The following is a 55,276-nucleotide window of genomic DNA, read 5'->3' as shown; positions in this document are numbered from 1 at the left end:
CCGATCGCCGAGATCGTCGCGTCGATAAGCGCCTTGCGGCGCAGCGGTTCCATTCCGATTTTCGGCATCTTGCAATGATCCCTTTCGAGTAGGATTATTTTTTATTGACGGGTCAATCAACAAAAAAATCAGCACTGGCGTCGCCTGTACCAAGCGATTGTCTGCTCCCAGCCCTTCACGAGGCGAGCAGGATTGTTTATATTTGAACAATAGAGGCGAAATGCGCCGTGGCCCACATGCTAGGCTGGCGCCAAGGATGGAGACCGCCATGACCGCATGCATCGTTGGCTGGGCGCATTCGCGCTTCGGCAAGCTCGAGGGCGAAACGCTCGAGAACCTCATCGTCAAGGTCGCTACGGACGCGCTCGACCATGCCGGCATCGGTCCCGACGAGGTCGACGAGATCGTGCTCGGCCACTTCAATGCCGGCTTTTCGGCACAGGATTTTACCGCCAGCCTGGTGCTGCAGGCCGACGACCGGCTGCGCTTCAAGCCGGCGACGCGCGTCGAGAACGCTTGCGCCACCGGATCGGCGGCGGTCCGCCAGGGCATCCGTGCCATCGACGCGAATGCCGCTCGCATCGTGCTGGTGGTCGGCGCGGAGCAGATGACGACAACGCCGGGGCCGGAGATCGGCAAAAACCTGCTCAAGGCGTCCTATCTGCCCGAGGACGGCGAGACACCGGCGGGTTTCGCTGGCGTCTTCGGCAAGATCGCGCAGGCCTATTTTCAGCGCTACGGCGACCAGTCGGATGCGCTGGCCATGATTGCCGCCAAGAACCACAAGAACGGCGTCGATAATCCCTATGCGCAGATGCGCAAGGATTTCGGCTATGAGTTCTGCCGCCAGGAGAGCGAGAAGAACCCGTTCGTTGCCGGCCCGCTGAAGCGCACCGATTGCTCGCTGGTCTCCGATGGCGCTGCCGCCCTTATCCTCGCCGACACCGCGACGGCACTGAAGATGCGCCGTGCCGTTGCCTTCCGCGCCAACGAGCATGTGCAGGATTTCCTGCCGATGTCGAAGCGCGACATCCTGACCTTCGAAGGCTGCGAACAGGCCTGGACCCGGGCGCTCAAGAACGCCGGCGTGACGCTCGACGATCTCTCCTTCGTCGAAACGCATGACTGCTTCACCATTGCCGAACTGATTGAATATGAGGCGATGGGCCTTGCCAAGCCGGGAGAGGGGGCCAAGCTGGCGCTGGACGGCACAACGGCTAGGGATGGTCGCCTGCCGGTCAATCCATCCGGCGGGCTGAAGGCCAAGGGCCATCCGATCGGCGCCACGGGCGTGTCCATGCATGTCTTGACCGCCATGCAGCTTGTCGGCGAGGCCGGCGGCATCCAGGTGCCGGGCGCAAAACTTGGCGGCATCTTCAACATGGGCGGTGCGGCGGTGGCCAACTACGTTTCCATTCTCGACCGGATCAGATAAACCGCCCGCATTTACGGGAGGGTTCATGACAAATCCGGTTCTGATCGAAGTGTTGCGCGGCGCGGTCGTCGAGAGCGCGCATCGCGGCTCAGTCGCGGTCTTCGATGGCGACGGCAAGCCTGTCTGGGAGATCGGCGACACGGCCAAGCCGGTGTTTCCGCGCTCGGCGGTCAAGGCGATCCAGGCATTGCCGCTGGTCGAAAGCGGGGCGGCCGATGCCTATGGTTTCGGCAACCGCGAACTGGCGCTTGCCTGTGCGTCCCATTCGGGCGAGCCGGCCCATGTCGAACTGGCGCGATCCATGCTGGCCAAGGCCGGGCTGGACGGTTCGGCTCTCGAATGCGGCACGCATTGGCCGTCCAATCATGATGCTGAGATTGCACTCGCCCGCGGCGGCGGCTCGCCGAACGCATTGCACAACAATTGTTCCGGCAAGCATTCCGGCTTCCTCTGCACCTGCGTCCACGCCGGCATTGCACATCGCGGCTATGTCAAGCCGGGACACGGCCTGCAGGAGATGGTGCGCGATGCCATGCAGTCGGTCACGGGCGCTGTCCATGGTGAGGACCAGCGAGCCATCGATGGCTGTTCGATCCCAACCTATGCGGTGCCGCTCAGGAGCTTCGCGCTCGGCTTTGCCCGCATGGCCACGACATCAGGTTTTGGCCCAGAGCGAGCCAAGGCTGCAAAGCGGCTGCTTTCCGCCTGCATGGCCGAGCCCTTCTTGGTTGCCGGCAGCGGCCGCGAAGACGTCGCGCTGATGCAGGCCGCACCAGGGCGGATTTTCACCAAAGGCGGCGCCGAGGGCGTCCATTGTGCCGCAATTCCGGAGCTCGGTCTCGGCATCGCGCTCAAATGCGACGATGGCGCCGGCCGCGCCGGTGAAGCCATGGCTGCCGCCGTCCTTGCCAAACTGTTGCGCGCCGACGAGGCCTTGGCGTTCAAGCTGAGCGAATTGGCAAACACGCCCATCGAAAACCGCAACGGTGCCAAGGTCGGGGCGCTGAGGCCGACAGCAGCCCTCAACTGACGTGATTGCGCTCGACGGTCAGATGCGCATAGCCGGTATTGTCCGATGACGTGAGATCGCCAGTCGCCGGTTCGGCCCAGCGCTGGCCGACAATGGCGCCGTTCAGCGCACCGTCGATGACATTGTCTGAAATGATGGCCGTACCGGCGCCCTCGACCACGGATACGACGATCCCGGTTCCGGCCTTGCGAATGATGTTGCCGGTGGCGACGACATTGCGCAGGTACGGGCCCCAGCCGATCTGCATGCCATAGAGCGGCGTGTTCTCGATGACGTTGTTGGAAACGGTTGTGTCGGCTTCGACGCCGATGCCAACGCCAAACCCTGGCGAGTCGGCGGGGTAGGGGCCGCTGGTCGACAGATTGCGCACAATGTTGCCCGAGCAGACGCCCATGCGGCCGCCTTCGTTGAAATTGACGATCGAGATGCCGTTGGCGGCACCGTCGACGATGTTGTTGCTGATGATGGCGCCTTCGAACGAGAATTCGGAATAGACCGCCGTTTCGCCCGAGCGCGAGCAGGTGTTGCCCGATATCTGCAGGTTGCTGGCGCTGTTGGCCCGGATCGCCGAGAAGGCGCAGTCCGAGACGATGTTGCCCGAGATTACGACATTGCCGGCGCGAAAGGCATTGATGCCGTTGCCGTTCTGCCCGGTTCCGCCGCCGCGTGCCTGGATCCGTTGGACGCGGTTGCCGGTGACCATGGTGCCGTCTTCCGCCGCCTGCCAGCGGTGCACGAGGATGCCGCCATTGGCGCAATCGGAGACGGTGTTGCCCGTGATAGACAGCCCGCCAGCCTCGACCGAGTAAATGCCGGCATCGGCGGCACCCGATATCTCGCTGCGCTCGACCCCGCCCGCCGCATGTTCCAGCGCCAGTCCGTTCTTGCCGCTGCCGGTGATCTGGCAATTGTCGATGGCGAGGTGCGCGATACGGCGCAGATCGAGCAGCCCTTGCGTGTAATCGCCCATCGTGCGGTTCGAACCATCGAAGACCAGACCGCTAAGTTCGATATGGTCGGCCTGTTCGGCCATGAACAGGTGGCCGTCACCGCCGTAAACGATGCGCGTCGCGCCCGGCACGCCGGAAAGACGCACGCGGCCGGGCAGCGAAAGATTGGAGACGACATAGGTGCCGGGCGGCAGGAATATCGGCATGTCGCGGCTGTTTGCGTCACGCAGGAGTTTGGCGAAGGCCTTGCTCTGATCGTCTGATGTGCCGGGCTGCACGCCGAGGTCGGTGGCATTGATCGAGCCGCGGATCGAGGCTTTCTCGATGCCAGTCAGGTTTGCGGCCACCGCCTTGCCAAGCGCAAGCCCCATGACGGCAAAGCCGGCGGTCCCGGTCAGCAGCGTTCGTCTGTTCAACATCGGCACAGAATCCCAGCGTTCAAGCCTGCTTATCGCAGGAATCGTGCCAGCCGTTCTGTCTCTCCTGCCGAGCGCGCGACAATGGCTTGTCGAGCAGCCTCTGCGGGCCTAAGTTCAGGAAATGAGCAGAGCTTTCACCCGCGAGGAAGACAGCGAAAATGCCATTGCCGGTGTAGGTGAACGGCCAGTCAGCCACCATCGCAATCTGGTGACGGAACGCGGCCTGGCGATGATCGACGAGAATCTTGCCGATCTGCGCGACATACTGGCGAAGGCCGAGCGCAAAGCCGACCGCGAGCGCATCGCGGTCGTGTCGCGCGACCTGCGCTATTGGACCGCCCGGCGTGAAAGCGCCGAACTCTCCGCACCGGAGCCGGGCAGCGACGTGGTGCGCTTCGGCATGGGCGTCACGATCGAAGGCGACGACGGCAGGAAGGTGCACTGGAAAATTGTCGGCGAGGACGAAGCCGATCCGGCCAAGGGTAGCATTTCGCATGTTTCGCCGATGGCCATGGCCCTGTTCGGCAAGAAGGTCGGCGACTTGGCCAGCGTCAACGGCAAGGAATGGGAAATCGTCAAGCTGTCCGAGAGCTAATCCTCGAGCTTGACGACATGGTCGCGGAAGAAAGCCGCGGCTCCAGTTTCATCGATCTCGCCAGCAGCGACCATCAAGACCAGTTGAATGACGTCCTGCTGGTCGGCCTCGACGCTCAATCCGTTGAAATAAAGAAACAGATCGGCCGCTGCAAAGGCAGTACGTTTGTTGCCGTCAACGAACGGATGATTTTTGGCGATGCCGAACAGGTATGCCGCCGCCAGTTCGCAAAGATCCGGATCGCCATAAATCTCTCGCTGCTGTGGACGGGAGAGCGCCGACTCCAGCATGCCTTCATCACGTATGCCTGCCGCCCCGCCGTGCAGGCGCAACTGCTCAGCGTGAAGCGACTCCACGAACTCCCTCAAATGATGCTCGGTCATTTCGCGAGCGCACGGTAGGCAACCTCGTACTTTTTCATCCGCTCGCGTGCGATCTTCATCTTACGCTCGAATTCCTCGGCGCTGTCTTCGGTGCGACGCAAACGAAGCTCTTCACCTTCCTGAACGATGACGATGCTGTCGCCTGCCTTCATGTTCAGACGATCGAGCAACTCCTTGGGCAGGATCACACCCTCGGAATTGCCGATCTTGCGAATGGTCGTGTTCATGACAGATATCCTGTTGCAACGCAGATTATAACTCGACCGGCGAGAAGTTGCAACAGATATTATAACAAGTCTAGGCCAGCAGCCGGTCCAACAAACGATCCGCTGCTTCCGGTATGACCGTGCCCGGCGGGAAGATCTCGGCAGCTCCCGCCTGCCGCACCGCGTCATAGTCTTGCGGCGGGATGACGCCGCCGGCGACGATCAGCATGTCGCCGCGGCCGAGCTTTTTCAGCGCGTCACGTAGTTCGGGGATCAGCGTCAGATGTCCCGCCGCCAGCGACGAGGCGCCGACGATGTGGACGTCCTGTGCGACCGCCAGCCTGGCGATCTCATCCGGTGTCTGGAACATCGCGCCGACGGTGACGTCGAAGCCGAGATCGGCGAAGGCCGTGGCGATGACCTTCTGGCCACGGTCGTGGCCGTCCTGACCCATCTTGGCGACCAGGATGCGCGGCTTGCCGCCGGTCTTCTTCTCGAAGGCGTCAAGCTTGTCCTGCAGACCCTCGACCACGGGATGATCGCCAAGCGCCTTGCGATAGACCCCGGAAATGGTCTGCACCGTGGCGACGTGGCGCCCAAACGCCCTTTCCAACGCGAATGAAATCTCGCCGACCGTGGCATTGGCGCGCGCGGCTCGGATGGCGAATTCCAGCAGGTTTTCATTGCCTTGCGCGGCACGGGTCAGCGCATCGAGCGCGCTTTCGACGGCGGCGACGTCGCGCGTGCCCTTCAGCCGTTGCAGCTTCGACAATTGCCGCGCCCTGACTTCGGCATTGTCGATCTTCAGCACGTCGACCTCGATGTCGGACTCGGGCCGATGGGCATTGACGCCGACCAGCATCTGCTCACCGGAATCGATGCGCGCCTGCGTGCGTGCGGCGGCTTCCTCGATGCGCAGCTTGGGTATGCCCTGTTCGGTCGCAGCGGCCATGCCGCCGAGCGCCTCGACCTCCTCGATATGGGCAAGGGCGCGCGCCGCCAGATCATGCGTCAGCCGTTCGAGATAGGCCGAACCGCCCCACGGGTCGATGATGCGCGTGGTGCCGGATTCCTTTTGCAGGATGAGCTGCGTGTTGCGGGCGATCCGCGCCGAATGGTCGGTCGGCAGCGCCATCGCCTCGTCGAAGGAATTGGTGTGCAGCGACTGGGTATGGCCCTGCGTTGCAGCCATCGCCTCGATCATGGTGCGGATGATGTTGTTGTAGGGATCCTGCGCCGTCAGCGACCAGCCAGAAGTCTGGCAATGGGTGCGCAGCGACAGCGAGCGCTCGTCCTTGGGCGAAAAATTCTTCTGCATCAGGGTCGCCCACAACAGGCGCGCAGCCCGCAGCTTGGCGACTTCCATGAAGAAATTCATGCCGATGGCCCAGAAGAAGGACAGGCGAGGCGCAAAGCGGTCGATGTCGAGGCCCGCCGCGACGCCGGCGCGGGCATACTCGATGCCATCGGCGATCGTGTAGGCGAGCTCAAGGTCGGCCGTCGCGCCGGCCTCCTGCATGTGATAGCCGGAGATCGATATCGAATTGAACTTCGGCATGTTCTTCGATGTGTATGAGAAGATGTCCGACACGATCCGCATCGAAGGTTTCGGCGGATAGATGTAGGTGTTGCGGACCATGAATTCCTTCAAAATGTCGTTCTGAATGGTCCCGGCGAGATCCTTCTGCGCAACGCCTTGTTCTTCCGCAGCGACGATGTAAAGCGCCATGATCGGCAGCACCGCGCCGTTCATCGTCATCGATACCGTCATCTCGTCGAGCGGAATGCCGTCGAAGAGCTGCCGCATGTCGAGGATGGAATCGATGGCGACGCCCGCCATGCCGACATCGCCGGCAACGCGCGGATGATCGCTGTCATAGCCGCGATGCGTGGCGAGATCGAAGGCGACCGACAACCCTTTCTGGCCGGCGGCAAGGTTGCGTCGGTAAAAAGCGTTGGAATCTTCGGCCGTCGAGAAACCGGCATATTGCCGGATCGTCCAGGGCTGCTGGACATACATGGTCGGGTAGGGGCCGCGCACGAAGGGCGGCAGGCCGGGATAGGTGTCGAGATGCGGCAGCCCCTTGAGATCGCTTTGATTGTACAGATGCTTGGCAATGAGCCCTTCCGGCGTGGTCCGCTGGCCTTTGACCTCGACAGGCGTGCGGCGTGGCGGGATCCAGCCGATCTGGCCGAAGTCCGGGATCAAGAGCCGGCTCCGATCGATTGGTCGATGCGGACTGGAAACAGCGGCTCGCAGACGGCAACGCCTTCGGTGAAGGCCGGTCGCCGTTCCGCCGCCAGCGTCTCGACCGGGCGTTCGTCTTTTGATGGATAGAGCGTGGTGCCGATGATGGCCCGTTCACCTGTGCGGTAGGCTGCATTGCGCTGCTCCGCCGCTGCGTGGACGCGCTTCTGGATGTGTCCGTCCTGAAGGCTGGACAGGACACCGCCCTCGGCTTCGATCGTCTGCAATTCCGCCCAGGCCAGCTCGCACAATTCCATGGTCAGCGCCTCGACAGCGCCGGAACCATAGGCGGGATCGGCGACATGATCGATATGGCTTTCATTGGCCATGATCAGCTGCGTGTTGCGGGCAACACGACGTGCAAAACCCGCCGGCAGACCATGCGCGATCGTGTGCGGCAGGATGGAGATCGAATCGGCGCCGCCGCACGCCGCAGCAAAGCATGCAATGGTGGTGCGCAGGATGTTGGTCTCCGGGTCCATCGCCGTCATCATGCGAAACGACGTCTCGGCATGGATACTGGCCGTGGATGTCGGGATCGAACAAGCCTCCTGCACCCGCGCCCAGAGCCTGCGCAGCGCCCGCATCTTGGCTATCGACAGCAACTGGTCCTGGTCGACGCTGAGTGCAAAACCGATATGAGGCGCAGCATAGACAAGCGGCTGCCGCGCCGTCTCGAACATTCTGAGATAGGAGACAGCCGAAGCCAGCATGATGCCAAGTTCCTGCGCTTCCGTGGCGCCGGCATTGTGGAACACGCGCCCGTCAGCTTCCAGCAGCACGCCCGGAACGCCCATCGCGAAGAAATGCGCCAGCGACTGCGGCATGGAGGCCTGCAGCGCCTCGATAGACATGCGCAGCCGACCGGTTCCCGCGAAGATCGCCGCTGGATCGATGCCGAAGGAGAGGTTGAGTTTTGCCGGGTCCGACCGCCGCTTGCTCAGGAAAGCGACCAGCCAGTCGGCCACGGCGCGGCTCCAGGGATGGGCGTCGATGCGAACCTGGATGCGGTTGAGCGGTATGCCGTCCAGCACCGCCTCCAACGCCTCCGCCGTTCTCGGCAAGCCGTATCCGAACGCGTTCGGCGCCCCTTCGAAGACCAGCGACAATCCCGTGGCACCTTGTGCAACATCCTCCAGCGCTTGGCTTCTGGCGCGGTTGATGTCGGGATCGTCGACTCGCTGGCTGACGATCCATGGCGATTTCGGGTTTGCGCGCACGATCGGTTCCGCCGCGGTGCTGCGGTCGTAGAGCGGTTCGATACGGATGTTGTCGTCGCTGTGCGAGACCAGCCTTTCCTCGAAGGAAGCGCCTGCCAATGCCTTTTCCGCCAAGGCGAGCCATCGCTGGCGCTCGGCGTTCTCGGGTTCCACGTCCTGGATCAAGGCTCCGGCGCCCATCCGTCCTCCTCGTTTCATGCGGCCGCACCAGCCGGGAGTGGTTCAGTCTACGGTCCCCGGTCCGATATCGCAATGCAATGCGCTTCCAGAGACCGGATTCGATCCATCAGATATAGGTCAGTCCGCGTGGACGACGATTGCCAAACAGCGGCAAAATCCGCAAGCTCCAAAAACCCGATTTGAACGAATGGCCCGGATTTGGACGAATGGCCCCGATTTGGACGAATGGCATTGTCGCTGTGCAATGGCCTCACTATACCTGCGGCAAGGCCACTGGCTTTAGACATCAGTTTGCGGAGACCGTGCATATGGCTGACAACACCAGTATTTTCATCGGCGCCAGCCGCAAGCCCGACGACAGCTATCAGCGTGCCGAGCAGCTGTTGCTGCAATATGGGAATCGTCATGGCCTGGTGACGGGCGCCACCGGTACCGGCAAGACAGTCACCTTGCAGATCCTGGCCGAAGGATTTTCCAACGCCGGCGTGCCGGTGTTCTGCGCTGACATCAAGGGGGACCTGTCGGGCATCGCGATGATGGGCACGGCACAGGATTTCCTCGTCAAGCGGGCCGAACAGGTCAAGCTCGATCCTTATGACTTCCAGGAATTCCCCGTTATCTTCTGGGACTTGTTCGGCGAGCAGGGTCATCCGATCCGCGCCACGGTTTCGGAGATGGGGCCGTTGTTGCTGTCGCGTCTGATGAACCTGACCGAGGCGCAGGAAGGCATCATGAACATCGCCTTCCGCCTGGCTGACGAGGAAGGTCTGCTGCTGCTCGACATGAAGGACCTGCAGGCGCTCTTGGCCAACATCGCCGAGCGTGCCGACGAGATCGGCTCACGCTACGGCAACGTGACGAAGCCATCGGTCGGGGCGATCCAGCGCACGCTGCTGGTCCTGGAGCAGCAGGGGGCCGCAAATTTCTTCGGCGAACCGGCACTGCGTATCGCCGATATCATGCGCACCACCCGTGACGGACGCGGCGCCATCAGCGTGCTTGCCGCCGACAAGCTGATGATGAATCCGCGGCTCTACGCGACCTTCCTGCTATGGCTGATGTCGGAACTGTTCGAGGTGCTGCCGGAAGTCGGCGACCCCGACAAGCCGAAGCTGGTGTTCTTTTTCGACGAGGCGCATCTTCTGTTCGACGAAGCACCCAAGGTGCTGATCGATCGCGTCGAACAAGTGGTCCGACTGATCCGCTCGAAAGGCGTCGGCGTCTATTTCGTCACGCAGAACCCTTTGGATATCCCTGAAAAGGTTCTGGCCCAGCTCGGCAATCGCGTCCAGCACGCGCTGCGCGCCTATACGCCGCGTGAGCAGCAGGCAGTCCGGACGGCAGCCGAGACGTTCCGGCCAAATCCCGATTTTGACTGCATGACCGCCATTACTCAGCTTGCCACAGGCGAAGCGCTGGTCTCGACGCTTGAGGCCAAGGGTGTTCCGTCCATGGTGCAGCGGACGCTTATCCGCCCGCCATCCTCGCGGCTTGGACCCATAACTGCCGCTGAGCGGCAAAAGCTGATCCAGGAAAGCCCGGTCGCCGGCCAGTACGATCAGGCCGTTGATCGCGAGTCGGCTTTCGAAATGCTGCAAAAAAAGGCCAAGGACGCGCAGGATGCCGAAGAGCAGGCCCAGCAGGCCGGCAGCGGCGGCTCGCGCTGGACCATTCCGGGCTTCGGCAATGACGATCCCGCGCCGCGATCCGGTGGCAGGCGCACATCTGCACCGCGCCCGTCCAGCCGCCAGACCGTGGCCGAGGCGGCGATCAAGTCCGTGGTGCGCTCCGTCGGCTCGTCGGTCGGCCGGGCAATCGTGCGCGGGATATTGGGCAGTCTTTCCAGAGGGCGGTGAGCTTCGGATCTGAGGCAGGGGCATCCGCTTTGGCGAAATGCCCGTGGCTTGGAGCCGCATCGGATAGGCGGCATTGGGACAGCCGGTTTTGGCGGAAAGACGTTGGCCGGTTCGAGGAGGGCCCGAACCGACCTTTTCTGCGTCAGGTCGCTTCGAGCACCATGTTGAGTGGGGTCTGGGCAGCCCGCCGGACACGAGAGAACCCACCTGACCGGATCACGTCCGTCAGCCGGTTCTCTCCTGCTTGAGCTCCGAGCGCGAGGCCCGTCTCCTGTGCCAGTGATGTGGGAACGCAGATCATCGTCGAGGCCGAGTAGTACAGCCGTCCGACCGGATTGATATTTTCCTCCAGAGTATCTCCCGCCATGGGTTCGACGATCATCCAGGTGCCGCCCTCTTTTAGCGATTTGCGAATATGCACCGCCGCGGCCTTTGGGTCGCCCATATCGTGCAGGCAGTCGAAGCAGGTGATCAGATCGAAGTCGCGCCCGCCAAAATCCTGGGCCCGGCCGACCTCGAAATTCAGGTTCGTCAGTCCATACGACCGGGCATGCGCGGTCGCGGCGGCAATCGAGGCCGGATGGAAGTCGTAACCTATGAAGCGGGAGGCGGGGAACGCCTGCGCCATCAGGATCGTCGACAGACCGTGCCCACATCCAACGTCGGCCACCGATGCCCCTGCCTTCAACGTGGCGACGACTCCGTCAAGCGCCGGTAGCCAGTCCTTCACCAGGGCATTGACATAACCCGGCCGAAACAGACGTGACACGGCGCAGAACAGACACCCTGCCTGATCGCCCCAGGCAACGCCTCGCCCGGTCTTGAAAGCCGATTCCACTTTTGGCTGGTTCTCGACCATAGCAGCCGCGGTATCGAACCCGCCAATCAGATGGACCGGGCTGTCGGGTTCGGCAAATACGAATGACTGCTCGGGCGTCAACGAAAACCGTCCATGTTCATAGTGCACGTAGCCGGACGCCGCCTGCGCCGACAGCCATTCGCGAACGTAGCGACGCGCGCATCCTGCAGCATCGGCAAGTTCGTCGGCCTTCGCAGGGCCGATTTCCTTGAGCGTTTTGTAAAGACCCAGCGCATCTCCGATCCGAACCAACGGCACGCTGACCGCACCACCAAGGTCGCCCAAAACGCGGCCTACCAATTCATTGAGCCTGGTTTCATTGAGTTGCGTCATGTCGGGTTCCTCCTGATCTTCGGACGACGGCTTGTCGCTCCGCCGATTCCGAGGATGAGACCCCCTCTGATGATGGGCATGATGCAGCAGTCCCGTGGGGGAAGTGAAAGCGAATGCAAATAGGGACAGAAGTCCCTTATTTGTGGTCTGCGAGGAACTCAATCGGGCTGGGGCGCTCGCTCTCTGTCGGACAGCGTCATCACGATTGCCTGCGATCGGCTGTGGACGCCGAGCTTGCTGAAAATCATCAACAGTTGATTGCGCACGGTCTTCACGCTCTTGCTCAAGCGCTGCGCGATCGCGCGGTTGTCCAGCCCCTGTTTGACCAGATCCAGAAGCGCCGCCTCGGCAGGTGTCAGGCCGGCCTCTCGGATTGCGCGCGGCTGCCTGGGCCGCTCATGTCCGAGGAAGGCATCGAGTTCATCCTGGAACACCTTCCAGGCTGGCTCGGTCGGCAGGAGAACATGATTCTTGCTTTCAAGCGGCAGGAAGCGCGCTCCAGGGATCGCTGCGGCAAGCTTGCAGCCTTCATCGAACGGCACGCGCATGTCCCCGCGGCTGTGCGCGATCAACGTCGGGACGCGGAGTTTCACCGCGAGGTCGAGGACGTCGATCCCCTGCATCTGCCAGAGCAGGCGGGCGGCTACGTCGGCGCTTGCCGTCACGCGCTCAAGATCGCCCCACCAGCGGTGCTGTTCTTGTGTCCCGTTGGGAATGAAAAGGTTGGTGAAGAACTGGCAGAACGCAGGATTTTCGCGTCCCCAGCCAATGCGCACGAAATTGACGAGTGTTTCGGCTTCCAACCGCTCGGCCTCGGTCTGCGCTCGAACTCTCGCACCCTGGCCGTAGGCATTCAGCAGCACCAGATGCGACACCCGCTCAGGATGCCGCAGCGCATAGGCGATGCTGAGAGCGCCGCCTTGCGAAAGACCGAGCAGAACGAAACTTGGCTGCTCGATGGTCGCCGTCACGGCGTCCAGGTCTGCGTGCCACGCTTCGATCGAGAGGTCGGCGACATGGCGATCCGACAGACCGCAACCGCGTGGATCGTAGCGCACAAACTGGTTGTGGGCCGAAAGGGCCTGGAGCCATGGCCGCCAAACCGGGCTTTCGAGATCATAATCGACATGGCTCAGCCAGTGCGCCGCCCGAACGATCACCTTGCCTTCCCCGCATGATGCGACAGCGATGCGGGTACCGTCCTCGGACGTGCAGAACCGTATGCTCTGGCTGAGTTTCATCACCACAGAATATCGCAGTGGGCCGCCACGCGACAGACCGGTCTCCGCCGATGCAGAATCGGTTCCGTTTCAGAGAGACAATCCGGTGAAGGAGCGTCGTAACCGCCGCCCCTTCGCCTGCTCAGAAGATCGAATTGGTAATCGCCTTGACCGGTCCAAGTAGCACCGAACCGTCCGGCACGCCGGCGTCGATCGGGATCGCCTGTCGGTTGGCCGTCGCCACCATGGGTTGGCTGGCGTCGCTGGTCACGACGACCGGCGTCTTCGAGGGCACGCGATCATAGAGGTCGATAATGTCCTGGTTCATCAGACGCACGCAGCCTGACGATACCGACTTGCCGATCGACCGCCATTCAGGCGAGCCGTGCAGACGATAGAGCGTGTCGACATTGCCCTGGAACAGATAGAGCGCGCGTGCGCCGAGCGGGTTCTTGAGGCCGCCGGGCATGCCGCCATTGTCGGCGCTGTAGGGCTTCAATTCCGGCTGGCGGGCTATCATTTCGTCCGGCGGCGTCCACTTTGGCCATTTCTGCTTCCACTGAACGACGGCGTCGCCGGACCATTCGAAGCCGGCGCGGCCAAGGCCGACGCCGTAGCGTATCGCCTGACCGCCTGGACGAACCAGATAAAGGAAGTGGCCGGTGGTATCGACGACTATTGTTCCCGGCTTCTGTCCCGTCGGGTCGGGAACGATCTGACGCAGGAACTGCGGATCGATCTTGTCGATGGGGATGGCCGGCAAATCGAAGCCGCCGTCGCTGACTGCCGCGTACATCGTCACATAATCGGTCAGGGTCGGTTCGACATAGGCTGGCGGCGGCGGCTCGACCGGGCCCGGCCCGGTAGTGGCGCATGCGGAAACCGCGATCGAAGCGGCGCCCAGGGCTGCGGCGTTGAGAAAGCCGCGACGGCTCAGGCGAAAAGATTCGATTTCGGTTATGGACATGGTTGCCTTCTTTAAGTCTCAAATCGCAACAAAGCGTGAATTCGCCGACAGTTCCGCAGGGTGCCTGACAACACCTGGGGCGATAGGCGGTTCCGATTCTGGCCCGAACGTGGGCAAACAAAGGCGAAGCTGTGACCGAGCCGCTACTGTGGCGCCAGAGACACAGGTCTCCTAGCTGCCGGGCACAAGGGCTTCGAGCGACGGCAGTATAAGGGCCGGTGGGAAATCCTGGTATTCTTCGGGCTGGTTGGAACGGTTGATCCACACCGTGCGAAAGCCGAATTTGGTGGCGCCTGCAATGTCCCAGCGGTTGGAGGACTGGAAGGAAACCGCGCCGGGGTAGAGGCGCCAGCCGGTGGCGACCATATCGTAGACAGCCGGATCGGTCTTGAAGCGCCGCACCCTGTCGACGGAATAGATGTCATCCAGAACCTGGTCGAGCGCGGCGGATTTGACCGCTGCCTGCAGCATTTCGGGCGAACCGTTTGACAGAATCGCCAGCCTCGCTCCCGAAGCCTTGAGCGCCTTGAGCACGGCCGGCACTTCCGGATAGCAATCCAGCCGCCAGTAGGCATCCAGCAATATCGCCTTGAGACCGGGGTCGGCCGAGGGAACCTTGCGCAAGGCGAAATCGAGCGCCTGTTCGGTCAGTTGCCAGAAATCGGCATAGGCGCCCATCAGCGTGCGCACCCAGGAATATTCGAGCTGCTTGGCGCGCCAGATCTCGGACAACAATTGGCCGTCCGGCCCGATCCGGTCTGCATGACGGCGCACGGCGGCATGCACGTCGAACAGCGTGCCATAGGCGTCGAAGACATAGGCGGCGTATTGCATGACAACAGTTTTGAGGGCAGGTGCGACAAGGTGCAAGCTTTGATTGCATTGCGCCCCGGCACTGGCCTCAACAAAACTCCATGATGCCGGTTGACGGCGCCCGCCAAAGCATCTTCCAATGGCCGTCACACGAGACCGATTGAGGCGGGACGACACGATGACACTGGCGGCTGCGGCGCAATCCGCGACATGGACTTTCGTCGATGGTGATTGGCACGAGGGCAACGTCGCCATTCTGGGGCCGCGCAGCCACGCCATGTGGCTCGGCACTAGCGTGTTCGACGGTGGCCGCTGGTTCGAAGGCGTGGCGCCGGATCTCGACCTCCATGCCGCCAGGGTGAATTCCTCGGCGATCGCGCTCGGCCTGAAGCCGAACATGAGCGCCGACAAGATCGTCGGGCTGACATGGGATGGGTTGAAGAAGTTCGACGGCAAGACGGCGGTCTATATCAGGCCGATGTACTGGGCCGAGCATGGCGGCTATATGGGCGTGCCGGCCGATCCCGCCTCGACCCGCTTCTGCCTTTGCCTCTATGAATCACCGATGATTCCGGCGACTGGCTTTTCGGTGACCGTGTCGCCGTTCCGGCGTCCGACCATCGAAACCATGCCGACCAACGCCAAGGCCGGCTGCCTTTACCCCAACAACGGTCGGGCCATTCTCGAAGCCAAGATGCGCGGCTTCGACAACGCAATGGTGCTCGACATGCTGGGCAACGTCGCCGAGACCGGAACCTCGAACATCTTCCTGGTCAAGGACGGTCACGTCTTTACGCCTGCGCCGAACGGCACCTTCCTGTCCGGCATCACCCGCTCGCGCACGATAACGCTGCTCGGCGAATATGGCTTCAGGACCACGGAAAAGACGCTGTCGGTGCGAGATTTCCTCGAAGCGGACGAAATTTTTTCGACCGGGAACCATTCCAAGGTGGTGCCGGTCACGCGTATCGAGGATCGCAATCTGCAACCCGGGCCGGTGGCCAAAAAGGCGCGCGAACTCTATTGGACTTGGGCGCATTCGACTTCCCCTGCTTGAGCGGATAAAAAGGCGACCGACGCTTCATCCGGAGTTGTCCCAATCCATTCCAGACCTATCTTACTCCGGTATCGACACCGGATTTTTCCACGAGGGAGTACTATCCATGGCCTTTGAATTGCCCGCTCTGCCTTACGACTATGAGGCCTTGCAGCCTTACATGTCGAAAGAGACGCTGGAATATCACCACGACAAGCACCACAAGGCGTATGTCGATAACGGAAACAAGCTCGCCGCCGAGGCCGGCTTGGGTGATCTGTCGGTCGAAGAGGTGGTCAAGCAGTCGTTCGGCAAGAATGCCGGCCTCTTCAACAATGCTGCCCAGCACTACAACCATATCCATTTCTGGAAGTGGATGAAGAAAGGCGGCGGCGGCAACAAGCTGCCGGGCGCCTTGCAGAAGGCAGTCGATAGCGATCTTGGTGGCTATGACAAGTTCAAGGCCGACTTCATTGCCGCCGGCACGACTCAGTTCGGTTCCGGCTGGGCCTGGGTCTCGGTCAAGGATGGCAAGCTGGCGATCTCGAAGACGCCGAACGGCGAGAACCCGCTCGTTCATGGCGCGTCGCCGATCCTTGGCGTCGATGTCTGGGAGCACTCCTATTACATCGACTATCGCAACGCCCGGCCGAAATATCTCGAGGCGTTCGTCGATAGCCTGATCAACTGGGACCATGTCCTCGAATTGTACGAAAAGGCCTGATGCATGTTGCCCAAAAGTGCGCAGCGGTTTTGGGATAACGACATGCACGAAAACAAAGACTCAAACCGCGTCGTTCGAGTCCGCTTGAACACAGCGCGTTTGATGTCCTGATCGATCGTAGAGAAGCCCCGCGCGATGAACTGCTCCCCCGAAGGTTGATGCCCAACTTTCGGGGGGCAGTTCATCGAGCGGGGCTTTTCTTTTTCTGCGTCGAGATTCCCGTAACAACAAAGGTCTGGCAAAAATCATCAGGGGGAAGGGAATTTTCCCCCTGATGCATCCGTTAACGTCCTGTCCCGAAATGCCTTCATCATGGAGCCAATTGAATGAGAAAGCTTGTTATCGCCATCTCTATGCTCGCACTCGCGGCCTCGGCGGCTTTTGCCGACCCGATCCTCGATCGGCAGGCACTGATGAAGGAACGCGGAAAGATCGTCGGCGGCCTGTCGAAAGTGGTCAAGGGCGAGGAACCCTTTGATGCGGCGGCTGTGTTGACGCAACTTCAGGCGCTGCAGGCGAATGCCGACAAATTCGATGCCGATGCGCTGTTCCCGGCCGGCAACGACACCGGCGACACCACGGCCTCGCCGAAGATCTGGGAAGACATGGCTGGCTTCAAGGCAGCGGAGGACAAATATCTCGCCGACGTCAAGGCTGCGGTCGCTGCGGCTCCCGCCGATGCCGACGCGCTGAAGGCGCAAGTCGGCGCTATCGGCTCCGATTGCGGCACCTGCCATCAAGGCTACAGAATCAAGAAGGGCTGATCACCAGCCATGGCGTGGCTGAAAAAACTTGTCGGCGCCGTCGTCATTCTGGGCGGCGTCGGCGCGGTTGCCGGGTGGGTCCTGTCGGCGCCGGTGAGGCTCGACAGGGAAACTCTGGCCAAGCTCGGTCCTGGCGACGCTGCCAAGGGCAAGCGCATCTTTTATGCCGGCGGTTGCACATCCTGCCATGCAAAGCCGGGCTCACAGGGCGACACGCGGCTTCAGCTCGTTGGGGGCCTCGAACTCAAGACGCCCTTCGGAACCTTCGTGCCGCCCAACATTTCGCAAGATCCCAAGGACGGTATCGGCGCATGGTCTGTCGAGGACCTCGCCAATGCCATGCTGAAGGGCGTGTCGCCTTCTGGTGAGCATTTTTATCCGGCGTTTCCCTATGCATCCTACGCGCGCATGAATCCGGCCGACATTGGCGATCTCTATGCCTTCTTGAAGACGTTGCCGGCCGTCGCCGGCAAGGCGCCGGGCAATTCGCTCGATTTCCCCTTCGATATCCGCCGCGGCATCGGCCTGTGGAAATTGCTCTACCTCAGCGACCAGCCGGTTGTTGCCTTCCCCGAAGGCACGCCTGATCCGGTGATATCAGGCCGCTACCTGGTCGAAGGGCCAGGCCATTGCGGCGAATGCCACACGCCGCGCGATCTTGCGGGCGGCACGAAGAAGAACGAATGGCTGGCGGGCGCCGTGGCCGCGGAAGGCAGTGGCGTCGTGCCGAACATCACATCAGGCGAGGGCGGTCTCGCCGAATGGTCGGAGGCAGATATCGCCAACTATCTCGAAACCGGCTTCACGCCCGATTTCGATTCGGTCGGCGGCGCCATGGTCGACGTCCAGCGGAACATGGCCGAACTGACGCCGCAGGACCGTGCGGCCATCGCCGCCTATCTGAAGGCGATCCCGGCGCATCCAAACGGCTATCCGGCCCGCAAGAAGACGGCGAACTAGACCGGGTCTGCGGATAACAGGTGGCGGTCGCCGAGAAAATCGAAGCCCGTTTCGAAGAAATGGTTGTAGTTGCAGGTCAGCTCTTCGCCAGGCGCGATGTCGCGCAGCGCAAAGCTCTCCTCGGGTGAGGAGACGTCGCAGTTCGGCTCGTCGGCATGGTTCATATAGCGCGCGTCGTCGGCTTCGAAGACGATGTAGTTCGGATCGCGGCGGTCGGGATAGGAGTAGCGATCGAGATAGCTCTTCACCGGGCCGGCCACGCGCTCATAAGTCTCGACCTCGATGAGCCGATCGAACCTTGGGTCCAGCTTCCAGATCAGAGTGCCGCGAGGAATGTGGTTCTTGGCAAAGACGCCGATTCCCTGGATAGGCGATTTGTCGAGATAGACGTCGACGAGCAGCATAATGGACCTTTACGCGATTGGAGGCTGTCAGGCCGGGAAAAGCCGCGCACTGGGTAGCGCGCGGTCACCGCAATTGCGAGTGAAAATGAGCAACGGGAACTTCAAAAAGTCCTGATCAACCAGCCCTCCGGAAAGGGCGCGTCGATCATCGTCTGGAGTCAGCGTTGCTGCAGCGCCAGACGGACGCCCAAAGCGCAGTAGATGCCGCCGACAACTTTGCCCTGCCATCGTAACACTGACGGATTTCGGCGCAGGAGCGTGCCGAGCCGGCCAGCGCTCACGGCAAAGACGACCGTGCTGAAAAGGCCCAGTACGACGAAGATGACCCCCAACGCGGCCATCTGAAGCATCACCGTTCCGTTTTCAGGCCGCACGAACTGAGGCAGGAAGGCGAGGAAGAACAGAGCGGTTTTGGGGTTGAGCACTTCGGTCAGGACAGCCTGTCGAAACGCCTTGCCGGCAGAGATCGCAAGCGCGCCGGCAGCCGGATTGGCCGGTGTTTTCTCCATGATCGCGCGAATGCCGAGATAGATCAGGTAGGCCGCGCCGATGTACTTTATGACGATGAACAGCGTCGCCGACGCGGCGATGACCGCCGATATGCCGATCATCGCCATGACGGTGTGAAAGACATCGCCGGCAGCGATCCCGGCGCCCGTCGCGATGCCGACCTTGGTTCCGGAACTCGTTGCCCGGGCGATCGTCAGCAGGGTGGCGGGGCCTGGAATGAAGACGAAGCCGAAAACGACCGCGATGTAAGCGATCAGAGTGGTGAGGTCGATCATTTGTTGGTTGCTCCCGTAGGCTGCGCCTTGCCCATCACTTTCAGCGCGAAGGAATAGGTGTAGGCGATCTCTTCCAGCCGCGAAAACCGGCCGGAAGCGCCGGCATGGCCCGAATCCATGTTGATCTTGAACAGAACCGGATTGTCCCCGCTCTTGCGATCACGCAGGCGGGCCACCCATTTGGCCGGTTCCCAGTAGGTGACGCGCGGATCGGTGAGACCGGCCAGCGCCAGGATCGGCGGATAGTCGTGATCAGCGACATTGTCATAGGGCGAGTAGGCGGCAATGGTCCGGTAGTCGTCGGCGGACGCGATCGGATTGCCCCATTCGGGCCATTCCGGCGGCGTCAGCGGCAGGGTCGCATCGAGCATGGTGGTGAGCACATCGACGAAGGGAACCTCGGCGACAATGCCGCCAAAACAATCCGGCGCCATGTTGGCGACGGCACCCATCAGCATGCCGCCGGCCGAACCGCCCTGCGCGACGATACGGTCATGCGCCGTGTAACGCTCCGTGACCAGATGGCGCGCGACGGCGATGAAATCGGTGAACGTGTTCATCTTGTTCTCCCGCTTGCCCTCATCGTACCAGCCATAGCCCTTGTCCTTGCCGCCGCGAACGTGAGCGATGGCGAAGACGAAGCCACGGTCGACCAGCGAGAACCAGTTGGTGTTGAAGGCGGCCGGCACGGTGATGCCATAGGAGCCGTAGCCATAAAGCAGGCAAGGTGCGGATCCATCCAGCGGCGTGTCGCGATGATGCAAAAGCGAGATCGGCACCAGTTCGCCGTCGCTGGCCGGCGCCATCAGGCGCCGCGTGACATAGTGGTCCGCATCATGGCCGGACGGCACTTCCTGGGTCTTCAGCAGCACCCGCTCGCGGGTGCGCATATTGTAGTCGAACACCTGCGCCGGCGTCGTCATCGACGAGTAGGAAAAGCGCATGATCTCGGTGTCGTACTCATAAGAACCCGACAGTCCGAGCGAGAAGGCCTCCTCGTCGAGGGACAGAAGATGCTCCTCGCCGCTGATCCGGTCGCGCACGACGATGCGCGGCAGGCCTTCCTTGCGTTCGAGCCGGACCATGTGGTCCCTGAAGCCGATCACCGACAGGATCAGCCGACCGGGCTCATGCGGCACCAGTTCCTGCCAGTTGGCGCGCACGGGATCGCCCGCCGGTGCCGTCATGATCTTGAAGTCCTTGGCGCCGTCGGCATTGGTCAGGATGAAGAAGATATCGCCGCCTTCTTCCAACTCGTACTGAAGGCCAATCTCGCGCGGCGACACCAGTTTCGGCTCGGCAAACGGATCGTCGGCGCGCATCAGGCGGTATTCCGAGGTCTCGTGATCGTTGATGCCGATCATGATCCACTCGTTGTTGCGGGTGCCGTCGACATTCATGAAGAAGCCGGGATCGGTTTCCTCATAGATCAGCCGGTCGCTTTGCGGGCTGTCGCCAAGCGCATGGAACAGCACCTTCGACGGGCGGTGGTTGGGATCGAGACGTGTATAGAAGAAGCCGTCATTGCCAGCGTTCCAGACACCTGAACCGCCGGTGTCGGGGATCTGGTCCGCAAGCTCCCTGCCGTCGGCAAGGTCACGCACGCGAAGCGTGTAGAATTCGGAGCCCTTGTCGTCGAATGCCCAAAGCAGCCTTGCGTGGTCGGCCGAATGGTCGACGCCGCCAAGACGGAAATAGGCCTTGCCCGCGGCCTCCGCGTCGCCATCGAGCAGGATATGCTCGGCGCCGCCGTCGCGTGGCATGCGGAAATAGCGCGGCTGCTCGCCACCAAGCTTGAAGGACGAGCCATAGGCATAGGGTCCGTCCTTCATCGGCACGGAAGAATCGTCTTCCTTGATACGGCCCTTCATCTCCTTGAAAAGCTGCTTCTGCAGTTCGGCCGTGTCGGCCATCAGCTTCGACTGGTACGCGTTCTCCGCCTCGAGTTCTGCGCGGATTCCCGCATCGAGCAATGACGGGTCGCGGAACATCTCCTGCCAGTTGCCGGCCCGCAGCCAGGCATAGTCGTCGGTTCGCGTGATGCCGTGATGCGTGTCGGAAACCGGCCGCTTCTCGGGCGTAGGCGGGCTGACGATCGGAAATATGGATGTCTTGGTCATTGCGTCTCGCTTTGCCAGTATCTTGAATGGGCCAGTATCTTGAATAGGCCAGTATCTTGAATGGACCATCTCAAATGGAATATCTTGAACGGCGAATGAACACGCCGCTCAGGGCAGGTTCAAGAGCCACAGCGTATGGGTTGTGTCGGCTCCAGGAGATGAGCCGGGAGGAGAGATGATGACTATTTGGTCTCGGACTGCTGCGGCTTTCGCCGTTGCTTCACTAACTCTGGCCTTTGCCGGCCAGTCTCATGCGACCGTATTCGCGGCTTGGCAAGTGGCCAATGTGCCGTTCGGCGATACGCTCAATGTACGCAAATACCCTTCGGGCACATCCCAGAAGCAGGCGGGATATCCGAACGGGACCGTTCTGCAGATGACCGGGCGATGCACCGGCGGAATAAACCTGCTCGACATCGCCAACCAGCCGGCATGGAAACAGGAACAGAAGATTCGCTATCGCTGGTGCGAAGTCTGGCATGATCCGGCCCAGAACGGCAATTTCATCACCGGCTGGGCCTATGGCAAATACATCACCCCGCATTGATTGACGCGGCAGCAATCAGCCGATCGGTTGGATGACAGGCATGCATGATTGCTTGCGTATGACCACGGCAACCTACGGTTTTGTGGATAAATGTGAACAACCAATATTGCTCGGGCGATAGCCAAGCAAGATCAAACATTAAAACCCGTGTCGTGAGTTGCCACGAATGTAACGGCGATCTGACGTTACGTCAGCCGCCGCCGGCGGGAGCGCGAAATATCGATAAATTACACAATGCACGAAAGATTGAAGCTGATCGTGGAATAATTGATCAATATCGTTCAATATAGCGTAAGGGCCGAATTGACTTACTTGGTCTGCGCGCTCATTGATGTGCCCGCGACACGAATCGTAGAAACTCTACCTGCACAAAATTCGTGCGATGCCCTGCTTGTAAAAAAGGGCGCAGATCGATGTAACTCTTGTTGGGGCCCGAAGACCATGGATATTGTCGAAACACCTTCCAGAAACAGCGATGCGCTGATCGAATTGACCGCCGATGTGGTGGCCGCCTATGTCAGCAACAATCCCGTGCCGGTCGGCGAATTGCCGAACCTGATATCCGATGTCCATGCTGCGCTCGGGCGTGTGGGCGGAACCGCCGAACAGCCGCCTGCCGACAAGCAGAAGCCGGCGGTCAACCCGAAGCGGTCGGTTCATGACGACTACATCGTCTGCCTTGAAGACGGCAAGAAGTTCAAGTCGCTGAAGCGTCATTTGATGACCCACTATGACCTGACACCGGATCAGTATCGCGAAAAGTGGAACCTTGACCCGACCTATCCGATGGTTGCACCCAACTATGCGGCTGCCCGGTCACAGCTTGCCAAGAAGATGGGCCTCGGCCGCAAGCGCAAAGCGCGGTAATCGCTGCCAGAGCAATTCCAGCGCATAGAGCTTTCCCTTGGGAATTGCGTTAAAATAAGCCAGATCGGATCGACATCAACGGCGCCTTCGGGCGCCGTTTGATTTTTGCGCGCCGCGACGCGCGGATCGGGTGTGGAGGTGTCAGGCGGTCTGCTTGAGCGCTGCCTCGGCGTCGCGCTTGATGCGCTTGACCATCGAGCGAAGGCCGTTGGCGCGCTGCGGCGACAGATGTTCGTCGAGGCCGAGTTCTTTCAATGTCGCTTCCGCATCGGTCTGCTGGATTTCGCTGGCGGTCCTGCCGGAAAACAGCGCCAGCATGATCGCAACCAGCCCACGCACGATATGAGCGTCCGAATCGCCGGTGAAGGTGATGACTGGGTCGGCTCCAGCCCCGCGTTCGGTGGTCAGCCAGACCTGGCTCACGCATCCCGGCACCTTGTTGGCGGCGCTGCGCTGCTCGTCGGGAAATGGCGGCAGCGCCTCGCCGAGTTCGATGACATAGCGATAGCGGTCTTCCCATTCCTCGAGGAACGAAAAATCGTCGCGGATCGTCTGGATCGTGGTGGTCATGGCCCGGATATAGTCACGCGGCGGCGCCGCGTCACGGAAAAAATAAGGACACCGCGGGCGTCGAGAGGGCAGACAGCCCGCGGTGCGCCGTCGAAACGGCTTAATTCTGAGGCGGCAGGTTGACGGTCTCGGGCAAGACGATTTCTTCGGGCAGGCTGCCGGTCATCGTGGATGTGTCGGGGCTGGCGGCGGACTTGTCGTCCATTATCGCTGCCGCGATCTTGGCGGTCTCCTTGGCGCGGGCGGTGATGGTGTGCATTGCCGACTTGCCGGTCTCGCAGACATCGGGCTTGCGTTCGCAAATGCCGGCGATATCGCCAACCGCTTCGCGTGCCGCAAACAAGGCCTGGATCGGCCCGACGCTTTCGCGGCCCGATTCATCGGGGCCGACAGTCAGCGGCAGCGCCAGCAGCACCAGCGAAAACCAGAAAGCCATTCTTATGAGGAAGACCATGCCCTTGCCCTCTCGTCGTGACCGGATCATGCATCCATATGGCATGACCTCTTTTGTAGGCAGGATCTTGGCACACAGGCGCAAAGGACGGCTTGCAGGCAAAGAGAGAATTTTCCTCAAATTTTAGGCAAATTCGAGACGAAGCGTTCTGCAATCGTTTTGTCTCAATTGCCAGTGATTTTCCTTAACAACAAATAACCATATATCCCCATGATTTTCCTGTATTTTTCTTGGAATGTGGAAGTCCGAGTGCCGTGTGCGTCTGTCCGATAGGTGCCGTCGCCGGATAACTCTCCGTTTACTATGGCTGCATTTGCCCGTGCTTTCGGCGGCCGGCATCCCGATATTTGCCGCAGGCCAGGGCCTTGGTCGGCCCTGCCTTATCCATTCCTTAAACGCTGGATGCGAGTTTCAAAGCCAACCAGAACCATCTGCAAAGCAGAGCTGTCCACGACAAGTGCGAGTGCGTTGAGTTGAGTTCAATCAAGGCCAGATACGTTGAATTGCCTGGCGCGATTTCTGCCGGTTGCGAACGTATGGTCCATCCGTCCATCCTTGGGCGGAGCGACCGCGAGCGCCAGCGCCGTTTCATCGGCGTCATGCTCGCCGCTCCTTTCTTTGCCGCCGGCGCCGCGGTCACGCTGGTCACTTCAGGCATGGGCGTTGCCGTCACCATGGCCGCCATCTTCGCCGCCTTTGGCCTGTGCTGGTTCGTCGCCTTGCTGGTGGCGGCGACCGGCAAGATGGCGATGGCGAGTCGGGTCGCCCTGGTGCTGGCCGGCATTTCGCTCGGCAGTCTCATTGCCGCCGCGGGCGGGTTGGGTTCGCCTGTCGCCATGCTTGTCTTGGCGCTGCCTTTCGAAGCCTGGTGGATCGGCGGCTCGCGACGTGCAGCACTGTGGGGAGCCGTGTCGGCCGCTGTCGCCATCCTGGCTCAGCCTTTGGCTGGAACCGTATTTCCTTTCGCAGGAGCGCAGATCGCGGCGTGGCACTGGCTGGTGCCGTTGGTGTGGGCGCTGACACTGATGCCGCGTGCATCGGCGTTTCAAAACACCGCCGACGCGGCTGTGGTCGACACTGCCGACCGGCTCGAAGACATCATCGATGCGGTGGTCTTGCGCGTTGCCCGTCATGGCGAGGTACTGGACGCGTCGCCAAAGGCCCGCACGCTTTTGAAACTGCCGCCCGAACTGCTGTCCGGAAACGGCCTCTTCGATCGCGTCCATCTGTCGGATCGCGTTTCCTATCTCAGCGCGATGGCCGACATGCGCGACGGTGCGCTGTCGCGCCGGCTCGAATTGCGCATCCGGCTGCCTCAGAACGGCAATAGCCTGACGGCCGACAATTACCGGCCGTTCTCGCTTGATCTGGTGCGTGGTGAGGAACAGGGTGACGTCTTTACGCTCGTCCTGCGCGAGAATGACGAGATCAGCCGGTTGCGCAAGGATCTCGCGGCGGCCAATGAGGCGGCCGCATCCGCCGAAGTGGCGAAGGGGCGCTTCCTGGCGGTGGTCAGCCACGAACTGCGCACGCCGTTGAATGCCATCATCGGCTTCTCGGATATGCTGCTGCACGAGATGTTCGGCGCCTTCAAGGATCCGCGCCAGAAGGAATATGTCGGCCTGGTGAGGGATTCGGGCCAGCACCTCCTCGCCGTCGTGACCTCGATACTCGACGTGTCCAGGATTGAATCGGGCGTTTATGCGACCGAGCCGGAGCCGTTCCGGTTCGCGGAAGCGGTCGACATGTGCCAGTCGATGATGCAGCTGCAGGCGCAGGCCAAGAACATCGATCTGCGGGCGCAGATCGCGCCGGACGCCGGCGACATCAATGCCGATCAGCGCGCCGTGCAGCAGATGCTCATCAACCTGGTCTCCAACGCGATCAAGTTCACCCCCGACGGCGGCGACGTCGTCGTCGGTGCCAAGCGGATCGGTTCGCGCCTGCATTTCTGGGTCAGGGACACCGGCATTGGCATCGCCGAGGAGGATTTCGCCAATCTCGGCAAGCCCTTCATGCAGATCCAGAACGACTATACCCGCCGTTTCGAGGGGACTGGTCTTGGCCTTTCACTGGTCAAGGGCCTGGTGGCGCTGCACGAAGGCACGATGTCCATCGAAAGCATGCCGGGCGAGGGCACCACGGTGACCATCAGCCTGCCGGTGAACGGACCGAAGGGACATCAGGCGGAGAAGGCCGGCGTGCTGACCATGCCTGTAGCGATGGCGAAAGGGGACAGAAATGGCTCGCTCCGCAAAACAGGCTAAGGCGGTCAAGCGCCGCAGCAACGCCTTTCAGGACGGCGCTGTCGCCGTCGGCGGCATGATCTCGCGCAACCCTGTCCTGGTGGGCGGCTCGACGGCATTCCTGGTGACGCTGTTCTACGTCTCCGCAAATGCCTTGTGGTACCAGCCTTTCCCGCATGCCGGCGCATTCTTCGCGACCCGCAGCATTGCGGGTTTTCCGCACGCGGCGCCCGACGAGCCGGAAACGACGTTCAACATCGTGCGGCCATCCGGCGCGCCGGCACCGATCAAGGGCGATCCGGTTGTCGAGCAGGTGCAAGGCATATTGAAGGATCTCGATTTCTATTCGGGAACGGTCGACGGCATTTCCGGATCCAACACCCGCAAGGCTATCCAGGACTATCAGCAGAAGGTTGGGCTCAACACGTCCGGCGAGATCGACGCGCTTCTGCTCGATCAACTGGGCGCGACGCCGAAAACCGCTTCCGTGGTACCCAGGCCGCAGCCGCGTCCGGATACGCCGGCCGCCGTTCCGGTGTCTTTGCAGACAGGTTCGGGACAGACAAATTCCGGACAGGCGAATGCCGCGACGCAAGCGCCCGATGCCCGCATCGTCAAGATCCAGGCCGGGCTCAAGGCGTTCGGCAATGACGACATGCAGCTGGATGGTGTCGTCGGCGCGCGCACCAAGGCAGCGATCAAGGAATTCCAGTCGCTGTTCGGGCTGCCGCAGACCGGCGAGCCCGATGAGATCGTCTACGTCAAGATGCGCGAGATCGGCCTGACCAACTGACGGCTGAAACGACGGCTCGCCCAGCGGGGGAAATATCGACAAAGCAATTCCAGGAAAAGTGTGAAACGGTTTTCCGTCCGGAATCGCGTCAAACAAGGGCTAAAGTAGTTTGCCGTTTCCTTGAAACGGCAAACTACTTTAGAGAACCCGCCTGCCTTGTTCTCATGCATGCCGTTGTTCCAAAACCGGGACCCACCTTTTGGGCGACATGCATTCGCGGAGTTTTCTCATGCGTGTCACATCGGATCTGTGGGTCTCGGCCCTGTTGCGCCGGGTTTTCAGCGCCGGTGGATTTGCCGCCGTGGTCAAGCGCGGCGCGACCGAGGCCGGCGCTGTGTTCGTGCTGGCGCGGGGCAGGCTGGGTGAGGTTGCCCTGTTCGGGCCGGCGCCGCAGACAAGCTATGATTCGGCCAAGCCCGACGACCGGTTTTTCACTCTGCTCGGAGCCGGCGAGGATGCCGCGGTGCTCGACGCTAGGCTGGAAAGGGAGAAAAAGTTCGATCCCGATATCTGGGTGGTCGAGATCGAGGCCGGCACCGTGCCCGTCGAGGAGCTTATTTCCGTGAAGACGCCCTGAGGCCGGAGGTATCAGCCGCATCGTCGCTGTTCGAAGCGGTGCCTGTATCGCTGTTGGCAGGTGCTGCGCCGCGAACCGCCCTTGAAAGGGTTTCCGCCCGCCACGACCGCATCTTGTCCTGGGCCGCTTCGCGATGCAGCAGCCGGTAACGGTCGAGGAAAGTCCGGATAGCCTGCGGATGCGGGAACTGGCTGGGATAGACGGCAACCGTGATCAGGAAGGCCCTGTCTTCGCTGAGGTCGAGCGAGCGTAAGGCGGCAAGCAGCGAGGCGTAATTCTGGTTGGCGGTGAGCGATCGCGCGATCTCGAAATCGATATCGAGTGCATCGGCGAGCGCGGTTTGGAAGAACGCGGCGTTTCCCGTCAGAGCTGTCTCGCGCAATTTCACATAGGTGTCGGCGCCCTTGAAAGGATCGGCGCCCGTCGCTGCCGCCTCGTCGCCGGTGCGCATCATCGAGCGCAGCCTGCGCCGTGCATTCTCAGCCGCGATGCCGAGTGCCTGTTCCCGGGCCAGCTCGCCGGAGGCGCTTTCCGCGCTCGCTGGCGCGATCTTGTCTGCTGCAGCGGCGTTCGCATCCGGGTCCGGCGCACGCACCAGGGTTGGCCTCTCGAGGGCCCTGATCAGATCAGCAATGGTCGGGTTCAAGCTCTTGCGGCGCGCGATGGCACGCGCATGCGGCAGGCCATGTCGCCCGATCAGGGCGATGAGATCGATGTCGCTGACGGCGCGTGAGCGGATGAGCAGCGGCGCGGCAATGTCGACCGGTTCCTCGCAAAGGCGGCGCACCAGGGCGGCGGGGGCGTATTCGCATTCGGAAAGGGCGGCCGCCACGTAACGGCGAGATTCGACGGACACATTGTCGAACAGCGGCAGCGTCAGGTCTTCGAGTTGGCCAATCTCACGGCGTGAAGGGCGGGTGAGCGAGCAAAACGCCGACACTGCGGCGCGGAACAGCCTTTCGGCCTTTCCCGAGTCTTTTCGCACCGCGATTTGCCTGAAGTCCGAAGATGACACGAAGGATACGCCCGTACTCGACACAAGTTTGGCCGCGCTCGACCGGGACTGTGCCGGTTTCGCGAGCGCCAAGAACAAAGATCAAGTTAGCGGCGATCCGTTAGCGTTCCGTTAACCCTCTGCCGGCCTTAATGACATTTGGAGGCGTTGCGTTGTGCTCCGGGGAAACCGAGAGGAATGCGCGAACCATGGGCATGGTACTGTCTTTCGTGCCGCGTACGGCACCAAACACCAGAGTAAAGCAAACCGTCGAAATGCCGGCGGCGGTGATCATCTTTCCCGGCATCCGCTACGAGCGGCCGTGTGCCGGCGAAGTGCGGCCGGTCGATCCCGACAAGCCGGGCTCGCCAGGGACGAAGCCGGTCCCGCATCACTAGAAGTCCTGCAACTCGCAGGAACTCTGTTCGAAGAAGTGCGACACGATCGGCTTCCAGCTGCTGTCGGGCACGAAGGCGCGGATGACGAAGATGCCTTCCTCGATCGGCGCTTCGACGAAGATCGCCCCCTGAAGATCCTCGGGAAGGTCCTTGCGCACGTCGATCATTTGCGCCGGCGTCAGCACGACGGCATCCAGAACGCCGCCGGTCGCTGTGTGGTCGTTGAAGGAATAGATGTTGTGGCCGCTGCGGTCATAGACCGAGACCGACCAGAACGGGACATGTCCAGGTGCCTTGACGCGGACCATGCCTTCGCCCAGATCGAACCGGCAGGCCGTCGCGTAAAACAGCGGGTCGACGGATTTCACCACGGGCGCGCCACCGGCCTCGGCATCGAGCCGCGTCATCTTGTATAGGTCCGACGCCATGGACAGCCGCGACCAGGCATCGCGTTCGGAAAACTCGGGCACCAGCAGCAGCACGGCGATGTGCACGATGCCGGCGCCGAGCAGGCCGAGCAGGACGGCATGCAGAAGTCCGCGCATCGCAGCGTAAAAACTACGCATTGCAGCCGACCTTGACGATTTGCGGCAGCGAGACGTCCGACAGGCCGGTGCTGCTGGCGATCGGCGTGTCGTAGAAGGTCAGCACGAAATACATCCTGCCGGAGCCGTCTGTCAGCAGCCAGTTGCCCGGCATCGGGTGATGGCCGGCGGAAATGATCACCGAATTGTCGGGCTGGCGCACCACCCCATAGGATTGCAGCGCCGCCAGCCGGGGTTTGCCGGTTTCGACCACGCCGAGCGACTGGTCGGCGGCATAAAGCGTCCAGAACCGTGCCGTCGGAAAACCACCCTCGATTGTGTAGGTGCATTCGCGCTTGAGCTCGGCGCCGCCCGTGTCGCGCTCGGCGACGAAGGACAGCCCTTCGGCGCGGCCGAGCGCAAGTACGCCCTCGCGCGCCACACGGGCCTTGGAATAGGGATCGGCGGCCGGCGTGCCGATATCGGGAAAGGCCGTCCATTGGCCGATCCGGATGGCGCCGACACCATCCTGGACTTTCAGCGCATACCAGACGCTGCTGCCACCGCCGACGATGGCTATGGCAAGCGAAAGCAGCGTCAGGAAGGCAGTTTTGAGCATGAGGGGCCGGGAACACGAAGAGTTGCCGCTCGGGGATATCGCGGCGCGGGGCCTTGTGGCAAGCGGGCCGATGGATTTGCCGCCCCGGACCAGTCGAAAGACCTGCCCAGTCGGAAAGATCACAGCGCCGACAGCGTCTCCGGCGGTTGAGGCGTACTGAGGACGGGGGCCGACTGGAACAGCGTGGTCATGTCTCGCAGCGTCTGGGTCGTGCGGCTGGACAGCACCGGCGGCCGCTCGGCCGCCGCATTGGCCGCCGCCTGTTCGTCGCTCTTCTTCAGCGCTTCCTCGGCCTTGGCCGCGATCTCCTCGTCGACGAAAGGTTTGTCGATGCCGGGGATCGGCTTGAGGTCGATATTCTGGTGCGCGTAGACCATCAGTCGCTGCCACACCATCGCCGGCAGCGAGCCGCCGGTCATGTTCTTGGTCGGCGTGAAGTCGTCATTGCCCATCCACACCGCCGCCGTGTAGTTGCCGGTGAAGCCGACAAACCAGGCGTCGCGGTAGGATTGCGTCGTGCCCGTCTTGCCGGCGACGACGATGTTGGGAAGTTGAGCCCGCCGCGCGGTGCCCATCACCGGCACTGCCGCCAGCATGGTGTTCATCGATTTCAGTGCCTGCTCCGACAGCACCCGGTGCGGCGGCGGCGCATCCTTGGCGAAATCATAGACCACCTCGCCGGTGCGGGTGACGAGCTGGCTGACGCCGTGCCGGGAGCCGACGAAGCCATTGTCGGCGAACACGCTGTAGCCCGTCGCCTGGTCCATCACGGTCATGCCCGAGGTGCCGAGAACCATCGTCTTGTGTGCTTCGATCGGCGATTCCACACCCATCGCCTCGGCCATGGCCTTGATCGGGCCAATGCCGAGATGATCCTTGGCCAGCCGAACCGGCACGGTGTTGATCGATTTCGCCATTGCCATGATCAGGGTGACGTTGCCCGCCGATCCGCCGTTGTAATTGTGCGGTGACCAGCTGCCCCAACTGATCGGGCCGCCGGAAATAATGGAGTTGGGAGTGAAGCCGTGTTCCATCGCCGTTGCGTAGACATAGGGCTTGAATGACGAGCCGGTCTGGCGCAGCGCCTTGGTGGCGCGGTTGAACTGGCTGGCGCCGTAGTCGCGGCCGCCGACGATGGCGCGCACGGCGCCGTTGGTCTCGATGACCACGACCGCGCCCTCGGTGACGTTATACTCCTTGCCGAACTGGCGCAGATGGAACTCCACCGATTCTTCCGCCGCCTTTTGGATGTTGGCGTCGAAGGTCGTGTGGGCGACGAGCGAGTGCTGGCCCGGCTTGGCGATCTTCTTGACCTCGTCGAATGCCCAGTCGAGGTAATAGTCAGGGCTTTTCTGTTCGCCGCGGTCGACGACATCGGCCGGGTGCAGCCTTGCCTGCAGAACCTGACCCTCGGTCATGAAGCCGGCATCGACAAGGTTGGACAGCACCACATTGGCGCGCGCGCGCGCCGCCGGCAGGTTGATGTGCGGCGCATATTTGGTTGGAGCCTTGAACAGGCCGGCCAGCATCGCCGCCTCGGCCAGGTTCAGGTCCTTGACGCTCTTGCCGAAATAGAAGTCGGCGGCAGCCTCGATGCCGAACGTGCCGCCGCCCATATAGGCGCGGTCGAGATAGAGCTGCAGGATTTCTTTCTTCGACAGATTGGCCTCGAGCCACAGCGACAGGAAAGCTTCCTTGATCTTGCGCTCCAGCGTGCGCTCATTGGTGAGGAACAGGTTCTTAGCCAATTGCTGGGTGATGCTCGATCCACCCTGGACGACGGAGTTCGCCCGCACATTCTCGAAGATCGCCCGTGAAAGGCCCAGTACGTCGATGCCGTAGTGATCGAAGAAGCGACGGTCCTCGGTGGCAAGCACCGCCTTGATGACGTGATCGGGCATCTCATCGACCGGCACGGAATCGCGCTGGATGATGCCGCGCTGGCCGATCTCGTTGCCATAGCGGTCGAGGAACGTGACGGCGAAGTCGCCCTGGGCGCGCCAGTCGCCGGCAGTGTCCTGGAAAGCCGGAATGGCCAGCGCCAGCATCACCACGATGCCGACGGCGCCGAGCGTGAAACCTTCGCTCAGCAGTTCGATGATGCCACGGCGCCAGCCGTTGACGCGGAAGCGCCGCGAGAAGATCGTCGCCGATTCCCAGAACTGGCGCGCCTTGAAGCCGATCTCGTAGAGCGAGGAATCGATCCACGCGTCGAGCGCCAGCAGCCGGGCGGCGATCGGACCTCTTCTCTTGCGCGGTTCGGGACTGGCCATTCGATATCCGGCTAGCAATTGCACGACCTGAGAACCGCAAACCGGCAATTTCAGGGCGATGCATTCCGCAAGACTATTCCTCCATTTTTCCAGCACTCACAAGGGCGGCGAAGACACAGTATCGGGTTTGTTGCTGATGGCGCGGGCCGGGAATACAACTCGACGCCAACAGCATGTGACAGCAAAAGCCCGCGCCTCCAGCGGCGACGTGTGCTTTTTTATCACTGCAGCACGGGCGCGCCTCAAGCAGCTCGCAGGCTTTCTTTCGGGCGCAAATTCTGGTTCATGCGGAACAGGTTCAATGGGTCGTAGCGCTGCTTGATTTCCAGAAGCCGTCGATGGTTGCCACCATAGGCCGCTTCGACCCGGTCGACCTCGTCCTCCGGCATGAAGTTCACATAGGCGGTGCCGGCGGCATAAGGCTTGGCCGCCTCGTAGATTGAACGAGCCCAGTCGGTGCAAGCCTTGTCCATCGTCGGTTCGCGCCAGCGGGCGTGAACGTTCATGACGAAATGCGAACTGCGCTGTGGGAACGCCGTTGCGTCCGCCTTGACGCGACCTGCCGCGCCGCCGACATGGCCGATAAATATCTCGCATTCGGGTCCCGGCAGCTTGGCTATTGCCCCCCTGACGACCGCAGCCGCCTCCTCGGAAAACTCGGTGAAGTCATGGCTCTTCCAGTAGTTGCGGGCGCCGGGCGTGAGCAGTGGGTCGAATGCCTGCTGCCAGCCGGTGAACGGGCTGGGGCCCACGACATCGGCAATCGGCGTGCCGATGGCTCGAAGTTTTTGCGTCGCCTTTTCGCCTGCCTCGATGTCGCCGCAATAGCACATGGCCAGCACCAGAACCTCCTTGCCATGCCACTCCGCGGGCAGGAAGGGCAGCGGCGGCGCCTGCCGCATGACCACCCAGCAGGTCAACTCGTCAGGTGCGGTCTCGAGCGCCTTGCGATACTCCCGCAGCACCTTTTCGGCATCGGCGAAGGGATGGACGACAAGCCCCGCCAGCACTTGCGGTCCAAACTCATGGAGTTCGAACTCGAATGCCGTGACGACGCCGAAATTGCCGCCGCCGCCGCGCAGCGCCCAGAACAAATCCAGATTTTCAGTCTGGCTGGCCCGGAGCAGTTTGCCATCGGCGGTGACCACATCGACGGAGGCAAGATTGTCGATGGTCAGGCCGAATTTGCGGGTGATCCAGCCGAAGCCGCCACCCAGCGTCAGGCCGGATATGCCGGTGGTCGAGTTGATGCCGGTCGGTACCACCAGCCCGAAGGCCTGCGTTTCCTTGTCGACATCGGCAAGCGTCGCGCCAGGCCCGACCCATGCCCGCCGCGCGGCGACATCGACCCGCACCGATCTCATCAATGACAGATCGATCATCAGGCCACCGTCGCAGACCGCACTTCCGGCAATGTTGTGGCCGCCGCCGCGCACCGAGACGAGAAGCCTGTTCTCCCTGGCGAAATTCACGGCACTGACGACATCGGAAGCGCCGACGCAGCACACGATCAGCCCGGGCCGTCGGTCGACCGTGGCATTCCAGACGGTTCGTGCTTCGTCGTAGGCGGCATCGCCTTCGCTCAGCATTTTGCCGCGCAATTGTGCCGAAAACGCTTCCAGGGCTGCGGCGTCGACTGTCGTTTTGCCGCGTTCAAGCGTGGTGAGGCTCATGGTGTTCATGGTTTCCTCCCGATTTGCAGATGAGCTGTCCTATCCCAAAAGACGGTTTTACTGTGCGCTTATATTAGCTATCGCGCAAGTTTCGCATCGGGCAGCGTTCCGACTCGCAAGCGGGGCACACGGTGCCGCCAGCCGGCGATCTCAGCCGTTTTGCCCGCGCGACCTTGCACCCTCGGCCGCCAGGATGCCGATCATGCTGATGCGAATGTGAGCGAAGCAGCGTAGCGCTATCCCACTCCTCAGGCCGGTTCGCGCTTCAGCGCCTGCGCCATGCAGTGGATGCCGCCGCCGGTCTTGGAAATCTCGTTCATGTCGACGGCCGCGACCTCGAAGCCGCGCGCCTTGAGCTGGCCGATCAGCGTCTGGCTGGAGGTCGGCGCGATCACCCGGTCCTTGCCGAGCGACATGAAGTTGCAGCCGAGGGCCATCGTGTCCCGGAACGGCACGTCGATGATCTCGTGGCCCTTGCCCTTCAGCCAGTCGACGATGCCGGGTTCGGTGCAGGCGAGGCAGACGGCGGTCAGCTTTTCGGCGATCGGCACCACCATCAGGTCGATATGGACGTAGTATTCGTCGATGAAGGCGATGCGGGTTTCCCAGCCCTCCTTGTCGAACCAGGCTTGTACTTGGCGCGCGCCTTCCTCCTGCGTGCGGGCGCCGCCGCAGCCGATCAGCACGACGCCGTCCTCGATGACGTTGAAGTCGCCGCCCTCGAACGTACCAGCCGTGACCATGTCGTAGATCGGGATGCCGAGCTTTTCGTAGGTGCGGATCGCGGCATAATTCTCGCCGCGCCGCCACCAGTTGGCCATGGCGGTGATGAAGGCGCCGTAGGGCGTCATGACGCTGGAATCGCGGGAATAGACCTGCATCGGCAGTTCCGGCGTCGGCTCGTGCCAGTGGATGTTGACGCCAAAATGCTCGTAGGCGGCGACAAGGTCCTTGTGCTGCGCCTGGGCAATCTGCACGTTGCAGGGTGCCTCGCGCAGATGCTTTCGCGACAGCGAGCTAGTCGAGAGATGACGCAGGAAATTGGGTGAGCCGAGCAGCACGTCGGTCAGCACGTCGGTCTCGTTGGCGAAGCCCCAGGCGGTCAGCGGCTTGGTGCCGCCGGCGGGGTTGCGGCGCTGCAGCGAAAACGGCTCGGCGACAATGCGGTCATGAACGGTCATGGGGTGCTCCTTGTGATCAGATCAGCGGTCATTTGGCTTGGGGAATGCTCGGTATCCACCAGTCCCGTCCGCGCGGGGTGGTGACATATTCCGGCCAACGGAAATGGATCGGCGGTTCGTAATCGCAGAGCGGCGCGATCCAGTTCGAGCCGCCGATTCCGCCACCGGTGCGAGCGACGAATTCATTCATCGCCGCATCGCGGGCGGTTTTGTCCTCGAGCAGGCGAAGGGCGGCGAGCGCGATCGTGCGGCAGGCGCAGGCCACCATCGGGTCGATGGTGGCGGGAATACCGCCCAACGCATTCATCACCCATGACGGATAGGGATAGCCGGTCTCCGAACGCAGCGCCGGGCGGGCGACATAGAAGCGCGCCGTCGGCGCATGCCACGACATGTCGGTGTAATCGTCGGAGGTCGAATTGACCTGCGAGGGCGGCAGATCGCGGCGCAGGATCGCTTCCGCCGCCTGCGGCTCGATCAGGCGCTCCAGTTCTTCTATGAACGGCTCGTCGCTCGCCATGCGCCCGGCATTGACCTGTATTTCGCGCGCGACTGCCTTGGCGTCCTCGTCCCAGCGCGGCGGCCCGACCGTCGACAGTGCTTCATAGGCGATTTCGGCCATTACATGATTGGCAAGTCCCGGCCGTGACTTCGACACCCAATGCCGCTCGGTGCGGCAACCACTCATCGCTGCCGCCGCCTCGGCATTGCGGTCGAGCACCGCGGTGACCTGCTCGGCCATGGCAAGCGTCGGCACGCGGATCATGTACTGGATCTCGGCCAGCCCCGCCGGCAAATTGTCGGCGGTCGCTTGCCCCGCCGTCAGGATCGCCTCGCTGATCGACCAGCCGCCCTGGTGAGGCAGCATGGAATCGCGCAGAGCCTTGGAGGCCATGTACATCATCATCAATGCGTCGTTGGCGCCGGGGGCGCGCGCCGCCGAATGTGCTTGCGGAATGGGTGCAGCACCCGCAGCCAGCGCCCAGCGCTCCGGTTGGTCGCAGATGAAGCGATAGATCATCGCGTAGGCCGCGCCGCAATGCGTGTCCCAGCGCGCCGTGTTGCAGAGCGGCAGCATGTAGAACGGATGAAAGGAGATCATGCCGGCAACGCCGTCATAATAGCCCTTGGCGGCATGGATCGGCTTTGACCCGCGCACCTTTTCCGCCGGCTCGCCGGTGAAGCGCAGCGTGCCTGATATGCCGTGGCGCTGCATCGCGGCCTTGGTCGCCAGCAGCCCGCCGAGGCTCGAAATACCCAGTCCGGAATGCGGGTCGGTGTGGCCGCCGGCCTGGTTGCCAAGTCCCCGGCGCGGACGCTCGACCGTAGCGGCATCCTGGCAATTGCCCGGCACCGCGTCGTATTCGGCGTACATGCCGATGGTCGGGCCGGGGCCATTGGTCCAATGCGCGCAGAAGGCGGTCGGCATGCCGCCGGAACCTTCTTCGACGGAAAAGCCTTCGAGTTTCAGCCGCTCGACATACCAGGCGGCTGATTGATACTCCCGCCACGCGGTCTCGCCGTAATCGAAGATGGTGCGTGTCCACGCGGACAACAACGGCTGGATGCCGTCGAGACAGGCAAGGGCGGTTGCTTGCGCCGAGGTGGCCACCGGTTTCTCCATGGCATGAGAAGAAAGCAGTGAAGCGGGTCGCTAAAAAGTGATATGTTTTCCCGGTTCGTGCAAATTCGGTTCACCTGAGGCTCCTTGCGTATACCATCGACACAAGCGCTGCGTGCGCTCGACAGCTTCGCCCGCCACGGCAGCGTCTGGCGCGCCGCCGACGAGTTGCACCTGACCCGCAGCGCTGTCAGCCATCAGCTTCGCCTGCTGGAGCGCGACCTCGGCTTCGACCTGCTCGAACGCATCGGCAAGGGCGTGGCGCTGACGCCGCGCGGCCAGCGCTACGCCAGCGACGTGCGCAAGGCGTTGACCGTGCTGGGCGACGCGGTGACGCGTGATGCCGGCACCGGCGTCGGCGGCTCGTTCGCCGTCAGTTGCACGCCCGGCTTCGCCTCGCTGTTCTTGTGCACCCATATCGGCGAGTTCCGGCAGATGTATCCTGACGTGGCGCTGCGCATTCTGACGCCGCGGCGGCTCGACGATGTTAGCAACGCCGATGCCGATGCCTTCATTGCGTTTGGTGTCGGCAATTGGCCGAACCGGGCGGTCGAACCGCTCTGCGAAATCTCGTTCACGCCGCTCTGCAGCCCGACGCTGCTCAACAAGATCGGCGGTTTTTCCCGGCCGTCGGACGTGCTGCGGGCCAACCTGCTGCATCTCGATGACACCGAGGATTGGGCGCGCTGGCTGGCGCTCTCCAAGGTGGAAAACCCCGACATTGAGGGCGGCATCTTCTTTTCGGACATGAACCTCGTCTTTTCGGCGGCGATTGCCGGCCAGGGCATCGCCATGGGCGACGAACTGACCAGCCGGCGGGCGCTGAGCGAGGGCCGGCTGGTCAGGCCGTTCGACATCGCGATCAAGTCGCCGCGCTCCTATTTCCTGGTCTCCGAACATGCCAAGGCTTCGCATCCGGTTCTGGAAGCGTTCACGGGATGGCTGCGGTCGAAACTCCAGGAGAACCGCATTCTGCCGTATTGAGGGCAGTTGGCGACATCTCGCCATAGATGAATGGAATTTGCCGATCACGCGAAAACTATTCGGTTGCGGTGAGCCGGCACCCTGCCTACGATTTCGACAAGCGTTAGGGAAAGGGCAGTATGCAGCAACCCGGCCGTGCCGCAGAGATCAAGGCAATCGGGATCGGCAAGAGCTTCGGCTCGTTCCGTGCGCTGGACAATCTGTCGCTCGATATCGGGCGTGGCGAGTTCCTGACCCTGCTCGGGCCGTCCGGTTCGGGCAAGACCACCTTCCTGATGATCCTTGCCGGCTTCGTGCAGCCGACCGAAGGCAAGCTGTTCAGCGACGGCGTCGACATCACCGACCGGCCGGCCGAGCAACGTGCCGCCGGCATGGTGTTCCAGGGCTACGCGCTGTTCCCGCATATGAGCGTCGAAGCCAACATCGCCTTCCCACTCAAGGTGCGCAAGAAATCGGCCGCCGACATCAAGCGCCGCGTCGGCGAGATGATCGAGCGCGTCGGCCTCAAGGGCCACGAGAAAAAACTGCCGGCGCAACTGTCGGGCGGCCAGCAGCAGCGCGTGGCGCTGGCCCGTGCGCTGGTGTTCGAACCGGGCGTGCTGTTGCTCGATGAGCCGTTTTCCGCGCTCGACAAGGGTCTGCGCGGCCAGATGCAGGCCGAGATGAAGCGCCTGCATCAGGAGACCGGAACCACCTTCGTCTTCGTCACCCACGACCAGAGCGAGGCACTGGCGCTGTCGTCGCGCGTCGCCATCTTCAATCACGGCAAATTGCTGCAGGTTGGACCGCCCGACGAGGTCTACGACCGGCCGGACAATCGCTTCGTCGCCGAGTTCCTCGGCGAGATCAACATGCTGCCTCTGAAGGGGGTCAGGCCTGCCGGCAATGGCTCGACCGGCCTGTGCGAGGACCGCGCGGTCAGCATGGGCTGCAAGGCCGAACTCGTGCGCGGCGATGCCATCCTGGCGATCCGGCCTGAATACATGTCGATATCGGGCGAGGCGGCAGATGGTGAGAATGGGATCGCCGCTACCGCCACCAACTCCACCTATCTCGGCGCGGCAACGCGACTTGACCTGACAACGCGGCAAGGCGCCAAGGTCACGGTCTCGGTGCCGAACGAGGTTGCTGCCGCGGCCTTGAGCAAGGGCAACTCCGTCTGGCTCACCTGGCCGGCGGAAAAGGGTTTCCTCCTTCCGCATGGAGGGCAATGACGAACGGTGTGGCGAGATATCGCAGCACCGATTCCGGCACTATCAACAACAAAAAGGGGAACTGACATGACACATGATACTAAGAAACAAGCCATCGAGAGCCTGTCCGCCAGGGCAGGTCGCGGCGAGATCTCGCGCCGGCAGTTCACACAGTTGGCGGCACTCGTGCTGGCCGGCACGCCGATGCTGCTGCGCTCGACAGGTGCCTTTGCGCAGGCCAAGGAACTGGTGCTGGTCAACTGGGGTGGCGATGCCATCACCGCCTATGATGCCGCCTATGGCCAGGCCTTCACCAAGGACACCGGCATCACCGTCAAGATGGACGGTTCGGGTCCGACCGAAGGCGCCATCGCCGCGCAGTTCAAGAGCGGCGCGCCGACCTGGGATCTCGTCGACGTAGACCCGTTCTCGGCCATCACGCTCGGCGCCCAAGGGGCTCTCGAGCCGATCGATTACAACATCGTCGACAAGAAGAAGATGCGGCCCGGCTTTGGTTGGGAATACGCCGCCTCGACCTATTTCTTCTCCTATGTCATCGCCTATGATTCCGAGAAGTACGGCAAGGACGCGCCGACCGGCATGGCCGATTTCTTTGATGTGAAGAAATTCCCCGGCAAGCGCTCGCTCTACAAATGGGGCGTATCGAGCTGGGAAGCGGCGCTGCTCGCCGACGGCATCGCGCCGGCGTCACTCTACCCGCTCGATCTCAAGCGCGCCCATGACAAGATCGCCGCCTTCAAGGAAAATGTCGTTGCCTATTGGGGTGGCGGCGCCGAAAGCCAGAGCGTGCTGCTCAATGGCGAGGCCTCGATGGCGATCGTCTGGTCGACCCGTGCATCACTGATCGAGCAGGATAGCGGCGGCAAGATCAAGTTCATCTGGGACCAGGGCCTGATCTCGCCCGGCGCGCTGGCCGTGCTCAAGGGCAATCCCGGCGGCAAGGACGCTGCGATGAAGTTCATCGCCAGTGCTCAGGACCCTGAAAAGCAGTTGGTCATGTTCGACAAGCTCGGCCAGGGCCCGGCCAATCCGGCTGCCGACGCGCTGATCCCCGCCGACAAGAAGCGCATCAATCCGGTCGATCCCGAGAACATGAAGAAGCAGATCGCGCTCGACATGGACTGGTACGCCAAGAACTACGGGCCGGCGCTCGACGAATACACCAAGATCATCTCGGCCTGATCAGGGCCGGGGTAATCGGGTCGAAATGAGATCCTATCTCTCCGACAGGATGGGCGCGGCGCTGTTGATGGCGCCGCTGCTCCTGTTTCTTGTCCTGGCCTATGCCTGGCCATTCCTCGGCGTCGTCAAATGGAGCTTTACACTGCCGACGCCCGGCCTCGGCCAGTATGAGGCGCTGCTCACCGACGATCTGGTGCAGTCGGTGTTCATCCGCACGCTGCGCATCGCGGCAATCGTTACCATCGTCTCGGTTGCCGCTGCCTACGCCATCACCGTCGTCTGGGTGCGTGGAACCCCGGCACAGCGCCTGGTCGCCGAGTTCTGCATTCTCGTTCCCTTCTGGATTTCCGTGCTGACCCGTGCCTTCGGCTGGGTGGCGCTGCTCTCCAATCGCGGCCTGATCAACACCTGGTTGCAGGCGATCGGCTTCATTTCCGAACCGTTGGCGTTGGTGCGCAACGAATTCGGCGTCATCGTCGGCATGACGCACTTCCTCATTCCTTTCGCCGTTTTCCCGCTGGCATCTTCCATGCGCAGCCTCGACGACCGCGTGCTTTTAGCTGCGCGTGGCCTCGGTTCCAGCCGCATGCGCACCTTCTGGACGGTGTTCGTGCCGATGACGCGCTCCGGCATCATCGGCGCGGCGATGATCGTGTTCGTCTTCTCGCTCGGCTTCTTCGTCACGCCGGCGATCCTCGGTGGCGGCCGCAGCGTCATGATCGCCGAGCTGATCTATCTCAGGATCTTCCAGAGCCCGGACTGGGGGCTGGGTGCAGCGATCAGCGTCGTGCTGGTGCTGTTCGTCGGCGCGCTGATGGCGCTTTTGTTCCGCTATGTCAGACCGAAGCAGTTGATCTGATGCCGACCTACCGCCCCGGTCCCGTCTCGCTGATCATCGCCGCCTTCGTGGCGCTGTTCCTGCTGATGCCGCTGCTTGCGGTCATCCCGGTATCGCTGACGCCGAGCCGCATGCTGGCTATGCCGTCGGGCGAACTATCGCTGCGCCACTACCGGGCGCTGGTCGAGGACCCGCGCTGGCTCCAATCGATCCTGCTCTCGATCCGCATCGGCGTCGTCAGCAGCGCCTTTTCCACCGTGCTCGCGCTGTGCTTCAGCCTTGGCGTCTGGATGTTCCAGCCGCGCTTCACCGCGGCCCTGGTCGGCTTCGTGCTGCTGCCGATGGTGGTGCCGCCGGTGGTCTCGGCGATCACGCTCTACTTCCTGCTGACCTCGATCTCGGGTTTCAGCTCTTTCTTCGGCTATGACACCTGGCTGGGCGTCGCCATGGCCCATTCGGTGATGACCGTGCCCTTCGCCACCGTGCTGATGCTGGTCTCGCTCAGCCAGCTCGACCGCCGCATCGACCTTGCCGCCCGGGGCTTAGGCGCCACTTTGTGGGAGCGCGCCACCCGCATCATCATGCCCAACATCAAGTTCGGCATCATTACCGCGGCACTGCTCTCCTTCGTGCTGTCCTGGGAAGAAATCGGCGTCACCCTGTTCATCACCTCGGTCAACGCCATCACGCTGCCGAGGCTGATGTGGATGGGCCTGCGCGACAACATCGACCCGGCGATCGCCGCGCTCTCGGTGATCCTGATCATCATCACAGTGCTGGTGCTGGCGGTGCGCAGTTTCGTGGCCAGGCAGCGCGGAGCCTAAACAAATCGCACAGAGACACGGCCAAACCTGCCTAGATCGCCAGTGACTTCGTCACCTGCCTCGACGCCAATCGGCGTCACGCAGGTACCTGTAATCACCACCTGTCCCGGTTGGAGCGCTATGCCCAGGCCCGACAGCTCGTTGACGAGCCAGGGGAGCGCGATGCGAGGATCGCCCAACACGGCTGCTCCCGATCCGCTATGTTGCGACCTTCCGGAAACGGAGGCGACCACGGGGTGCTTTGCAAGGTCCGCGTCCCGCCAGTCGTCTTCCGCCGCCTCGCCGATGACAAACAGATTGGTGCAGGCATTGTCCGCAATGAGCTGCGGCGCCCCGGCGGCGCAGAAATCGTCATACCGTGAGTCCGGGATTTCGATCGCCGGATGCAAGGTCGCCACGGCTTCCATCACCTCGGCGATTTCATAGGGTGCCGGACGAGGCGGCAGCTCGCGGCCGAAGCGGAAAGCGAATTCGATCTCGGCCACGCGCATCTTGCTCGTCGCCAGGGAAACGGTCCCGCCGACCTCCACCGCTTTCTCGGCCAGGAGACGTCCGGCCATCGGGCCGTCGACGTTGATGTGCCTTTGTCCGGCCAGACTGGTCGCGGCAATCTTCCAGCCGAAAAGTGGGGCCACCGAGCGATCCATGACATGCGACTGGATGGCGTAACCTTCGAGCCGTGTTTGTGGGCGCAACGCCTCAGGTATGGCGTCGAGACGGGTGCCCTTGTCCCGGTGGCCTACCAACAACCGCGACGCAGCCCTGGTCTTTTCTGCATCGAGCATCATCAGCTTTCGAAATGGCTTCGTGGATCAAAAACGGCAAGGAAACATTGCGTCATGCGACGCTGTATGGAGCGAGAATATGTGACCAGGAATCGAGAGTCCATGTTCACAGCTCGGTCCCCGCGGACGATGGTGTTGGCAAAGTCGCCCTTTCGAGATCATCGGCATCCATCATTGCGATGACGAATCGCCATCGCCTCCGCGCGTCGAATGGCTATATCTGTCAGAACACGCAGAACGCGGACAGGCTTCCGAAAAGCAATAGTCGGCAGCGCAGGAACCGGAGGAAAAGACGATGACCGCGCCAGGCGATTTACAGCAGGCACTGTTTCTCAGGCTGAAAAGCGATGCATCGCTGTCGGCCTTGCTGGGCGGCGCCGGACTGCTCGAACGGCCAGCCGACAATGCCGCTTTTCCGTACGTGACCTGGGGCCATACCTCCGCTTTCGACTGGGATACGAGCACCGAGAACACCGACGACCAGTTGATTACGCTGCATGTCTGGTCGAAAGCCCATGGCGACGCCGAAACGCTAGCCATCATGGCCGCCATCCAGGCGCGCCTTGCCGACGCAGCATTGGTGATTGGCCCTCGCGGCCAGACACGACTGTCGCTGGAATTTGCCGAAGCCCGCCATGACGAGGATCTGCTCGTGCATCACGGGCTGCTGCGTTTTCGCGCGATAACGCAGGAAAATGCCTGATGCGCTTTCAATATGGTCAAAACCGAGTCTAGACTGGACTTTCGCGGGATTTCACCTGTTCGAGGCGGTGAAATTCCAGGTTGATTGTCTCGCGTTGCAGGGGTGTGGCGAGCATGTTTTCAGCGGCGTTCACCGTTCATTTCACGTTCAGCACCGATGCGTTACAACGCCGGTCATGAAAACGCTTCGCTCCCACTTCCGAACCGCGACACTGGCGCTTTGTGCTGCCGGACTGTTCGCGTCGCAGGCGATAGCGATACCGGTCGTCGCGCCGCCCGACCTGGCCAGCCCGATCGTACTGGCGGCGTCCGATTGCTACGCCATCGGCCAGCAGGTGGCCGAGCAGAATGGCGGAACGCTGGCCAAGGCCTCGCAATCGACGCGCGGCGGTCAGCCTGTCTGTGTCATCGTCGTGCTCGTTCCAGGCAAGGACGGACAACGTCCGCGCCGTTCCGAGATCGTCGTTCCGCTGAACTGACCCATTTTTCCAACTTATAGACCCTCAGTTTCCCAGACCGCCGGAATCGGCCTATATCTGCCCCAGTCTTCAATCTGACAAAGCTCTTCAATCTGACAAAGCTCATCAACAGGTATCGAACTCCGCATGCGCGTACTCGTCGTCGAAGATGACAAGGATCTCAATCGGCAGATATCGGATGCGCTGGTCGATGCCGGCTATGTCGTCGACCGCGCCTTCGACGGCGAGGAAGGCCATTTCCTTGGCGACACCGAGCCCTACGACGCCGTCGTGCTCGATATCGGCCTGCCGCAGATGGACGGCATCAGCGTGGTCGAGCGCTGGCGGCGCGGCGGCCGCAAGATGCCGGTGCTGATCCTGACGGCGCGCGACCGCTGGAGCGACAAGGTCTCCGGCATCGATGCCGGCGCCGATGACTACGTCACCAAGCCGTTCCACATCGAGGAGGTGCTGGCCAGGCTGCGGGCCCTGATCCGGCGCGCTGCCGGCCATGCCTCGTCCGAACTTACCTGCGGGCCGCTGCGCCTCGACACCAAGGCCTCCAAGGCCGATGTCGACGGCGTGCCGCTGAAGCTGACCTCGCACGAATTCCGCCTGCTTGCCTATCTGATGCACCATATGGGCGAGGTCGTCTCGCGGACCGAACTGGTCGAGCATCTCTACGATCAGGATTTCGACCGCGATTCCAACACTATCGAGGTGTTTGTCGGGCGGCTGCGCAAGAAGATGGGCATCGACATGATCGAAACCGTGCGCGGCATGGGCTACCGCATGCGTGAGCCGGAGGCGTAACTCGGAACCGCTCAAACCAACCGCAAGGGCGCCGCTTTCGCTGCGTTTGTGGCCGCGTTCGCTGACGTTCCGCGTCATCGCCTTTTCCACGGTCTGGGCGATCGTGACGCTCGTTGTCATCTTCACGTTGATAACCACGCTCTACCGCCAGGCCAGCGAACGCGGCTTCGACAGCCTGCTTTCGGCGCATCTGTTCAACCTGATCGGTTCGATAGGCATCTCCGACAGCGGGGCGCTGACTGGCGCGCCAGACCTCGGCGACCTTCGGTTCTCGGAGCCGAATTCGGGCTGGTACTGGTCGGTGGAGCCCGCTTCGGAAGGCGTGCATGGCGATCTTCACTCGTCGTCGATGACCACGACGATCCCGTCACCGAGCGTTGCCGAGGTGCCGTTCAATGCCAGCTTTCAGCGCAGCTACGCAGCCGAAGGCATCGACGGCGAGCAACTCGAAGTTTTCGAGAGCGAATTCGTTCTCGACGCCAAGAACCGGGCCGCGCGTTTCCGCGTCATGGGCAACCAGAGCGAACTCGAACAGGAAATCGCTACCTTTCAGCGCCGCCTGCTGACCTATCTCAGCCTGTTCGGCGTCGGCATGATCGCCATCAACGCGATCGCCATTCTGCTCGGCCTGCAGCCGCTGCGCCGGGTCAGGAACGCGCTCGCCATGGTGCGCGAAGGCACCGCCCAGAGGCTCGACGGCCGCTTCCCGGCCGAGATCGAACCGCTTGCCAACGAAACCAATGCGTTGATCGAAAACAACAGGCGCATCGTCGAGCGGTCGCGAACACAGGTCGGCAATCTCGCCCATTCGCTGAAGACGCCGCTGGCGGTGCTGCTCAACGAGGGCCGCGCGCTCGGCGGCGCCAAGGGGCAGCTGATCGCCGAACAGGCCGCTTCCATGCAGAAGCAGGTCGAACACTATCTCCAGCGCGCCCGCGTCGCGGCACAACGCGACAGCGTCGTCTACCGCACGCCGGTGACGCCGCTGGTGCAGCGCATGGTGCGGGTTATGCAGAAGCTCAATCCGCAGACAAATCTGTCGCTGTCACTGCCGGCAACCGAGATCGTCTTCGCCGGCGAGCGCGAGGACCTTGAGGAATTGCTGGGCAATCTCCTTGAAAACGCGATGAAATGGGCAAAGAGCGCGGTGCAGGTCTCGGTCGTGCCCTTGACCGGCAAGGACGACCCGGCCGGCCTTTTCGAGATCGGCATAGAGGATGACGGTCCGGGCATTCCCGAGGATAAGGCGCGCGAGGCGCTGAAGCGCGGACGGCGTCTGGACGAGACAAAGCCCGGAACGGGGCTGGGCCTAGCCATTGTCGCAGACCTCGTCAACGAGTATGGAGGCGTTCTGGCGCTCGAACGATCCGGTATGGGCGGATTGAAGGCGGTGGTGCGATTGCGGAGCCTTCAGTGATGTTCACCCGGGCCAATCGACATAGAGGGACGGAAGATGTTATTGGCGGCATGTCCATTGGTCCCGCAGCGGCCAGCGCCAAATTTCCGACAAATATCAATACTATGGCCACGCCAACTTCTCCGATGACGCGGCCCCCGGCGCATCCATGGCAGGCTCCAACTCAAGAAAACCGGTTGTTGGCATGAAGATTCGCGTCGCTCTTGTTTCCGCATTGCTGGCTGTTTCCGGCTGCACCACCTTGAGCGGCAAGGGTCCAACCGTGTCCGCGACACCGGCCTCGACACCTCCTTCCAGCGGCAAGGTGACCACGACGATCATTTCGGCGATGGGCGGCGGCCTCATCAGTGGGGCGATCGGCAACGGTCTCAGCGAGACCGAGAAGCGCAGCGCGCTTGAGGCTGAGTACAAGGCGCTAGAATACACGACCAGCGGCCAGAAGGTGACGTGGAAGGGCGCCCAGGCTTCGCGCTACGGCGAGGTGGTTCCGGCCCAGCCCTACCGCGTCGGTTCGCAGGACTGCCGCCAGTACACGCAGACGGTATTTTCCGGCGGCGCCGGGGTCACGGCGCGTGGAACCGCTTGCCGCAACGCCGATGGCAGCTGGACGCCGCTGACCTGACGACCGTCTGCCGACGATTGGCGGCTGGCGTCGTCAAAGCGTCGCAGCATGCATCTGTTGGCACGGCAGAGCTCTGCCGGTATTGGAAGAACCATGCTGTTCTGGGTCATAGCCGCCATTCTCACGCTGGGTGCAAGCCTGGCGGTGCTGCTGCCGCTGGCCGCCAGCGCCAAGGGCGCGTCGTCGAGCGGCGAACATGATCTCGAAGTCTATCGGGACCAATTGTCCGAGCTTGACCGCGACGCCGCGCGTGGCTTGATCCAGCCGGCCGAAGCCGCCGAGGCCCGCGCCGAGATCGCTCGCCGCATCCTTCGCCTTGACAATGCGGGTGCCGTCGGCGGCGCAAACCCTGGCCGAGCGCCGGTCACGGCAAGGCTGGTGGCAACCGTAGCCGTGCTGGCGGTGCCGCTGGTCAGTTGGGGGCTCTATGTCAAGCTTGGCTCTCCTGACCTGCCGTCGCAACCGCTCAGCGAGCGGTTGGCCAAGAATCCTGCCGACAGTTCGGTCGACGAGCTGGTGGCGCGGGCCGAAGCCCATCTGGCCGCCAATCCCACTGACGGCAGGGGCTGGGACGTGCTGGCACCGGTCTATCTGCGCATGCAGCGCTTTTCCGACGCGGCAGGAGCCTATCGCAACGCCATTCGGCTCGATGGCGACAGCGCCGTTCGCCAGGCCGGTCTCGGCGAGGCGATCGCCAGCGCGGCAGGCGGCATTGTCTCGGCCGATGCCCAGGATGCTTTCGAAGCAGCCCTGAAGCTCGATCCGGCCAATGCGAAGGCCAGCTTCTACCTGGCCATGGCATTGGCGCAGGAGGGTCGCGCCAAGGAAGCGACCACGGCATGGCAGGCGATGCTGGACAGATTGCCGCCGGATTCGCCATGGCGCGGTGCCGTCGAGCAGGCGCTCGCCAAATCCGGAAGCTCCGACGTCGCTTCCGGCGGCGCCACCAACGGTCCCGATGCCGGCGATGTCGACGCCGCATCCTCGATGTCGCCGCAGGACCGGGAGACCATGATCAATACGATGGTTGCCGGCCTCGACGACAAACTGCGGCAAAATCCGCGCGATCCGGAAGGATGGATGCGGCTCGTTCGTTCCTATGTCGTGCTCGGCAAGGCCGATCAGGCGCGTGAGGCGCTCGGTCGCGCCATTGCCGTCTTTGGAGCCGACAGCGACCAGGCGAAGAAATTCACTGCCTTTGCCGCTTCGCTTGGGCTTGCGGCGACGGAGTAGAACAAGACATGACGCGCAAGCAGAAACGATTGTCGGTGATCGCGGGCGGGCTGGTCTTCCTGGGTGCCGCGACCGGGCTGACTTTTTACGCGCTTGGCCAGAAGGCCTCCTATTTCTACATGCCGGCCGATCTCACCACCGCCAGCGTCCAGCCTGGCCAGCGCATCCGGTTGGGTGGATTGGTCGAAAAAGGCACGATCCACCGCGGACAGGGGGCCACGGTCGGCTTTTCGGTGACCGACACGCACAAATCGGTCAAGGTCACCTACACCGGCATCCTGCCCGACCTTTTCCGCGAAGAGCAGGGCGTCATCACCGAGGGTACTTTCGGCCCGGACGGGGTTTTTGTTGCCGATAGCGTGCTGGCCAAGCATGATGAGCGCTACATGCCCAAGGAGGTTGCGGACGGCCTCAAGGCCAAGGGCGTCTGGCAGGAGAACAAGAGTGAATAGCTCCGGCAGGAGAGCGACAATGGATCACGGACATGGTTGAAACGGGCCATTTCGCCCTCGTCCTGGCGTTTGCGCTTTCGCTAGTGCAGACGGTGGTGCCGCTGTTTGGCGCGCGCCTGAACAACCAGCGCCTCATGGCCGTCGGCGGTCCGGTCGCAGTGACCGGCTTTGCCTTGACGGCGCTGTCCTTCGCAGCGTTGGCGAGTGCCTATGCAAGCTCCGATTTCTCGGTGGCAAGCGTGTGGGAAAACTCGCATTCCTTACAGCCGTTGATCTACAAGATCACCGGAACCTGGGGCAATCATGAAGGCTCGATGCTGCTTTGGGTGTTGATCCTGACCTTTTTCGGCGCGCTCGTCGCCGCTTTCGGCTCCAACCTGCCGGCGACGCTGCGCGCCAATGTGCTAGCGGTGCAAGGCGCCATCGGCGCCGCCTTCTTCCTGTTCATCCTGGCGACGTCCAATCCGTTCATCCGGCTCAATCCGGCGCCGATCGAAGGCCGCGATCTCAACCCGATCCTGCAGGATCTCGGCCTCGCCATCCACCCGCCTTTCCTCTATCTCGGCTATGTCGGCTTCTCGATCTGTTTTTCCTTCTCGGTTGCCGCTCTCATCGAAGGCCGCATCGACGCGTCCTGGGCGCGCTGGGTGCGGCCGTGGACGCTGGTCGCCTGGATGTTCCTGACCGGCGGCATCGCCATGGGATCGTACTGGGCCTACTACGAACTCGGTTGGGGCGGTTTCTGGTTCTGGGATCCGGTCGAGAACGCCTCCTTTATGCCGTGGCTGGCGGGGACCGCGCTGCTCCATTCGGCCATCGTCATGGAAAAGCGCTCGGCGCTGAAGATCTGGACGCTGCTGCTCGCCATCCTGACCTTTTCGCTGTCGCTGCTCGGCACCTTCCTCGTGCGTTCAGGCGTCTTGACCTCCGTGCACGCCTTTGCCACCGATCCGACCCGGGGCGTGTTTATCCTGTGCATCCTGACGCTGTTTATCGGCGGCTCGCTGGCGCTGTTTGCGCTGCGCGCTTCCCGGCTGACGACCGGCGGCCTGTTCCAACCGATTTCCCGAGAAGGGGCGCTGGTCCTCAACAATCTGTTCCTGACGACGGCGACGGCGACCGTCCTCGTCGGCACACTCTACCCGCTCGCCGTCGAAGCCTTCTCAGCCGACAAGATCTCGGTCGGCGCGCCGTTCTTCAATCTCACCTTCGGACCGCTGATGGTGCCGCTGCTGCTCGTGGTTCCGTTCGGGCCTTTGCTGGCCTGGAAGCGCGGCGATGTCTTCGCCGTCGCGCAGCGCCTTATGGTGGCCTTTGCAGCGGCGCTGCTGGCGACGCTGGTCACCGTTCTGTTCATCGACGGCGCCTCGGTGTTCGCAGCCCTGGGCGTTGGCCTTGCCGTCTGGCTGATCCTTGGCGCGCTCACCGACCTCGCCGTCAAATCCGGCTTTCGGACCGCCGCAACGGGGATCATGGTCAGGCGCTTGCTCGGCCTGCCGCGCTCGGTCTTCGGCACCGCCTTCGCTCACCTTGGCCTCGGCCTGACCACGCTCGGCATCGTCGGCACACTTTGCTTCGGCACCGAGAAGATCCTGTCGATGCATGCCGGTGAGACCGTCGAACTGTCCGGCCATACGCTGCGTTTCGTCGGGCTTTATCCGGCCCAGGGACCGAATTACAGCGAGGATCTCGGCCGCTTCGAACTGATCGGCGTCAGCGGCAGCCCTGTTGGCGAAATCAGCTCCGCCAAACGGTTTTATCCGGTGCGGCAGATGACGACGACGGAATCGGGCATCAGGACGATTGGTTTCTCGCAGCTCTACATCTCGCTCGGCGACGAGGGCAATGACGGTTCCGTCGTCGTCCGTCTGTGGTGGAAGCCGCTGGTGACGTTGATCTGGGGCGGCGGCCTGATGATGATGGCGGGCGCGGCGATGTCGCTGATGGACCGGCGCCTGCGCGTCGGCGCGCCGTCGCGGCGGCGCAAGCAGGCGAGCGCGGTGCCATCCGCGACCCTGCCATGAACGCGCGGCTTTCGCTGACCTCCATTGTCCTGCTGCTGGCGCTGTTCTTTGCCGGCACGGCCCTGGCGGTGAAGCCTGACGAGGTGCTGCCTGATCCGACGCTGGAGGCGCGGGCGCGGGCGCTGTCGGAAGGCTTGCGCTGCATGGTCTGCCAGAACCAGTCGATCGACGAATCCGATGCCGACCTTGCCCGCGACTTGCGCGTCCTTGTGCGTCAGCGCCTCGTCGCCGGCGACACCGACCAGCAGGTCATGGACTACGTGGTTTCGCGCTATGGCGAGTTCGTGCTGCTGAAGCCGCGTTTCGACCTGCGCAATGCGTTGCTATGGGGCACGCCCGTCCTGCTGTTGCTGATAGGAGGCGTTTTCATCGTGCTGACCGCGCGGTCGCGCCGCGTGCTGGCGACCAATGCGTTGACCACTGAGGAACAGGCGGCGCTGGACAAGATACTAGGCAATTAGCTTGGCCATTCCTCCGAGGGCCAGTCTCGCGACGTGTGAATGACGCGCAGGATAACGACGCTCTGACGGCCAGCGATTGGGCGCAACTCGTAGGCAATGATGTAGGGCAGGCGGTCGATGAGCTTCTCATATGTGCCTGTCACTCGGCCTGGGCGGCCCGTCGCCATCTCACCAAGGCCCTGGCCCATTTCATGAATACGATCCGCCAGGCGTCGGGCGGCAGCAGGATTGTCCTGAGCGATAAAGGCAACTTGCTGCTTAAGATCGTCCAGCGCTTCTCGCGACCAGGCGACGAACCGCTTCACGCCTTGCCCAAGCGCCTGGCTTCCGCCGATTCGATGACTGCGTCGATTTCCGCCATCGCATCGTCGTGAGGCACGACACGGCCAGCCGCCGCATCTTCCATGCCGCGTTTGATGCCTTCAATGATATCGAGTTCGCGATCGACGTAGGCCGAGACCGCCTCGGCGGCGAGGAACGATTTGCTACGCCGGGTGTCGGTGGCGATCCGCTCCAGCTTCAGCTTGGTTTCGGGAGAGACCCGGATGGTCATGGTGGTGCTTGCTGTCATTTATGAAAGCCTTGTGCTGAGTTGTGTACAAGATAGCACATCGGACATGGCAGCCAAGGGGATTGTACGTCCCCTGACTCCCAAACATTACCAAAGTTTCATGTGTCGGAAATGGCGCTGTAATGTGTGCCGCTCTAATTCTCCTTTCCTGAGGATGCCGACCAAGCAGCGTCCGTTGAAAGAGGATAAGAAATCCATGAATATTGCCCCCAATTCATATTCGGTCACCCGCAAGCGTCTCATGGCTGCCGTCGCATCTGTCGCCGTGGCCGGTGCGATCGGCGTTGGCGCGCTGACCAGCGGAACCAGCCCTGTTCTGGCCGATGCCGTGCGCGTCGAGGCGCCGCAGGTGCCGGGCTTCGCCGATGTCGTCGAGCGCGTTTCTCCCGCCGTTGTCAGCGTCAAGGTCAAGGCCAAGATCAGCCCGGCCGCCGATGATGGCTCCGACCCGTCCGACGACCAGGATGGCATGAACAACCTGCCCAACAATCCACAGCTGCGCCGCTTCTTCAAGGAATTCCGTGGCTTTGGTGACCAGGACGGCCAGGGTGGCGGCAACAGGCGCTTCAGCCACCGCGACCGCAACAACGACCAGCCGCGGCCGGTTGCTCAAGGGTCCGGCTTCTTCATCTCGGATGACGGCTACCTCGTCACCAACAACCACGTCGTTTCGGAAGGCTCGGCCTTCACCGTGGTGATGCATGACGGCAAGGAGCTCGACGCCAAGCTGATCGGCACCGACCCGCGCACCGATCTCGCCGTGCTTAAGGTCGACGGCGTCGGCAAGTTTACCTATGTCGACTTCGCCGATGACTCCAAGGTTCGCGTCGGCGACTGGGTGGTGGCCGTCGGCAATCCGTTCGGCCTTGGTGGAACCGTCACCGCCGGCATCGTCTCCGCCCGCGGCCGTGACATCGGCGCTGGCCCTTATGACGACTTCATCCAGATCGACGCATCGGTCAACCGCGGCAATTCTGGCGGTCCGACCTTCAACCTCAACGGCCAGGTCGTCGGCATCAACACCGCGATCTTCTCGCCGTCAGGCGGCAGCGTCGGCATCGCCTTCGACATTCCCGCTTCGACCGCCAAGCAGGTCGTTCAGGACCTGATGAAGAGCGGTTCCGTGCAGCGCGGCTGGCTCGGTGTGGAAATCCAGCCGGTCACCTCCGACATCGCTGAGTCGCTTGGTCTGAAGTCCAACAACGGCGCACTGGTTTCCAGTGCCCAGGACGATGGTCCCGGCAAGAAGGCGGGCATCACGGCCGGTGACGTGATCACCCAGGTCGACGGCAAGGATGTCGCTTCGCCGAAGGAACTGGCCCGGCTGATCGGCGCCTATTCGCCTGGCAAGTCGGTCGACGTCACCGTGTGGCGCGACGGCAAGAGCCAGACGGTCAAGGTCGATCTCGGCAAACTGCCTTCGAGCGACAAGCAGGCCTCTGTCGATCAGCAGCAGCCCGCCGCCCCGGCCAAGCCCGACACGCTGGCCGATCTCGGCCTGACCGTTACCAAGTCTGAAAACGGCAAGGGACTGGTGGTGACCGATGTCGATCCCGACAGCGACGCCGCCGATCGCGGCATCCAGCCGGGCGACGTCATCACGTCAGTCAATTCGACCGAAGTGAACGGCACCGAAGACGTCACCAAGGCGATGACCGAAGCAGTCAAATCCGGCCGCAAGGCAGTGCTGATGCAGATCACCCGCGACGACACCAATCGGTTCGTCGCGCTGCCCGTCGCCAAAGGCTGAGGTCGGTCCCGGAGCGTTCTCTCGGCCTTTCCAGGTGGGTGAGGGCGTTCCGGCGGCAGGTTGGACTTTTCCAGTGCGGCAGTTTCAATACCCCGAGCCGCCGTGCGGGAAAGCATGGAGGAGCGCGCGTTAGTCAGTCATCGCGCCTTCCCCCGGCGGCAGCGGGCTTCCCATCGTCCGCTGCCGCACACTTTCAAAAGCGCTTCCGCGATCCGATGCAAACGACATCGGCGGCGAGCAGCTTTATCGCGCACGGCTTCGGGCAATCTTGATCGCGGTGCGCTTTGGCAAAGGCCACAATGCAGATGTCTGCCACTCAACCTTCCGGCGAAATCGCGTATAACAGCCCTATGAAGATTCTCGTCATAGAAGACGATCGCGAGGCTGCGGATTACTTGCAGAAAGCCTTTGCCGAGGCCGGTCACACCGCTCATGTCGCCGGTGACGGCGAAACCGGCTTTGCGCTCGCCGACGCCGGCGACTACGACGTGATGGTGATCGACCGGATGATGCCGCGTCGCGACGGCCTGTCGGTCATTGCCGGTCTCCGGTCCAGGGGCAACACAACGCCAGTGCTGATCCTGTCGGCGCTCGGCGAAGTCGATGATAGGGTCACGGGGCTGCGCGCCGGCGGCGACGACTACCTGACGAAACCCTATGCCTTCTCCGAGCTTCTCGCCCGCGTTGAGGTTCTGAACCGTCGCGCCAGCGCCAAGGAAGCCGAAACCGTCTACCGCGTCGGCGATCTCGAACTCGACAGGCTGTCGCATTCGGTCCGCCGTGCGTCACGCGAGATAACGTTGCAGCCGCGTGAATTCCGCTTGCTCGAATATCTGATGCGGCATGCCGGCCAGGTGGTGACGCGCACCATGCTGCTGGAAAATGTCTGGGACTACCATTTCGATCCGCAGACCAATGTCATTGACGTCCATGTCTCCCGCCTGCGCGGCAAGATCGAGAAGGGCTTCGACAAGCCCATCCTGCATACGGTTCGCGGCGCCGGCTATATGCTGAAGAGCGGCTAGCTGCGGCATGGCTCTTTCCGTGCCAGCCATCATGAAGACGACGGCAGCGCGGCTTTCGGCGCTCTACTTCCTGCTCTTCGCGCTGTGCGCGGTGGCGCTCGTCTTCTACATGACGTCGCTGTCGGCGCGAATGCTGACCGCGCAGACGCAGGAGACCATCAATGACGAAGTGCTCGGCCTTGCCCGCGCCTACCAGCGCGGTGGCCTGCCGATCCTGGTGCGCGTGGTGGAACAGCGCTCGCGCCAGCCCGGCGCCAACCTTTACCTGATCGCCGACGCCAACGGCCAAATCCTGACCGGCAATGTGCAGAGCCTGGAGCCGGGCGTTCTCGAGAACGAAGGCTGGACCAGCAGTCCGTTCTCTTATCAGCGCTTTGGCGAGGGAGAGCTCGAGCGCCTGCGCAACCTTCCCGCCGAGCAGGGTACCACCACCCAATCCGAGCAGAACGATGCGCAGGCGCAGGGCGAAAAGGGCCACAACGCCATAGCGCTGGTGCTGCGGCTGCCGAACCAGATGATCATGCTGGTCGGCCGCGACCTTGGCGAGCCGGAGCGGTTTCGTGCGGTCATCCGCCGTGCGCTGATGCTGGCGCTCGGCATGATGGGGCTGGGCGGATTGCTGATCTGGTTTTTTGTCGGCCGCGCCGCGCTGAAGCGCATCGACAGCGTGTCGGAAGCCAGCCGCCGCATTATGGGCGGCGATCTGTCGGGCAGGCTGCCGGTGACGGGGGTTGGCGATGAGTTCGACCGGCTCTCCGAAAATCTCAATGCCATGCTGGCCAGGATCGCCGCGCTGAATGAAGGCCTGAAGCAGGTTTCCGACAACATCGCGCATGATCTGAAGACGCCGCTGACCCGGCTGCGCAATCGGGCCGAAGCGACGCTTTCGGGCAAGCAAAAGCCCACCGATTACCGGCAGGCGCTGGAAGGCACCATTGCCGAGTCAGACCAGTTGATAAAAACCTTCAACGCCATCCTGATGATCTCCCGGCTGGAGGCTGGCTACTCCTCGGAGAACACCAACCGCGTCGATCTGGCGGAGGCCGTGCGCGATGTCGTCGAACTCTACGAGCCGGT

At 62.5% G+C, this 55,276-nt stretch carries 56 protein-coding genes (2 of these 56 running past the window's edge); 31 read left to right on the top strand and 25 right to left on the bottom strand.

Annotation, left to right across the window (positions count from 1 at the left end; translation table 11 throughout):
- A protein-coding gene (gene betI / locus NKI99_RS04270) for a choline-binding transcriptional repressor BetI (RefSeq protein WP_352441317.1) crosses the window boundary here: on the bottom strand, positions 1–68 show its 5' end (the start). It extends 529 nt beyond the left edge of the window; 68 of the gene's 597 nt are visible here — the first part of the coding sequence; the start codon lies at positions 66–68; its stop codon lies off the left edge, out of view.
- Between the two features lie 200 nt (positions 69–268).
- Here betI and NKI99_RS04265 point away from each other — a divergent pair, with 200 nt between their 5' ends.
- Complete coding sequence (locus tag NKI99_RS04265) at positions 269–1,435, top strand: acetyl-CoA acetyltransferase (RefSeq protein WP_127292472.1); 1,167 nt, start codon at positions 269–271, stop codon at positions 1,433–1,435.
- 25 nt (positions 1,436–1,460) lie between these two features.
- Positions 1,461–2,465, top strand: coding sequence for an asparaginase (locus tag NKI99_RS04260; protein WP_352441316.1), 1,005 nt, complete (start codon positions 1,461–1,463; stop codon positions 2,463–2,465).
- Here the strand turns inward: NKI99_RS04260 and NKI99_RS04255 are convergent.
- The gene (locus tag NKI99_RS04255; RefSeq protein WP_352441315.1) at positions 2,458–3,834 is read right to left on the bottom strand and encodes a TIGR03808 family TAT-translocated repetitive protein; all 1,377 of its coding nucleotides are present in this window, start codon (positions 3,832–3,834) and stop codon (positions 2,458–2,460) included. The two genes, NKI99_RS04260 and NKI99_RS04255, sit on opposite strands and share 8 nt — an antisense overlap.
- Before the next feature lie 121 nt (positions 3,835–3,955).
- Between NKI99_RS04255 and greA the strand changes: the two genes are divergently transcribed.
- Positions 3,956–4,429 carry a transcription elongation factor GreA gene (gene greA / locus NKI99_RS04250; protein ID WP_352441314.1) on the top strand — a complete coding sequence of 158 codons (474 nt, stop codon included), beginning with the start codon at positions 3,956–3,958 and terminating at the stop codon, positions 4,427–4,429.
- Here greA and NKI99_RS04245 read toward each other — a convergent pair.
- From NKI99_RS04245 to NKI99_RS04230, 4 genes are all read right to left on the bottom strand, one after another.
- The gene (locus NKI99_RS04245) at positions 4,426–4,812 is read right to left on the bottom strand and encodes a type II toxin-antitoxin system death-on-curing family toxin (RefSeq protein WP_352441313.1); all 387 of its coding nucleotides are present in this window, start codon (positions 4,810–4,812) and stop codon (positions 4,426–4,428) included. The genes greA and NKI99_RS04245 overlap by 4 nt on opposite strands.
- Entirely contained in the window at positions 4,809–5,039 is a 231-nt protein-coding gene (locus tag NKI99_RS04240; protein ID WP_023760503.1) for an AbrB/MazE/SpoVT family DNA-binding domain-containing protein, read from the bottom strand. The genes NKI99_RS04245 and NKI99_RS04240 overlap by 4 nt, the downstream gene beginning before the upstream one ends.
- 70 nt (positions 5,040–5,109) lie before the next feature.
- Positions 5,110–7,227 carry a methylmalonyl-CoA mutase gene (gene scpA, locus NKI99_RS04235; RefSeq protein WP_023812773.1) on the bottom strand — a complete coding sequence of 706 codons (2,118 nt, stop codon included), beginning with the start codon at positions 7,225–7,227 and terminating at the stop codon, positions 5,110–5,112.
- On the bottom strand, positions 7,224–8,666 hold the full coding sequence (locus tag NKI99_RS04230) for a methylmalonyl-CoA mutase subunit beta (RefSeq protein WP_352609878.1): 1,443 nt from the start codon (positions 8,664–8,666) through the stop codon (positions 7,224–7,226). The genes scpA and NKI99_RS04230 overlap by 4 nt, the downstream gene beginning before the upstream one ends.
- A 308-nt stretch (positions 8,667–8,974) precedes the next feature.
- Here NKI99_RS04230 and NKI99_RS04225 point away from each other — a divergent pair, with 308 nt between their 5' ends.
- Positions 8,975–10,522: a helicase HerA-like C-terminal domain-containing protein gene (locus tag NKI99_RS04225; protein ID WP_352609877.1), complete on the top strand. Its 1,548-nt coding sequence runs from the start codon at positions 8,975–8,977 to the stop codon at positions 10,520–10,522.
- 142 nt (positions 10,523–10,664) lie between these two features.
- Here the strand turns inward: NKI99_RS04225 and NKI99_RS04220 are convergent, their stop codons facing one another.
- The 4 genes from NKI99_RS04220 to NKI99_RS04205 all read right to left on the bottom strand — a co-directional run bounded on the left by NKI99_RS04220 (position 10,665) and on the right by NKI99_RS04205 (position 14,735).
- Positions 10,665–11,714 carry a class I SAM-dependent methyltransferase gene (locus tag NKI99_RS04220; protein ID WP_352609876.1) on the bottom strand — a complete coding sequence of 350 codons (1,050 nt, stop codon included), beginning with the start codon at positions 11,712–11,714 and terminating at the stop codon, positions 10,665–10,667.
- Between the two features lie 158 nt (positions 11,715–11,872).
- Entirely contained in the window at positions 11,873–12,955 is a 1,083-nt protein-coding gene (locus NKI99_RS04215) for an alpha/beta fold hydrolase (RefSeq protein ID WP_352609875.1), read from the bottom strand.
- Between the two features lie 121 nt (positions 12,956–13,076).
- Positions 13,077–13,901, bottom strand: a complete 825-nt coding sequence (locus NKI99_RS04210; protein WP_352609874.1) for a L,D-transpeptidase — start codon at positions 13,899–13,901, stop codon at positions 13,077–13,079.
- 171 nt (positions 13,902–14,072) lie between these two features.
- Positions 14,073–14,735 carry a haloacid dehalogenase type II gene (locus NKI99_RS04205; RefSeq protein WP_023812779.1) on the bottom strand — a complete coding sequence of 221 codons (663 nt, stop codon included), beginning with the start codon at positions 14,733–14,735 and terminating at the stop codon, positions 14,073–14,075.
- Between the two features lie 157 nt (positions 14,736–14,892).
- Between NKI99_RS04205 and NKI99_RS04200 the strand changes: the two genes are divergently transcribed.
- From NKI99_RS04200 to NKI99_RS04185, 4 genes are all read left to right on the top strand, one after another.
- Entirely contained in the window at positions 14,893–15,771 is an 879-nt protein-coding gene (locus tag NKI99_RS04200) for a branched-chain amino acid aminotransferase (RefSeq protein WP_352609872.1), read from the top strand.
- Positions 15,772–15,877: 106 nt separating this feature from the next.
- Positions 15,878–16,474, top strand: a complete 597-nt coding sequence (locus NKI99_RS04195; protein WP_023812781.1) for a superoxide dismutase — start codon at positions 15,878–15,880, stop codon at positions 16,472–16,474.
- A 326-nt stretch (positions 16,475–16,800) separates the two neighbouring features.
- On the top strand, positions 16,801–17,238 hold the full coding sequence (locus tag NKI99_RS04190) for a c-type cytochrome (protein ID WP_352609870.1): 438 nt from the start codon (positions 16,801–16,803) through the stop codon (positions 17,236–17,238).
- Positions 17,239–17,247: 9 nt separating this feature from the next.
- Complete coding sequence (locus NKI99_RS04185) at positions 17,248–18,198, top strand: cytochrome c (protein ID WP_023812783.1); 951 nt, start codon at positions 17,248–17,250, stop codon at positions 18,196–18,198.
- Here the strand turns inward: NKI99_RS04185 and NKI99_RS04180 are convergent.
- The 3 genes from NKI99_RS04180 to NKI99_RS04170 all read right to left on the bottom strand — a co-directional run bounded on the left by NKI99_RS04180 (position 18,195) and on the right by NKI99_RS04170 (position 21,507).
- Complete coding sequence (locus NKI99_RS04180) at positions 18,195–18,602, bottom strand: SET domain-containing protein (protein WP_023812784.1); 408 nt, start codon at positions 18,600–18,602, stop codon at positions 18,195–18,197. The two genes, NKI99_RS04185 and NKI99_RS04180, sit on opposite strands and share 4 nt — an antisense overlap.
- A 158-nt stretch (positions 18,603–18,760) precedes the next feature.
- Positions 18,761–19,387, bottom strand: a complete 627-nt coding sequence (locus NKI99_RS04175; protein WP_023812785.1) for a LysE family translocator — start codon at positions 19,385–19,387, stop codon at positions 18,761–18,763.
- On the bottom strand, positions 19,384–21,507 hold the full coding sequence (locus NKI99_RS04170; RefSeq protein WP_352609869.1) for a S9 family peptidase: 2,124 nt from the start codon (positions 21,505–21,507) through the stop codon (positions 19,384–19,386). Before NKI99_RS04170 ends, NKI99_RS04175 begins: the two co-directional genes overlap by 4 nt.
- 178 nt (positions 21,508–21,685) lie before the next feature.
- Between NKI99_RS04170 and NKI99_RS04165 the strand changes: the two genes are divergently transcribed.
- Together NKI99_RS04165 and NKI99_RS04160 are read left to right on the top strand one after the other, a co-directional pair.
- Positions 21,686–22,054, top strand: coding sequence for an SH3 domain-containing protein (locus NKI99_RS04165; protein ID WP_023812787.1), 369 nt, complete (start codon positions 21,686–21,688; stop codon positions 22,052–22,054).
- A 441-nt stretch (positions 22,055–22,495) separates the two neighbouring features.
- Complete coding sequence (locus NKI99_RS04160; RefSeq protein ID WP_013532660.1) at positions 22,496–22,921, top strand: Ros/MucR family transcriptional regulator; 426 nt, start codon at positions 22,496–22,498, stop codon at positions 22,919–22,921.
- A gap of 141 nt (positions 22,922–23,062) precedes the next feature.
- Here NKI99_RS04160 and NKI99_RS04155 read toward each other — a convergent pair whose 3' ends face one another.
- Positions 23,063–23,491: a SufE family protein gene (locus NKI99_RS04155; protein WP_127292519.1), complete on the bottom strand. Its 429-nt coding sequence runs from the start codon at positions 23,489–23,491 to the stop codon at positions 23,063–23,065.
- Positions 23,492–23,591: 100 nt separating this feature from the next.
- Positions 23,592–23,945: a DUF5330 domain-containing protein gene (locus NKI99_RS04150; protein ID WP_023812789.1), complete on the bottom strand. Its 354-nt coding sequence runs from the start codon at positions 23,943–23,945 to the stop codon at positions 23,592–23,594.
- Positions 23,946–24,481: 536 nt separating this feature from the next.
- Between NKI99_RS04150 and NKI99_RS04145 the strand changes: the two genes are divergently transcribed.
- The 3 genes from NKI99_RS04145 to NKI99_RS04135 all read left to right on the top strand — a co-directional run bounded on the left by NKI99_RS04145 (position 24,482) and on the right by NKI99_RS04135 (position 27,561).
- Positions 24,482–26,212 (top strand): ATP-binding protein, encoded by a 1,731-nt coding sequence (locus NKI99_RS04145; protein WP_352609867.1) that lies wholly within the window; start codon positions 24,482–24,484, stop codon positions 26,210–26,212.
- Positions 26,187–26,984, top strand: coding sequence for a peptidoglycan-binding domain-containing protein (locus NKI99_RS04140; RefSeq protein ID WP_352609866.1), 798 nt, complete (start codon positions 26,187–26,189; stop codon positions 26,982–26,984). Before NKI99_RS04145 ends, NKI99_RS04140 begins: the two co-directional genes overlap by 26 nt.
- Positions 26,985–27,213: 229 nt before the next feature.
- The gene (locus NKI99_RS04135; protein WP_128302985.1) at positions 27,214–27,561 is read left to right on the top strand and encodes a DUF1491 family protein; all 348 of its coding nucleotides are present in this window, start codon (positions 27,214–27,216) and stop codon (positions 27,559–27,561) included.
- On the opposite strand, the gene NKI99_RS04130 is transcribed toward NKI99_RS04135, so the two are convergent.
- Positions 27,539–28,576, bottom strand: coding sequence for a hypothetical protein (locus tag NKI99_RS04130; protein ID WP_352441304.1), 1,038 nt, complete (start codon positions 28,574–28,576; stop codon positions 27,539–27,541). The genes NKI99_RS04135 and NKI99_RS04130 overlap by 23 nt on opposite strands.
- A 188-nt stretch (positions 28,577–28,764) precedes the next feature.
- Here NKI99_RS04130 and NKI99_RS04125 point away from each other — a divergent pair, with 188 nt between their 5' ends.
- A complete protein-coding gene (locus NKI99_RS04125; RefSeq protein WP_128302987.1) occupies positions 28,765–28,953 on the top strand; it encodes a hypothetical protein in 189 nt (62 codons plus the stop codon).
- On the opposite strand, the gene NKI99_RS04120 is transcribed toward NKI99_RS04125, so the two are convergent.
- The 6 genes from NKI99_RS04120 to NKI99_RS04095 form a co-directional block, all read right to left on the bottom strand.
- A complete protein-coding gene (locus tag NKI99_RS04120; RefSeq protein WP_128302988.1) occupies positions 28,950–29,519 on the bottom strand; it encodes a DUF1254 domain-containing protein in 570 nt (189 codons plus the stop codon). The genes NKI99_RS04125 and NKI99_RS04120 overlap by 4 nt on opposite strands.
- Entirely contained in the window at positions 29,512–30,096 is a 585-nt protein-coding gene (locus NKI99_RS04115; protein WP_352550675.1) for a DUF1214 domain-containing protein, read from the bottom strand. The genes NKI99_RS04120 and NKI99_RS04115 overlap by 8 nt, the downstream gene beginning before the upstream one ends.
- 119 nt (positions 30,097–30,215) lie before the next feature.
- Positions 30,216–32,369, bottom strand: a complete 2,154-nt coding sequence (locus tag NKI99_RS04110) for a transglycosylase domain-containing protein (RefSeq protein ID WP_023812797.1) — start codon at positions 32,367–32,369, stop codon at positions 30,216–30,218.
- Positions 32,370–32,611: 242 nt separating this feature from the next.
- The gene (locus tag NKI99_RS04105; RefSeq protein WP_352609865.1) at positions 32,612–34,051 is read right to left on the bottom strand and encodes an FAD-binding oxidoreductase; all 1,440 of its coding nucleotides are present in this window, start codon (positions 34,049–34,051) and stop codon (positions 32,612–32,614) included.
- Positions 34,052–34,290: 239 nt separating this feature from the next.
- Positions 34,291–35,223, bottom strand: a complete 933-nt coding sequence (locus NKI99_RS04100; RefSeq protein ID WP_352609863.1) for a dimethylarginine dimethylaminohydrolase family protein — start codon at positions 35,221–35,223, stop codon at positions 34,291–34,293.
- A gap of 28 nt (positions 35,224–35,251) precedes the next feature.
- Positions 35,252–36,847 (bottom strand): zinc-binding metallopeptidase family protein, encoded by a 1,596-nt coding sequence (locus tag NKI99_RS04095; protein WP_352609862.1) that lies wholly within the window; start codon positions 36,845–36,847, stop codon positions 35,252–35,254.
- 84 nt (positions 36,848–36,931) lie between these two features.
- Here NKI99_RS04095 and NKI99_RS04090 point away from each other — a divergent pair, with 84 nt between their 5' ends.
- From NKI99_RS04090 to NKI99_RS04070, 5 genes are all read left to right on the top strand, one after another.
- On the top strand, positions 36,932–37,828 hold the full coding sequence (locus NKI99_RS04090; protein ID WP_352609861.1) for a LysR substrate-binding domain-containing protein: 897 nt from the start codon (positions 36,932–36,934) through the stop codon (positions 37,826–37,828).
- Between the two features lie 119 nt (positions 37,829–37,947).
- On the top strand, positions 37,948–39,042 hold the full coding sequence (locus tag NKI99_RS04085; RefSeq protein WP_352609859.1) for an ABC transporter ATP-binding protein: 1,095 nt from the start codon (positions 37,948–37,950) through the stop codon (positions 39,040–39,042).
- A gap of 66 nt (positions 39,043–39,108) precedes the next feature.
- A complete protein-coding gene (locus NKI99_RS04080; RefSeq protein WP_023812803.1) occupies positions 39,109–40,224 on the top strand; it encodes an ABC transporter substrate-binding protein in 1,116 nt (371 codons plus the stop codon).
- A 25-nt stretch (positions 40,225–40,249) separates the two neighbouring features.
- A complete protein-coding gene (locus NKI99_RS04075) occupies positions 40,250–41,083 on the top strand; it encodes an ABC transporter permease (RefSeq protein ID WP_352609858.1) in 834 nt (277 codons plus the stop codon).
- Positions 41,083–41,886 carry an ABC transporter permease gene (locus tag NKI99_RS04070; RefSeq protein ID WP_352609857.1) on the top strand — a complete coding sequence of 268 codons (804 nt, stop codon included), beginning with the start codon at positions 41,083–41,085 and terminating at the stop codon, positions 41,884–41,886. The genes NKI99_RS04075 and NKI99_RS04070 overlap by 1 nt, the downstream gene beginning before the upstream one ends.
- On the opposite strand, the gene NKI99_RS04065 is transcribed toward NKI99_RS04070, so the two are convergent.
- Entirely contained in the window at positions 41,883–42,671 is a 789-nt protein-coding gene (locus NKI99_RS04065) for a 2-keto-4-pentenoate hydratase (protein WP_352609930.1), read from the bottom strand. The two genes, NKI99_RS04070 and NKI99_RS04065, sit on opposite strands and share 4 nt — an antisense overlap.
- Before the next feature lie 295 nt (positions 42,672–42,966).
- Between NKI99_RS04065 and NKI99_RS04060 the strand changes: the two genes are divergently transcribed.
- The 9 genes from NKI99_RS04060 to NKI99_RS04020 all read left to right on the top strand — a co-directional run bounded on the left by NKI99_RS04060 (position 42,967) and on the right by NKI99_RS04020 (position 50,853).
- Positions 42,967–43,374: a DUF3168 domain-containing protein gene (locus NKI99_RS04060; protein ID WP_352609856.1), complete on the top strand. Its 408-nt coding sequence runs from the start codon at positions 42,967–42,969 to the stop codon at positions 43,372–43,374.
- 175 nt (positions 43,375–43,549) lie between these two features.
- Positions 43,550–43,852: a hypothetical protein gene (locus tag NKI99_RS04055; RefSeq protein ID WP_352609854.1), complete on the top strand. Its 303-nt coding sequence runs from the start codon at positions 43,550–43,552 to the stop codon at positions 43,850–43,852.
- A gap of 126 nt (positions 43,853–43,978) precedes the next feature.
- Positions 43,979–44,644, top strand: a complete 666-nt coding sequence (locus NKI99_RS04050; protein ID WP_023812809.1) for a response regulator transcription factor — start codon at positions 43,979–43,981, stop codon at positions 44,642–44,644.
- On the top strand, positions 44,628–46,061 hold the full coding sequence (locus NKI99_RS04045) for an ATP-binding protein (protein ID WP_352609853.1): 1,434 nt from the start codon (positions 44,628–44,630) through the stop codon (positions 46,059–46,061). Before NKI99_RS04050 ends, NKI99_RS04045 begins: the two co-directional genes overlap by 17 nt.
- 184 nt (positions 46,062–46,245) lie before the next feature.
- Complete coding sequence (locus tag NKI99_RS04040; protein ID WP_352609852.1) at positions 46,246–46,683, top strand: RT0821/Lpp0805 family surface protein; 438 nt, start codon at positions 46,246–46,248, stop codon at positions 46,681–46,683.
- A 93-nt stretch (positions 46,684–46,776) separates the two neighbouring features.
- Positions 46,777–47,916 carry a c-type cytochrome biogenesis protein CcmI gene (gene ccmI / locus NKI99_RS04035; protein ID WP_023812811.1) on the top strand — a complete coding sequence of 380 codons (1,140 nt, stop codon included), beginning with the start codon at positions 46,777–46,779 and terminating at the stop codon, positions 47,914–47,916.
- Between the two features lie 8 nt (positions 47,917–47,924).
- Positions 47,925–48,368: a cytochrome c maturation protein CcmE gene (ccmE, locus tag NKI99_RS04030; protein ID WP_352609850.1), complete on the top strand. Its 444-nt coding sequence runs from the start codon at positions 47,925–47,927 to the stop codon at positions 48,366–48,368.
- A gap of 32 nt (positions 48,369–48,400) precedes the next feature.
- Positions 48,401–50,392, top strand: a complete 1,992-nt coding sequence (locus tag NKI99_RS04025; protein ID WP_352609849.1) for a heme lyase CcmF/NrfE family subunit — start codon at positions 48,401–48,403, stop codon at positions 50,390–50,392.
- On the top strand, positions 50,389–50,853 hold the full coding sequence (locus tag NKI99_RS04020; RefSeq protein ID WP_352609848.1) for a cytochrome c-type biogenesis protein: 465 nt from the start codon (positions 50,389–50,391) through the stop codon (positions 50,851–50,853). Before NKI99_RS04025 ends, NKI99_RS04020 begins: the two co-directional genes overlap by 4 nt.
- On the opposite strand, the gene NKI99_RS04015 is transcribed toward NKI99_RS04020, so the two are convergent.
- Positions 50,850–51,158 carry a type II toxin-antitoxin system RelE/ParE family toxin gene (locus NKI99_RS04015; RefSeq protein WP_128303003.1) on the bottom strand — a complete coding sequence of 103 codons (309 nt, stop codon included), beginning with the start codon at positions 51,156–51,158 and terminating at the stop codon, positions 50,850–50,852. The two genes, NKI99_RS04020 and NKI99_RS04015, sit on opposite strands and share 4 nt — an antisense overlap.
- Positions 51,155–51,424 carry a CopG family ribbon-helix-helix protein gene (locus tag NKI99_RS04010; RefSeq protein WP_023812816.1) on the bottom strand — a complete coding sequence of 90 codons (270 nt, stop codon included), beginning with the start codon at positions 51,422–51,424 and terminating at the stop codon, positions 51,155–51,157. Before NKI99_RS04010 ends, NKI99_RS04015 begins: the two co-directional genes overlap by 4 nt.
- Positions 51,425–51,620: 196 nt before the next feature.
- On the opposite strand from NKI99_RS04010, the gene NKI99_RS04005 reads away from it, so the two are divergent.
- The 3 genes from NKI99_RS04005 to NKI99_RS03995 all read left to right on the top strand — a co-directional run.
- Positions 51,621–53,174: a Do family serine endopeptidase gene (locus tag NKI99_RS04005; protein WP_352441296.1), complete on the top strand. Its 1,554-nt coding sequence runs from the start codon at positions 51,621–51,623 to the stop codon at positions 53,172–53,174.
- 350 nt (positions 53,175–53,524) lie between these two features.
- Positions 53,525–54,199 (top strand): response regulator transcription factor, encoded by a 675-nt coding sequence (locus NKI99_RS04000; protein ID WP_023812818.1) that lies wholly within the window; start codon positions 53,525–53,527, stop codon positions 54,197–54,199.
- Between the two features lie 7 nt (positions 54,200–54,206).
- Positions 54,207–55,276, top strand: the 5' portion of a protein-coding gene (locus NKI99_RS03995; protein WP_352609846.1) for a sensor histidine kinase. The gene runs 409 nt beyond the window's last position; only the first 1,070 of its 1,479 coding nucleotides appear in the window; it begins with the start codon at positions 54,207–54,209; its stop codon lies off the right edge, out of view.

Source organism: Mesorhizobium sp. M0239, assembly GCF_040321815.1.
In the GTDB taxonomy this organism is placed as follows: Bacteria; Pseudomonadota; Alphaproteobacteria; order Rhizobiales; family Rhizobiaceae; genus Mesorhizobium.
The sequence above is the reverse complement of the archived record's forward strand: the minus strand, read 5'-3'. Positions and strand labels throughout refer to the sequence as shown.

Excerpts from the sequence above, each read along its gene's own strand:
- NKI99_RS04220 (WP_352609876.1), bottom strand. The coding sequence starts at position 11,714 with ATGACGCAACTCAATGAAACCAGGCTCAATGAATTGGTAGGCCGCGTT.
- NKI99_RS04265 (WP_127292472.1), top strand. The coding sequence starts at position 269 with ATGACCGCATGCATCGTTGGCTGGGCGCATTCGCGCTTCGGCAAGCTC.
- NKI99_RS04065 (WP_352609930.1), bottom strand. The coding sequence starts at position 42,671 with ATGCTCGATGCAGAAAAGACCAGGGCTGCGTCGCGGTTGTTGGTAGGC.
- NKI99_RS04095 (WP_352609862.1), bottom strand. The coding sequence starts at position 36,847 with ATGGAGAAACCGGTGGCCACCTCGGCGCAAGCAACCGCCCTTGCCTGT.
- NKI99_RS04080 (WP_023812803.1), top strand. The coding sequence starts at position 39,109 with ATGACACATGATACTAAGAAACAAGCCATCGAGAGCCTGTCCGCCAGG.
- NKI99_RS04190 (WP_352609870.1), top strand. The coding sequence starts at position 16,801 with ATGAGAAAGCTTGTTATCGCCATCTCTATGCTCGCACTCGCGGCCTCG.
- NKI99_RS04260 (WP_352441316.1), top strand. The coding sequence starts at position 1,461 with ATGACAAATCCGGTTCTGATCGAAGTGTTGCGCGGCGCGGTCGTCGAG.
- NKI99_RS04185 (WP_023812783.1), top strand. The coding sequence starts at position 17,248 with ATGGCGTGGCTGAAAAAACTTGTCGGCGCCGTCGTCATTCTGGGCGGC.
- ccmE (WP_352609850.1), top strand. The coding sequence starts at position 47,925 with ATGACGCGCAAGCAGAAACGATTGTCGGTGATCGCGGGCGGGCTGGTC.
- NKI99_RS04200 (WP_352609872.1), top strand. The coding sequence starts at position 14,893 with ATGACACTGGCGGCTGCGGCGCAATCCGCGACATGGACTTTCGTCGAT.
- NKI99_RS04155 (WP_127292519.1), bottom strand. The coding sequence starts at position 23,491 with ATGACCACCACGATCCAGACGATCCGCGACGATTTTTCGTTCCTCGAG.
- NKI99_RS04245 (WP_352441313.1), bottom strand. The coding sequence starts at position 4,812 with ATGACCGAGCATCATTTGAGGGAGTTCGTGGAGTCGCTTCACGCTGAG.
- NKI99_RS04210 (WP_352609874.1), bottom strand. The coding sequence starts at position 13,901 with ATGTCCATAACCGAAATCGAATCTTTTCGCCTGAGCCGTCGCGGCTTT.
- NKI99_RS04075 (WP_352609858.1), top strand. The coding sequence starts at position 40,250 with ATGAGATCCTATCTCTCCGACAGGATGGGCGCGGCGCTGTTGATGGCG.
- NKI99_RS04085 (WP_352609859.1), top strand. The coding sequence starts at position 37,948 with ATGCAGCAACCCGGCCGTGCCGCAGAGATCAAGGCAATCGGGATCGGC.
- NKI99_RS04070 (WP_352609857.1), top strand. The coding sequence starts at position 41,083 with ATGCCGACCTACCGCCCCGGTCCCGTCTCGCTGATCATCGCCGCCTTC.
- NKI99_RS04175 (WP_023812785.1), bottom strand. The coding sequence starts at position 19,387 with ATGATCGACCTCACCACTCTGATCGCTTACATCGCGGTCGTTTTCGGC.
- NKI99_RS04195 (WP_023812781.1), top strand. The coding sequence starts at position 15,878 with ATGGCCTTTGAATTGCCCGCTCTGCCTTACGACTATGAGGCCTTGCAG.
- NKI99_RS04100 (WP_352609863.1), bottom strand. The coding sequence starts at position 35,223 with ATGACCGTTCATGACCGCATTGTCGCCGAGCCGTTTTCGCTGCAGCGC.
- NKI99_RS04000 (WP_023812818.1), top strand. The coding sequence starts at position 53,525 with ATGAAGATTCTCGTCATAGAAGACGATCGCGAGGCTGCGGATTACTTG.
- NKI99_RS04230 (WP_352609878.1), bottom strand. The coding sequence starts at position 8,666 with ATGGGCGCCGGAGCCTTGATCCAGGACGTGGAACCCGAGAACGCCGAG.
- NKI99_RS04025 (WP_352609849.1), top strand. The coding sequence starts at position 48,401 with ATGGTTGAAACGGGCCATTTCGCCCTCGTCCTGGCGTTTGCGCTTTCG.
- NKI99_RS04170 (WP_352609869.1), bottom strand. The coding sequence starts at position 21,507 with ATGACCAAGACATCCATATTTCCGATCGTCAGCCCGCCTACGCCCGAG.
- NKI99_RS04150 (WP_023812789.1), bottom strand. The coding sequence starts at position 23,945 with ATGGTCTTCCTCATAAGAATGGCTTTCTGGTTTTCGCTGGTGCTGCTG.
- NKI99_RS04010 (WP_023812816.1), bottom strand. The coding sequence starts at position 51,424 with ATGACAGCAAGCACCACCATGACCATCCGGGTCTCTCCCGAAACCAAG.
- NKI99_RS04060 (WP_352609856.1), top strand. The coding sequence starts at position 42,967 with ATGACCGCGCCAGGCGATTTACAGCAGGCACTGTTTCTCAGGCTGAAA.
- NKI99_RS04050 (WP_023812809.1), top strand. The coding sequence starts at position 43,979 with ATGCGCGTACTCGTCGTCGAAGATGACAAGGATCTCAATCGGCAGATA.
- NKI99_RS04020 (WP_352609848.1), top strand. The coding sequence starts at position 50,389 with ATGAACGCGCGGCTTTCGCTGACCTCCATTGTCCTGCTGCTGGCGCTG.
- NKI99_RS04055 (WP_352609854.1), top strand. The coding sequence starts at position 43,550 with ATGAAAACGCTTCGCTCCCACTTCCGAACCGCGACACTGGCGCTTTGT.
- greA (WP_352441314.1), top strand. The coding sequence starts at position 3,956 with ATGAGCAGAGCTTTCACCCGCGAGGAAGACAGCGAAAATGCCATTGCC.
- NKI99_RS04165 (WP_023812787.1), top strand. The coding sequence starts at position 21,686 with ATGACTATTTGGTCTCGGACTGCTGCGGCTTTCGCCGTTGCTTCACTA.
- NKI99_RS04135 (WP_128302985.1), top strand. The coding sequence starts at position 27,214 with ATGCGTGTCACATCGGATCTGTGGGTCTCGGCCCTGTTGCGCCGGGTT.
- NKI99_RS04225 (WP_352609877.1), top strand. The coding sequence starts at position 8,975 with ATGGCTGACAACACCAGTATTTTCATCGGCGCCAGCCGCAAGCCCGAC.
- NKI99_RS04205 (WP_023812779.1), bottom strand. The coding sequence starts at position 14,735 with ATGCAATACGCCGCCTATGTCTTCGACGCCTATGGCACGCTGTTCGAC.
- NKI99_RS04140 (WP_352609866.1), top strand. The coding sequence starts at position 26,187 with ATGGCTCGCTCCGCAAAACAGGCTAAGGCGGTCAAGCGCCGCAGCAAC.
- NKI99_RS04215 (WP_352609875.1), bottom strand. The coding sequence starts at position 12,955 with ATGAAACTCAGCCAGAGCATACGGTTCTGCACGTCCGAGGACGGTACC.
- NKI99_RS04145 (WP_352609867.1), top strand. The coding sequence starts at position 24,482 with ATGGTCCATCCGTCCATCCTTGGGCGGAGCGACCGCGAGCGCCAGCGC.
- NKI99_RS04255 (WP_352441315.1), bottom strand. The coding sequence starts at position 3,834 with ATGTTGAACAGACGAACGCTGCTGACCGGGACCGCCGGCTTTGCCGTC.
- NKI99_RS04005 (WP_352441296.1), top strand. The coding sequence starts at position 51,621 with ATGAATATTGCCCCCAATTCATATTCGGTCACCCGCAAGCGTCTCATG.
- NKI99_RS04110 (WP_023812797.1), bottom strand. The coding sequence starts at position 32,369 with ATGGCCAGTCCCGAACCGCGCAAGAGAAGAGGTCCGATCGCCGCCCGG.
- NKI99_RS04120 (WP_128302988.1), bottom strand. The coding sequence starts at position 29,519 with ATGCGTAGTTTTTACGCTGCGATGCGCGGACTTCTGCATGCCGTCCTG.
- NKI99_RS04105 (WP_352609865.1), bottom strand. The coding sequence starts at position 34,051 with ATGAACACCATGAGCCTCACCACGCTTGAACGCGGCAAAACGACAGTC.
- ccmI (WP_023812811.1), top strand. The coding sequence starts at position 46,777 with ATGCTGTTCTGGGTCATAGCCGCCATTCTCACGCTGGGTGCAAGCCTG.
- NKI99_RS04125 (WP_128302987.1), top strand. The coding sequence starts at position 28,765 with ATGGGCATGGTACTGTCTTTCGTGCCGCGTACGGCACCAAACACCAGA.
- NKI99_RS04115 (WP_352550675.1), bottom strand. The coding sequence starts at position 30,096 with ATGCTCAAAACTGCCTTCCTGACGCTGCTTTCGCTTGCCATAGCCATC.
- NKI99_RS04040 (WP_352609852.1), top strand. The coding sequence starts at position 46,246 with ATGAAGATTCGCGTCGCTCTTGTTTCCGCATTGCTGGCTGTTTCCGGC.
- NKI99_RS04160 (WP_013532660.1), top strand. The coding sequence starts at position 22,496 with ATGGATATTGTCGAAACACCTTCCAGAAACAGCGATGCGCTGATCGAA.
- NKI99_RS04240 (WP_023760503.1), bottom strand. The coding sequence starts at position 5,039 with ATGAACACGACCATTCGCAAGATCGGCAATTCCGAGGGTGTGATCCTG.
- NKI99_RS04180 (WP_023812784.1), bottom strand. The coding sequence starts at position 18,602 with ATGCTGCTCGTCGACGTCTATCTCGACAAATCGCCTATCCAGGGAATC.